This window comes from Gluconacetobacter dulcium (assembly GCF_014174165.1).
Taxonomy (GTDB): domain Bacteria; phylum Pseudomonadota; class Alphaproteobacteria; order Acetobacterales; family Acetobacteraceae; genus Gluconacetobacter; species Gluconacetobacter dulcium.
The window spans coordinates 56583-111977 of the sequence record NZ_JABEQN010000015.1 but is presented as its reverse complement, the minus strand read 5'-3'; the positions used below and the strand labels follow the sequence as shown (position 1 = coordinate 111977).

Annotated in this window: 60 protein-coding genes, 3 tRNA genes and 1 pseudogene (2 of these 64 running past the window's edge); 44 read left to right on the top strand and 20 right to left on the bottom strand. The window is 66.0% G+C overall.

What is annotated here, in order from left to right; translation table 11 throughout:
- The 3 genes in view from HLH25_RS12990 to HLH25_RS12980 are tightly spaced (at most 23 nt apart) and all read right to left on the bottom strand, a layout consistent with a single transcriptional unit that may run on beyond the window.
- Positions 1 to 673 carry the 5' portion of a metal ABC transporter permease gene (locus HLH25_RS12990; protein WP_182974454.1) on the bottom strand. The gene continues 143 nt to the left of window position 1, outside the view, so 673 of the gene's 816 nt are visible here — the first part of the coding sequence; its start codon is at positions 671 to 673; its stop codon lies beyond the left edge, outside the window.
- Positions 674 to 696: 23 nt separating this feature from the next.
- Positions 697 to 1539 (bottom strand): metal ABC transporter ATP-binding protein, encoded by an 843-nt coding sequence (locus HLH25_RS12985; protein ID WP_246402211.1) that lies wholly within the window; start codon positions 1537 to 1539, stop codon positions 697 to 699.
- Positions 1536 to 2477, bottom strand: coding sequence for a metal ABC transporter solute-binding protein, Zn/Mn family (locus HLH25_RS12980; RefSeq protein WP_310889100.1), 942 nt, complete (start codon positions 2475 to 2477; stop codon positions 1536 to 1538). Before HLH25_RS12980 ends, HLH25_RS12985 begins: the two co-directional genes overlap by 4 nt.
- Before the next feature lie 152 nt (positions 2478 to 2629).
- Between HLH25_RS12980 and HLH25_RS12975 the strand changes: the two genes are divergently transcribed.
- The 5 genes from HLH25_RS12975 to HLH25_RS12955 all read left to right on the top strand — a co-directional run bounded on the left by HLH25_RS12975 (position 2630) and on the right by HLH25_RS12955 (position 5950).
- Positions 2630 to 3121, top strand: coding sequence for a transcriptional repressor (locus HLH25_RS12975; RefSeq protein WP_182974453.1), 492 nt, complete (start codon positions 2630 to 2632; stop codon positions 3119 to 3121).
- Between the two features lie 110 nt (positions 3122 to 3231).
- Complete coding sequence (locus HLH25_RS12970; protein ID WP_246402206.1) at positions 3232 to 3945, top strand: hypothetical protein; 714 nt, start codon at positions 3232 to 3234, stop codon at positions 3943 to 3945.
- A 20-nt stretch (positions 3946 to 3965) separates the two neighbouring features.
- Entirely contained in the window at positions 3966 to 4964 is a 999-nt protein-coding gene (locus tag HLH25_RS12965) for an asparaginase (RefSeq protein WP_182974451.1), read from the top strand.
- 18 nt (positions 4965 to 4982) lie between these two features.
- A complete protein-coding gene (locus tag HLH25_RS12960) occupies positions 4983 to 5480 on the top strand; it encodes a peptide deformylase (RefSeq protein WP_182974450.1) in 498 nt (165 codons plus the stop codon).
- 86 nt (positions 5481 to 5566) lie between these two features.
- Positions 5567 to 5950: an AAA family ATPase gene (locus HLH25_RS12955; protein ID WP_182974449.1), complete on the top strand. Its 384-nt coding sequence runs from the start codon at positions 5567 to 5569 to the stop codon at positions 5948 to 5950.
- An 11-nt stretch (positions 5951 to 5961) separates the two neighbouring features.
- Here the strand turns inward: HLH25_RS12955 and HLH25_RS12950 are convergent, their stop codons facing one another.
- From HLH25_RS12950 to trpB, 7 genes and pseudogenes are all read right to left on the bottom strand, one after another.
- On the bottom strand, positions 5962 to 6279 hold the full coding sequence (locus tag HLH25_RS12950; RefSeq protein WP_182974448.1) for a hypothetical protein: 318 nt from the start codon (positions 6277 to 6279) through the stop codon (positions 5962 to 5964).
- Between the two features lie 159 nt (positions 6280 to 6438).
- A complete protein-coding gene (locus HLH25_RS12945) occupies positions 6439 to 7404 on the bottom strand; it encodes a nucleoside hydrolase (RefSeq protein WP_182974447.1) in 966 nt (321 codons plus the stop codon).
- A gap of 146 nt (positions 7405 to 7550) precedes the next feature.
- Positions 7551 to 8864, bottom strand: coding sequence for a bifunctional folylpolyglutamate synthase/dihydrofolate synthase (locus HLH25_RS12940; protein WP_182974446.1), 1314 nt, complete (start codon positions 8862 to 8864; stop codon positions 7551 to 7553).
- Between the two features lie 8 nt (positions 8865 to 8872).
- Positions 8873 to 9748: an acetyl-CoA carboxylase, carboxyltransferase subunit beta gene (accD, locus tag HLH25_RS12935; RefSeq protein ID WP_182974445.1), complete on the bottom strand. Its 876-nt coding sequence runs from the start codon at positions 9746 to 9748 to the stop codon at positions 8873 to 8875.
- A gap of 185 nt (positions 9749 to 9933) precedes the next feature.
- Positions 9934 to 10269 (bottom strand): annotated as a pseudogene (locus tag HLH25_RS12930) (hypothetical protein); the annotation flags it as partial.
- Between the two features lie 6 nt (positions 10270 to 10275).
- Positions 10276 to 11097: a tryptophan synthase subunit alpha gene (gene trpA, locus HLH25_RS12925; protein WP_182974444.1), complete on the bottom strand. Its 822-nt coding sequence runs from the start codon at positions 11095 to 11097 to the stop codon at positions 10276 to 10278.
- Entirely contained in the window at positions 11094 to 12347 is a 1254-nt protein-coding gene (gene trpB, locus HLH25_RS12920) for a tryptophan synthase subunit beta (protein WP_310888881.1), read from the bottom strand. The genes trpA and trpB overlap by 4 nt, the downstream gene beginning before the upstream one ends.
- Positions 12348 to 12519: 172 nt before the next feature.
- Here trpB and corA point away from each other — a divergent pair, with 172 nt between their 5' ends.
- Positions 12520 to 13494, top strand: a complete 975-nt coding sequence (corA, locus tag HLH25_RS12915) for a magnesium/cobalt transporter CorA (RefSeq protein ID WP_182974443.1) — start codon at positions 12520 to 12522, stop codon at positions 13492 to 13494.
- 228 nt (positions 13495 to 13722) lie between these two features.
- Positions 13723 to 15033 carry a transcription termination factor Rho gene (rho, locus tag HLH25_RS12910; RefSeq protein WP_182974442.1) on the top strand — a complete coding sequence of 437 codons (1311 nt, stop codon included), beginning with the start codon at positions 13723 to 13725 and terminating at the stop codon, positions 15031 to 15033.
- Between the two features lie 202 nt (positions 15034 to 15235).
- Here the strand turns inward: rho and HLH25_RS12905 are convergent, their stop codons facing one another.
- Complete coding sequence (locus tag HLH25_RS12905) at positions 15236 to 16207, bottom strand: quinone oxidoreductase family protein (RefSeq protein WP_182974441.1); 972 nt, start codon at positions 16205 to 16207, stop codon at positions 15236 to 15238.
- Positions 16208 to 16242: 35 nt separating this feature from the next.
- On the bottom strand, positions 16243 to 16716 hold the full coding sequence (locus tag HLH25_RS12900) for a methylated-DNA--[protein]-cysteine S-methyltransferase (protein WP_182974440.1): 474 nt from the start codon (positions 16714 to 16716) through the stop codon (positions 16243 to 16245).
- 132 nt (positions 16717 to 16848) lie between these two features.
- Here HLH25_RS12900 and mnmE point away from each other — a divergent pair, with 132 nt between their 5' ends.
- From mnmE to HLH25_RS12870, 6 genes are all read left to right on the top strand, one after another.
- Positions 16849 to 18171, top strand: a complete 1323-nt coding sequence (gene mnmE, locus HLH25_RS12895; RefSeq protein WP_182974439.1) for a tRNA uridine-5-carboxymethylaminomethyl(34) synthesis GTPase MnmE — start codon at positions 16849 to 16851, stop codon at positions 18169 to 18171.
- A 14-nt stretch (positions 18172 to 18185) separates the two neighbouring features.
- Entirely contained in the window at positions 18186 to 20048 is a 1863-nt protein-coding gene (mnmG, locus tag HLH25_RS12890) for a tRNA uridine-5-carboxymethylaminomethyl(34) synthesis enzyme MnmG (RefSeq protein WP_182974438.1), read from the top strand.
- Complete coding sequence (rsmG, locus tag HLH25_RS12885; RefSeq protein WP_182974437.1) at positions 20048 to 20680, top strand: 16S rRNA (guanine(527)-N(7))-methyltransferase RsmG; 633 nt, start codon at positions 20048 to 20050, stop codon at positions 20678 to 20680. The genes mnmG and rsmG overlap by 1 nt, the downstream gene beginning before the upstream one ends.
- Positions 20646 to 21488 carry a ParA family protein gene (locus HLH25_RS12880; protein ID WP_343065498.1) on the top strand — a complete coding sequence of 281 codons (843 nt, stop codon included), beginning with the start codon at positions 20646 to 20648 and terminating at the stop codon, positions 21486 to 21488. Before rsmG ends, HLH25_RS12880 begins: the two co-directional genes overlap by 35 nt.
- Complete coding sequence (locus HLH25_RS12875; protein WP_182974436.1) at positions 21485 to 22378, top strand: ParB/RepB/Spo0J family partition protein; 894 nt, start codon at positions 21485 to 21487, stop codon at positions 22376 to 22378. Before HLH25_RS12880 ends, HLH25_RS12875 begins: the two co-directional genes overlap by 4 nt.
- Before the next feature lie 85 nt (positions 22379 to 22463).
- Positions 22464 to 22539 (top strand) — tRNA-Lys (locus HLH25_RS12870).
- A 168-nt stretch (positions 22540 to 22707) separates the two neighbouring features.
- Here the strand turns inward: HLH25_RS12870 and HLH25_RS12865 are convergent.
- On the bottom strand, positions 22708 to 23394 hold the full coding sequence (locus HLH25_RS12865; protein ID WP_182974435.1) for an arylesterase: 687 nt from the start codon (positions 23392 to 23394) through the stop codon (positions 22708 to 22710).
- Here HLH25_RS12865 and HLH25_RS12860 point away from each other — a divergent pair.
- A complete protein-coding gene (locus tag HLH25_RS12860) occupies positions 23393 to 24154 on the top strand; it encodes an ABC transporter ATP-binding protein (protein ID WP_182974434.1) in 762 nt (253 codons plus the stop codon). The two genes, HLH25_RS12865 and HLH25_RS12860, sit on opposite strands and share 2 nt — an antisense overlap.
- On the top strand, positions 24151 to 26706 hold the full coding sequence (locus HLH25_RS12855) for an ABC transporter permease (RefSeq protein WP_310889102.1): 2556 nt from the start codon (positions 24151 to 24153) through the stop codon (positions 26704 to 26706). Before HLH25_RS12860 ends, HLH25_RS12855 begins: the two co-directional genes overlap by 4 nt.
- Positions 26707 to 26752: 46 nt before the next feature.
- Here HLH25_RS12855 and HLH25_RS12850 read toward each other — a convergent pair.
- Together HLH25_RS12850 and HLH25_RS12845 are read right to left on the bottom strand one after the other, a co-directional pair.
- Positions 26753 to 26828: transfer RNA gene (locus HLH25_RS12850), tRNA-Ala, on the bottom strand.
- A 251-nt stretch (positions 26829 to 27079) separates the two neighbouring features.
- The gene (locus tag HLH25_RS12845; protein WP_182974433.1) at positions 27080 to 27718 is read right to left on the bottom strand and encodes a Maf family protein; all 639 of its coding nucleotides are present in this window, start codon (positions 27716 to 27718) and stop codon (positions 27080 to 27082) included.
- Positions 27719 to 28149: 431 nt separating this feature from the next.
- On the opposite strand from HLH25_RS12845, the gene hemE reads away from it, so the two are divergent.
- The 5 genes from hemE to HLH25_RS12820 are packed head-to-tail and all read left to right on the top strand — an operon-like array spanning position 28150 to position 31987.
- Positions 28150 to 29217: a uroporphyrinogen decarboxylase gene (gene hemE, locus HLH25_RS12840; protein ID WP_182974432.1), complete on the top strand. Its 1068-nt coding sequence runs from the start codon at positions 28150 to 28152 to the stop codon at positions 29215 to 29217.
- Positions 29214 to 29936 (top strand): HAD family hydrolase, encoded by a 723-nt coding sequence (locus tag HLH25_RS12835; RefSeq protein WP_182974431.1) that lies wholly within the window; start codon positions 29214 to 29216, stop codon positions 29934 to 29936. The genes hemE and HLH25_RS12835 overlap by 4 nt, the downstream gene beginning before the upstream one ends.
- Entirely contained in the window at positions 29933 to 30382 is a 450-nt protein-coding gene (hemJ, locus tag HLH25_RS12830) for a protoporphyrinogen oxidase HemJ (protein WP_182974430.1), read from the top strand. The genes HLH25_RS12835 and hemJ overlap by 4 nt, the downstream gene beginning before the upstream one ends.
- A gap of 36 nt (positions 30383 to 30418) precedes the next feature.
- Complete coding sequence (locus HLH25_RS12825; protein ID WP_182974429.1) at positions 30419 to 31303, top strand: aldose 1-epimerase family protein; 885 nt, start codon at positions 30419 to 30421, stop codon at positions 31301 to 31303.
- 3 nt (positions 31304 to 31306) lie between these two features.
- Positions 31307 to 31987: an SOS response-associated peptidase gene (locus HLH25_RS12820; RefSeq protein WP_182974428.1), complete on the top strand. Its 681-nt coding sequence runs from the start codon at positions 31307 to 31309 to the stop codon at positions 31985 to 31987.
- Between the two features lie 41 nt (positions 31988 to 32028).
- Here the strand turns inward: HLH25_RS12820 and HLH25_RS12815 are convergent, their stop codons facing one another.
- Both HLH25_RS12815 and HLH25_RS12810 read right to left on the bottom strand, forming a co-directional pair.
- A complete protein-coding gene (locus tag HLH25_RS12815; protein ID WP_182974427.1) occupies positions 32029 to 32253 on the bottom strand; it encodes a putative hemolysin in 225 nt (74 codons plus the stop codon).
- A gap of 370 nt (positions 32254 to 32623) precedes the next feature.
- A tRNA-Ala gene (locus HLH25_RS12810) sits at positions 32624 to 32699 on the bottom strand.
- Between the two features lie 126 nt (positions 32700 to 32825).
- On the opposite strand from HLH25_RS12810, the gene HLH25_RS12805 reads away from it, so the two are divergent.
- The 4 genes from HLH25_RS12805 (at position 32826) to HLH25_RS12790 (ending at position 35129) form a co-directional block, all read left to right on the top strand.
- Positions 32826 to 33134 (top strand): YggT family protein, encoded by a 309-nt coding sequence (locus HLH25_RS12805; protein ID WP_246402203.1) that lies wholly within the window; start codon positions 32826 to 32828, stop codon positions 33132 to 33134.
- Between the two features lie 102 nt (positions 33135 to 33236).
- Positions 33237 to 33668: a YjjA family protein gene (locus HLH25_RS12800; protein ID WP_183008062.1), complete on the top strand. Its 432-nt coding sequence runs from the start codon at positions 33237 to 33239 to the stop codon at positions 33666 to 33668.
- Positions 33669 to 33723: 55 nt separating this feature from the next.
- Positions 33724 to 34470 (top strand): 2-keto-4-pentenoate hydratase, encoded by a 747-nt coding sequence (locus HLH25_RS12795; protein ID WP_182974424.1) that lies wholly within the window; start codon positions 33724 to 33726, stop codon positions 34468 to 34470.
- A 146-nt stretch (positions 34471 to 34616) separates the two neighbouring features.
- A complete protein-coding gene (locus tag HLH25_RS12790) occupies positions 34617 to 35129 on the top strand; it encodes a UPF0262 family protein (protein WP_310889103.1) in 513 nt (170 codons plus the stop codon).
- 71 nt (positions 35130 to 35200) lie between these two features.
- On the opposite strand, the gene HLH25_RS12785 is transcribed toward HLH25_RS12790, so the two are convergent.
- Complete coding sequence (locus HLH25_RS12785) at positions 35201 to 35524, bottom strand: RidA family protein (RefSeq protein WP_182974423.1); 324 nt, start codon at positions 35522 to 35524, stop codon at positions 35201 to 35203.
- A 94-nt stretch (positions 35525 to 35618) separates the two neighbouring features.
- Between HLH25_RS12785 and HLH25_RS12780 the strand changes: the two genes are divergently transcribed.
- The 17 genes from HLH25_RS12780 (at position 35619) to HLH25_RS12700 (ending at position 51136) form a co-directional block, all read left to right on the top strand.
- Positions 35619 to 36071, top strand: a complete 453-nt coding sequence (locus HLH25_RS12780) for an HPr kinase/phosphorylase (protein WP_182974422.1) — start codon at positions 35619 to 35621, stop codon at positions 36069 to 36071.
- 131 nt (positions 36072 to 36202) lie between these two features.
- A complete protein-coding gene (gene rapZ / locus HLH25_RS12775; RefSeq protein WP_182974421.1) occupies positions 36203 to 37258 on the top strand; it encodes an RNase adapter RapZ in 1056 nt (351 codons plus the stop codon).
- Positions 37255 to 37710: a PTS sugar transporter subunit IIA gene (locus HLH25_RS12770; RefSeq protein ID WP_182974420.1), complete on the top strand. Its 456-nt coding sequence runs from the start codon at positions 37255 to 37257 to the stop codon at positions 37708 to 37710. The genes rapZ and HLH25_RS12770 overlap by 4 nt, the downstream gene beginning before the upstream one ends.
- 6 nt (positions 37711 to 37716) lie before the next feature.
- The gene (locus HLH25_RS12765) at positions 37717 to 38037 is read left to right on the top strand and encodes an HPr family phosphocarrier protein (RefSeq protein WP_182974419.1); all 321 of its coding nucleotides are present in this window, start codon (positions 37717 to 37719) and stop codon (positions 38035 to 38037) included.
- Positions 38024 to 39877 carry a phosphoenolpyruvate--protein phosphotransferase gene (gene ptsP / locus HLH25_RS12760; protein WP_182974418.1) on the top strand — a complete coding sequence of 618 codons (1854 nt, stop codon included), beginning with the start codon at positions 38024 to 38026 and terminating at the stop codon, positions 39875 to 39877. Before HLH25_RS12765 ends, ptsP begins: the two co-directional genes overlap by 14 nt.
- Positions 39878 to 39883: 6 nt before the next feature.
- Positions 39884 to 41263: an anthranilate synthase component I family protein gene (locus HLH25_RS12755; RefSeq protein WP_182974417.1), complete on the top strand. Its 1380-nt coding sequence runs from the start codon at positions 39884 to 39886 to the stop codon at positions 41261 to 41263.
- Entirely contained in the window at positions 41260 to 42057 is a 798-nt protein-coding gene (locus HLH25_RS12750; protein ID WP_182974416.1) for an aminotransferase class IV, read from the top strand. Before HLH25_RS12755 ends, HLH25_RS12750 begins: the two co-directional genes overlap by 4 nt.
- Positions 42058 to 42281: 224 nt before the next feature.
- Positions 42282 to 43859 (top strand): bifunctional phosphoribosylaminoimidazolecarboxamide formyltransferase/IMP cyclohydrolase, encoded by a 1578-nt coding sequence (gene purH / locus HLH25_RS12745; RefSeq protein WP_182974415.1) that lies wholly within the window; start codon positions 42282 to 42284, stop codon positions 43857 to 43859.
- Between the two features lie 112 nt (positions 43860 to 43971).
- The gene (locus HLH25_RS12740; RefSeq protein ID WP_182974414.1) at positions 43972 to 44688 is read left to right on the top strand and encodes a hypothetical protein; all 717 of its coding nucleotides are present in this window, start codon (positions 43972 to 43974) and stop codon (positions 44686 to 44688) included.
- Positions 44689 to 44955: 267 nt separating this feature from the next.
- The gene (locus tag HLH25_RS12735; RefSeq protein WP_182974413.1) at positions 44956 to 45297 is read left to right on the top strand and encodes an AtpZ/AtpI family protein; all 342 of its coding nucleotides are present in this window, start codon (positions 44956 to 44958) and stop codon (positions 45295 to 45297) included.
- 13 nt (positions 45298 to 45310) lie between these two features.
- Positions 45311 to 46060: a F0F1 ATP synthase subunit A gene (locus HLH25_RS12730; RefSeq protein ID WP_114725044.1), complete on the top strand. Its 750-nt coding sequence runs from the start codon at positions 45311 to 45313 to the stop codon at positions 46058 to 46060.
- Positions 46061 to 46118: 58 nt separating this feature from the next.
- Positions 46119 to 46343 carry an ATP synthase subunit C family protein gene (locus tag HLH25_RS12725; protein ID WP_012224283.1) on the top strand — a complete coding sequence of 75 codons (225 nt, stop codon included), beginning with the start codon at positions 46119 to 46121 and terminating at the stop codon, positions 46341 to 46343.
- 14 nt (positions 46344 to 46357) lie between these two features.
- Positions 46358 to 46969, top strand: coding sequence for a F0F1 ATP synthase subunit B family protein (locus HLH25_RS12720; protein WP_310888876.1), 612 nt, complete (start codon positions 46358 to 46360; stop codon positions 46967 to 46969).
- A gap of 31 nt (positions 46970 to 47000) precedes the next feature.
- A complete protein-coding gene (locus tag HLH25_RS12715) occupies positions 47001 to 47495 on the top strand; it encodes a F0F1 ATP synthase subunit B family protein (protein ID WP_182974412.1) in 495 nt (164 codons plus the stop codon).
- Positions 47492 to 48265: a glycosyltransferase family 2 protein gene (locus HLH25_RS12710; RefSeq protein ID WP_375288976.1), complete on the top strand. Its 774-nt coding sequence runs from the start codon at positions 47492 to 47494 to the stop codon at positions 48263 to 48265. The genes HLH25_RS12715 and HLH25_RS12710 overlap by 4 nt, the downstream gene beginning before the upstream one ends.
- 99 nt (positions 48266 to 48364) lie before the next feature.
- Positions 48365 to 50023: an ArnT family glycosyltransferase gene (locus tag HLH25_RS12705; RefSeq protein WP_182974411.1), complete on the top strand. Its 1659-nt coding sequence runs from the start codon at positions 48365 to 48367 to the stop codon at positions 50021 to 50023.
- Positions 50024 to 50167: 144 nt separating this feature from the next.
- Entirely contained in the window at positions 50168 to 51136 is a 969-nt protein-coding gene (locus tag HLH25_RS12700; RefSeq protein ID WP_182974410.1) for an ABC transporter substrate-binding protein, read from the top strand.
- A gap of 244 nt (positions 51137 to 51380) precedes the next feature.
- On the opposite strand, the gene HLH25_RS20560 is transcribed toward HLH25_RS12700, so the two are convergent.
- Entirely contained in the window at positions 51381 to 51512 is a 132-nt protein-coding gene (locus tag HLH25_RS20560) for a hypothetical protein (protein ID WP_259654542.1), read from the bottom strand.
- Between the two features lie 320 nt (positions 51513 to 51832).
- A complete protein-coding gene (locus HLH25_RS12695; protein WP_182974409.1) occupies positions 51833 to 52321 on the bottom strand; it encodes a DUF2721 domain-containing protein in 489 nt (162 codons plus the stop codon).
- A gap of 157 nt (positions 52322 to 52478) precedes the next feature.
- On the opposite strand from HLH25_RS12695, the gene HLH25_RS12690 reads away from it, so the two are divergent.
- The 3 genes from HLH25_RS12690 to HLH25_RS12680 form a co-directional block, all read left to right on the top strand.
- Positions 52479 to 52742: a hypothetical protein gene (locus HLH25_RS12690; RefSeq protein WP_182974408.1), complete on the top strand. Its 264-nt coding sequence runs from the start codon at positions 52479 to 52481 to the stop codon at positions 52740 to 52742.
- A 69-nt stretch (positions 52743 to 52811) separates the two neighbouring features.
- The gene (gene purU, locus HLH25_RS12685) at positions 52812 to 53693 is read left to right on the top strand and encodes a formyltetrahydrofolate deformylase (RefSeq protein WP_182974407.1); all 882 of its coding nucleotides are present in this window, start codon (positions 52812 to 52814) and stop codon (positions 53691 to 53693) included.
- 204 nt (positions 53694 to 53897) lie between these two features.
- Positions 53898 to 55395: the 5' portion of an EAL domain-containing protein gene (locus HLH25_RS12680; protein ID WP_310889104.1), read on the top strand. Its footprint extends 455 nt past the window's final position; 1498 of the gene's 1953 nt are visible here — the first part of the coding sequence; it begins with the start codon at positions 53898 to 53900; its stop codon lies beyond the right edge, outside the window.

Sequence of the window (55395 nt, the reverse complement as noted above, 5' to 3'; positions counted from 1 at the left end):
CGATCGCCAGCAGCACGGACAGCACGATCCCCCATCCCGGCGTCGCCGTCAGGCGCTGCGCCGTCGCCGCCGGCCCGACCATCAGCGCAAAGACCAGCAGCACGCCGGTAATCTGCACGCATTCCGCCGTCACCACCGCGACGATGGCCAGAAAGACGGTGGAGACCAGCCGCAGGTTCACACCCCGCGCCTCGGCCGTCTCGGGCTGAAGGCTGGCGAACAGCAGCGGCCGCGACAGCGCCGCCATGGCCAGCACGCACCCCGCGCCCAGCACCAGCAGCCACCCCAGCATCGCCCGGTCCACCCCCAGCACATTGCCGAACAGCAGCGCCGTGGCACGGGTGGCGGATGTCGTTAGAAAATGCAGGAACAGCAGCCCGCAGCCCAGCATGCAGGACAGGACCAGCCCGATCGTGACATCCCGCCCCTGCGTGGTGCCCCGTCCGCCCAGCCCCATGGCCACCCCGGCCAGAACCGTGGCCCCCATCAGCCCCCAGAAAGGCGGCATCCCCACCAGCAGCGCGCCCGTCGCGCCGGCAAAGCCGACATGCGACAGCGCATGGCCGGCAAAGCTCTCGCCCCGCAGCACCATGAAATAACCGACCAGCCCGGACAGGATCGCCACGATCCCCGTCGCGGCAAAGGCATGGCGCATGAATTCAAAGGCGAACATGCCCGGTTCCTACTCCCGCCCGCTCACGACTGAACCACTCCGTCGGCCACCACAAAGATGCGCCCGTTCGCCCGGATCACCTCGACCGGCACGCCATACAGCGCGCTCAGCACCGGGCTGGTCACCACCTCGTCCACCGTGCCCAGCCGCGCCGCCCCGCGCCCCACATACAGCACCCGGTCCATCACCCCCAGCAGCGGGTTGAGATCATGGGTGGAAAACAGCACCGCAATGCCAAGCTGGCGGCGGATGCGGTCCACCAGCGCCACCACTTCGCGCGCGCGATGCGGGTCCAGGCTGGCCAGCGGCTCGTCCAGCAGCAGCAGCCGGGGCCGCCCCAGCAGGGCCTGCGCCAGCAACAGCCGCTGGCGCTCGCCGCCCGAAAGATGGTCGATCGGCCGGCGGGCCAGATGCATGGCCCCCACCAGATCCAGCACCCGGTCGATCTCCATCGCGTCATGGCGGCGATGCCGGCCGGGCCGCCAGTCGCAGGGCAGGCCCCACCGCTCGCCATGCAGGGCGGCGGCAATGAAACTGCGCCCGTCCAGGCGCGGCGCGGAACGCGCCGGAAATTGCGGCAGATAGCCGATATCGTGGTTGCCGCGCCCCACCGGCCGGCCAAAGACCGCAATCCGCCCGGCCGATACCGGCACCACGCCCAGAATGGCGCGGATCAGGCTGCTCTTGCCCGCCCCGTTCGGCCCCAGCATGCCGACAAAGGCCCCGGCCGGCACGGTCAGGCCAACATCGGAAAGGATCGTGCGCGCGCCGATGCGCAGCGTGACCTGCGCCATATCCACCGGCGGCATGGCGGCCGCTTCCGGCCCAGGCGCCGGGCCGCCGCAGCACGCACCGTGCCCGTTCATGTCGGCCCCCCAGGCGGAGCATGGGCCAGCGCCTGATCCAGACGATCCAGCATCCCGGCGATCCAGTCCTGATAGCGCATGCCGGGCGGCAGGCTCTCGCCGACATGCAGCACCGGAATCCCGGCGCCCTGCGCCAACTGCTCCAGCCGGTCGGTGGCCGGCCCCGTCGTCTGCTCGTTCAGGATCAGCATCCGCACCCGCCGCTCCGTCAGGTCCCGCTCGAACCCGGCGACCTCCGACGGGCCGGGGTCGGTGCCGTTCATCACCGCGCGCTGAAAATCCCCGTCATGCATCGTCAGCCCGATCTGGCGCGTCATCAGGCCGAAAATCGGTTCGGACGCGGCAACCGGCACCCCATGATAACGCGCCCGCAACCGGTCGATCCGCTGTTGAAGCGGCCCCAGCGCGTCCAGAAATTGTTGCAGACGCTCCTGCACCGCCGCCCGGCGATCGGGAAGGATCGCGCCGCAATCGGCGGCAAACGCCGTCGCGACGGCGCGGACCATCGCCAGATCGTACCAGAAATGGGCGTTATCGCCGTCCCGCCAGCCAACCAGCGCCGCCACGTTCAGCACCACCGGCCGGCCGGCATTTCCGCCCCCCTCCATCAGCCGGTCGAGCCATCCGTCATATCCCCCGCCATTGGCGATCACGATCCGCGCGGCACCCAGCCGCCGCCCATCCATCGGGCTGGCCTCGAACGCATGCGGATCAGTCGCAGGGTTGGTCAGAATGCTGCTCACCGCCACATCCGCCCCCCCGACCTGACGCGCGATATCGCCCCACACCGCTTCGGCGGCCACAACGGCAATCGGACTGCCGGCATGGGCCGGCCGCGCCCCCGACACCACCAGCATGACAGCCATCAGCCACGCGCAGATCAGGCGCACCACGCCCGAACGGGAACCACGAAGGGGGAATATAAGGTCAGCAGACACGCGGGAGGCCGTCAGCAGGAGGGTTGGCAGGTCAAGACACGTTATAATGTAACATATTTGGAGCCTTCATATAACGCGCTTTCCGGCGTATGGAAACCAGGGAGCCGCGCGGGCGGCATCTCTGGACAGATCGGGGGCATGGCGCGGCAGGCATGGCGGCAACGATTTTCGCCGAAAAGACCGAGACTCGGCTGGATAATGCCGAGCGCTTGTGCGCCGCGCATGGGTCGCGGCTGACCGATCTGCGGCGCCAGGTGCTGGGCCTGGTGCTGGAGGCCGCGCGCCCGGTCGGCGCCTATGACCTGCTGGACGGCTTGCGCGCCGACAAGAAGGGCGCCGCCCCGCCCACGGTCTATCGCGCCCTGGATTTTCTGCTGGAAGAGGGGCTCATCCACAAGATCGAGCGCCTGTCGGCCTTCGTCGGCTGCACCCACACGCTGGATGGCAGTCATGCCGAAGCCGGCCATCCTCACGCGGCGCAGTTTCTGATCTGTACCGGCTGCGGTCAGGTGACCGAACTGGACGATCACGGCATCCTGCACGCATTGATAGACGCCACGCGGCAGATCGGCTTCACGGTGCATCATTCGACCGTCGAGGCCGAAGGGCTCTGCGCCGCCTGCCGCGACGCCGCAACGGCATAGGCACGACGGACGATTTCAGACATCACGGGCGAACGGCACGACTGAGGATTATGGTGAGAAACGGCTACAGGGTCAGGCCGACCGGCCTGACGACCCGGAATGCGGAACGCATGATCTTCCGGATCGACGATATCCAGGGCCGCCCGCGCGCCCGGATCGCGGCAAAGGACGGCCCCCAGGCCCTGGCGCTGTTCTGGCGGCGGCGCGGCCGGCATATCCTGGCCGAAAGCCTGCCCGACCCCGACCCCGTAGCCACCCTGCGACGGAATTTTGCCATGGCACGCATCCTCCCGGATACCGCCGAACTGCCGCTGCCCGAGCCGGTGCCCGCCCGTGCGGCCACCCACCCCGCACCCCGCCGCCCCCGCGCGCCCCGCCCGCTGCGCGACGAGGCCGAAACCGGCCAGAACGACCTGTTCACATCGCCGCTCCCCGCCCCCCCGCCGAAGGTCGAGCCCCCGCCCCCCCGGCGGCAGGTCACGCATCTGGACGCCGAGACCCTGCAACTGGCCCGCGTCCATTATCGCGGCCTGCAAGCGTCCGACCCCACCGACAGCTATCTGTACCACATCACGACCAACGAAAATGCCGAAGCCATGCTCCGCGACGGCGTGATCATGAGCCGCCGCCACCCCCTGCTGCTGACCGAGCGCGGCGGCGTGCCCTACTGGCTGTCCCTGCTGGCCGACGACGACGATGCCAGCGAAGCCGATATCGCCGTGCTGCGCATGAAGCGTTTCATGATCGACGACCTGGTCGAGGACGATCCGGATTCGACCCGCAGTTCGGGCAGCCCGAGCTACTTCCTGACCGGCAACACCTGACCCCCGAGGACGACGCCCCAATGGACACAGCAATCGCCGAGATCGAGCGCGGCGGCCGCGTCGAATCCCGCCATGCCGGCACGGCCGTGGTGGTGGACGCCGATGGCGATGTCGTGTTCGCGCTGGGCGACATCGCGCTGCCGACCTACCCGCGCTCGGCGGTCAAGGCTTTCCTCGCCCTGCCGCTGGTCGAAAGCGGCGCCGCCGAGCGGCTGGGCCTGGATGACGAGGAACTGGCACTGGCCTGCGCCTCGCACAACGGCGAGCCCGCGCATGTCGCGGTCGCGGCGCGGATGCTGGGCCGGGCAGGGCGTCATGTCTCCTGCCTCGAATGCGGCACCCACTGGCCGACGAACGCCGACGCCGCCCACGCCCTGGCCCGCTCGGGCGGGGCACCCAACGCCCTGCATAACAACTGCTCCGGCAAACATGCCGGCTTCATCTGCCTGGCCTGCGACCGCGACGAAGACCCGGCCGGCTATATCCAGCCCGCCCACCCGATCATGCGCGAGGTCACGGCCGCTCTGGCCGACATCACGGATGCGGCGCACGGCGAAGACAATCGCGGCATCGACGGCTGTTCGATCCCGACCTACGCCATCCCGATGCGCGCCCTGGCCCACGGCTTCGCCCGCTTCGGCACCGGCCACGGCCTGGGCCGCGAACGCGACCGCGCGGCGGCACGGCTGCGCGCCGCCGTGGCCAACGCCCCCTTCATGGTCGGCGGCAGCGGCCGCTTCGACACGGTACTGATGCAGGCGCTCGGGCCGGCCGTCTTCAGCAAGATGGGGGCAGAGGGCATCATGGCCGCCAGCCTGCCCGAACAGGGTCTGGGCATCGCGGTCAAATGCCATGACGGCGCCCCGCGCGCCGCCGAAGTCGCCATGGCCACCCTGCTGATGCGCTTCCTCGGCCCCGAAACCCGCGACCACGCCGTGCTGCGCGACCTGGCAACCCACGATATCCGCAACTGGAACGGACTGACGGTCGGCCGCGTCCGCGCCGCCCCCTTCCTCTGACCCTGGGGAGGCGTCGGAATGCCCGCGCGCCCGATCGTCCTGTATCCCGACCAGCGCCTGCGCCAGGCGGCCGAGCCGGTCACGCAGTTCGACGCCGCGCTTCGCACACTGGCCGCCGACCTGTTCGACACGATGCAGGCCGCGCCCGGCATCGGCATCACGGCGCCGCATATCGGCGTGGCGCTGCGCGTCGTGGTGCTGGACCTGCGCGACACATCGGGCGCGCGCACCTACGTCAACCCGGAAATCATCTGGGCATCCGACGAGACGATCCGGCATGAGGAAGGCAGCGTTTCCATGCCCGGCGTCACCGAACAGATCGAACGCCCGGCCAGGGTCCGCGTACGGTACCAGGACCTCGACGGTAAAGAGCAGATCGAAGACTCCGATGGCCTGCGCGCAATCTGCCACCAGCACGAAATCGACCAGTTGAACGGCCTATTCTGGATACAGCGCCTCTCCGCCCTGCGACGCACCCGGCTGATAGCCCGTTACGAAAAGATCAGGCGCGCCTGAACAGCGGCTCGGGAAAAACCTGACTGGCGAACCGCCTGAAGCGACATTTCGCAATCCCCGCGATCGAACTCGATGCCCTGCATTGGATGCCCGGAGGCTTCAACCTCCGCCGTCCCCCCGATGACGCGAAAGAGGCGGTACAAGCCGCCGCCAGGGAGGACGGATGGATTATCGAAGGTGTCTTTGGCTGGCTGGCCCGGCAAGCCCTGCCGCGCGCGACAATCCTTGTCTGGCTCGTGCTTCCCGAGGAAGAATGCATCCGTAATCTCATCAACCGCCCCATCAAAAGCGGAGAAGATCCGGACGCGCGCTCAGCCCTGCTTCAATGGTGTTCGGAATACCGGACACGCACGAACGCCAACTCCTATGCCGGACACCGGGATATCCATGAGGCATTTACCGGCGAAAAACATCGCCTGTGCACGCGCGATGAAATCGAAACCTTTCCATCCACCGTCAATCGCGGTTGAAATGTCCCTCGTCAGAGGTCGATAGGTTCAAACTGCGCGAACATATCGCGGCTTTCCGGCAATTCGTTCAAAGGCACATAATCGCAGACAACAGCATAATGTTCCCACATCGCCAGAACGTCCGGATGGGCGTGGGCTGTATGAATAGCGCCATCATGCCATTCGAAAATCTCGACAATAACGCCGTCTCGGGAGCGCATGGTCAATGCTGGACGATCCGTAGCCAGCCCAAGGCGGCGAAGGGCCGTCACATGATGACGGGTGAGTTCCAAAAGAGCCTGTTCCTGACCGGGCTTTGGCCGATAGGCTACGATCACCATCTCACCCATTCATATCTCCATGCGCCCCGGAGAGCATATCTCCTTTTTCTGAAGAAAAAGGAGCAAAAAGACTTTTATCCGTTCAGGAACATTGCCTGTCGCCAGCACAAAGCCCCCGAACGAAGACCACGATCGCCACCTCACCTGACCGCCAGCCGACACAAACCGTCACACGATGAACGTATCCGCATACAGCGCCAGCACACCGCCCACATCGACATCCACCGCCACGGCACATGACGGCGCGCCATCCCAGGCCGGGGCGGGCGCGCCGGGCACACCAACGGGCTTCTGAATCGTCTGTCCATCGGCCAGCCCACCGCACACCACCCGGACCGGCCCATGCCGCAGCGTAAACAGATGCGGCGCCATAACCTGGATCACCGCCAGACTGTCATGGGCGAAAATGCCGGCCAACCCGCGCGAGCGTTCGTGAAAGCCCTGATAAAAACGCGACACCGCCCGCAGAAAAGCCCCATCCGGCCCGCCCCGCTCTTCCAGACGGTCCAGATAGGCGGCATCCATCACCACCTGCTGCGTCACATCCAGCCCCAGGATCGTAACCGTCCACGGCGCGGTCATCACCAGGTCCGCCGCCTCGGGGTCCGACAGGATATTGGCTTCCGCCACCGGCGACACATTGCCGCTATGGCCATGCGTGCCGAACGCACCCCCCATCAGGCTTACACCCGCCACCAGTTCCGCAATGCCGGGGTCATGCCGCAGGGCCAGCGCCAGATTGGTCAGCGGCCCGATGGCGATCAACGTCACCTCATGCGGATGGGCGCGCACCATATCCACGATCACCTGCCACGCAGGGCGCGGATCGATCGTACGCGCCAGATGCGCCGGCGGCGTCAGATCGCCCAGCCCACCCGCCCCATGCACATGCGGCACGCCGGCCCCCGCCGGGCGCACCAGCGGCGTAGCCGCGCCCATCGCCACAGGCACATCCAGTGCCAGCCGCTCGGCCAGCCACAGCGCGTTGCGCGTTACGGTGCCGATGTCCAGATTGCCATGCACCGTGGTCACGGCCAGCAGGTCGAATTCCGGCCGCCGGGTCAGGAAACACAACGCCATCGCATCGTCCACGCCGGGGTCAGTGTCGAAAATAACCTTGTGGCGATGTGTCATGGAGCAGCCTTCAAGAATGTTCTTTTTTGAAAAAAAGAACCAAAAAACTTTGATTCGATCAGGGACATCGTATGTCCCCAGCACAAGGCTCCCGAGCGAATGAAAGTCTTTTTGCTTCTTTTTCTTCAGAAAAAGAAGACCCTACCTCACTTCGCGACCCAGCCGTCCTGCGCCAGGACAACCCCCGCCAGATACAGGCTGCCGCAGATCACCACCCGCCCCGGACCATCCGCCTCGTCCGCCAGACGCGCCAGCGCCGCCCGCACGGTAGGGCCGGGAATGGCACGCCCCGAAGACGCCGCCACGATCGCCTCAACCGGCAAGGCCAGATGCTGCCCCGGCTCCGCCACCGCCTGAACGCTGGCGGCACGTTCCAGCAAAGGGGCCAGAAAGCCCGTGGCATCCTTGGTCTGCTTCATGCCGACGACCAGATGAACCGGCCGGTCCGACCAGCCGACCAGCATGTCGGCCAGCGCGTGGCCGGCACCGGGATTATGCCCGCCATCCAGCCACATTTCCCAACCCGGCGGCAGCAGGGCGGCCAGCGCGCCATCCAGCCGTTGCAGGCGGGCCGGCCATTCGGTGCGGGCGATGCCCGCCCACGCGGTTTCCGGCACCGCCAACCCGCTGGCCCGCAGCGCCGCCACCGCCAGCCCGGCATTATCCACCTGATGCGCCCCCGGCAGGCCAGGAGCCGGCAGGTCCAGCACGCCCCGCGCGTCCGTGTAACGCACGCCGCCCGCCACTGGCATGATCTCCCAGTCCTCGTCGCGCACAAGCAGGCGCGCCCCGCATTCCACCGCCCGGGCACGCAGAACCGCCATGGCGTCGGGCGCCTGATAGCCGGTCACCACCGGCACACCAGCCTTCATGATTCCCGCTTTCTCGGCAGCGATCGCGGCCAGACTGTTGCCGAGAAACGCTTCATGATCCATGGAAATCGACGCAATCGCGCAGGCGGCAGGCCGGGCCAGAACATTGGTGGCGTCGAAACGCCCCCCCAGCCCGACCTCGATCACCGCCAGACGGGCAGGATGCCGCGCGAACAGCACGAAGCCGGCAGCCGTCAGCACCTCGAACACCGTGATCGGCGCACCATCGTTGACGCGCTCGACCTCTTCCAGCACCGCCACCAGTTCGTCGGTCGAGACGATGCGGCCGGCAACGCGAAAGCGCTCCGTCACGTCCACCAGATGCGGCGAGGTCATGACATGCACCGGCCAGCCGGCAGCCTCGCCGATGGCTCGCAGATTGGCGCAGGTGCTCCCCTTGCCATTGGTGCCGGCGACATGGATCACCGGCGGCAGATGGTTTTCCGGATGACCCAGCCGCCCCAGCAGAGCCTCCAGCCGGCCCAGCGACAGGTCGATCAGGGCCGGATAAAGCTGGTTCAGCCTCTCCAGAACAGCCCCGGCACGACCGACGAATTCCGGCCCCAGCATCGTCGGCGAACTGCTCATCGGCGCGGTCAGGCTGCCGGGCGGAGCGGCGCCGCGACCTGCTGATGGTTCAACAGGCCGATCAGGCGGCCCAGCATGGCCGGCAGGTCGGCACGCTTGGTCACCATGTCGATCATGCCATGATCCAGCAGATATTCCGCGCGCTGGAAGCCCTCGGGCAGTTTCTCGCGCACCGTATCCTCGATCACACGCGGGCCGGCAAACCCGATCAGGGCGTTCGGCTCGCTGATCTGCACATCGCCCAGCATGGCGAACGAGGCCGTAACGCCGCCGGTGGTGGGGTTGGTCAGCACGACGATATAGGGCAGTCCGGCATCGCGCAGCATCTGCACCGCCACCGTGGTGCGGGGCATCTGCATCAGGCTGATCATGCCTTCCTGCATGCGCGCACCGCCCGAAGCGGTAAAGACGATCAGCGGCGCCTTCTGTAGGATCGCCAGCCGCGCCGCCGCCACGAAGCCTTCGCCCAGCGCAGCCCCCATCGTACCGGCGATGAATTCGAACGCCATCACGGCCACCACCGCGTCGTGCCCGCCGATCTTGCCGTGGGCCACCGCCATGGATTCATCAAGCTGCGATTTCGCGCGCTCGTCCTTCAGCCGGTCGGTATAGCGCTTGCGGTCGCGGAACGAGAGCGGATCGACCGCAACCTTGGGCAGGTCGATCCGCGTGCAGGCCCCCTCATCGAACGTCCAGGCAAAACGCTCGCCCACCGTCGCGCGCATGTGATGACCGCAATGCGGACAGACATTCAGATTTTTATGCAGATCCTTCACCAGAATCATCTGGCTGCACGATTCACAGTTGGTCCACAGATTGTCCGGCACCTCGCGCTTGAGCAGACCGCGGATCTTGGGGCGGACGTAATCGGTCAGCCAGCTCATCACATCACTCCATCACACACGGCGCACAGCGGCGACCAGAAACCCGCCTTCTTACAAGCAGGGTACCAGAAAGGCCAGATGGTTCTCTCAATGCCGCCGGGCAAGCGCAAAGCCCGGAGAATTCAGGCCGGTACCGCCAGAAAGCGCGCGACATCCAGCGTGAAGCTGCCGTCTTCCTCTACCCCGCCCAGCAAGGACATCCATTCCGCCACCGCACAATCGCGCACATGCGATACGTCCCGCAGCAGTTCCAGCGTCTGTAGCCAGCTATCAGCCAGCGCGGACAGAGGTGCCGTCACGTCGATGAACAACGCGCAGCCCAACGGAGCCAGCACACGCCGCGCCTCGCGCAACCCCTTGCCCGCGACCTGTCTTTCGATTGCCTCAAGGTCGGCACCCTCGGCATGCACGGCACTGGTCACGTAATCGGGTGCGCGGGTGCCGTAATGCTGGGCGGCGTAGGGTTGGGTCGAGGCGCTGCCCCGAACCCCGCCAAAGGCCGGCGGCCTTTGGAAACCGATTTCTTATCAGCGCGCCGAACGGACGGCCTTTGCGAGGTCCGAGAGTTGCGCCAGCACACGCGGCAGGGTGTCGGGTGTCGCGCGGCCTTCTTCGTCCAGCGAGTCTTCCAGCGTGGCGATCAGCGCCGAGGCCACCACGGCGGCATCGGCGGCACGAACGGCAGCGGCGGCCTGCTCGGGCGAGCGGATGCCAAAGCCGATGGCCACCGGCAGATCGGTCGCGGCGCGCAGGCGCGGCAGGGCGGCCGCCAGTTCGTCGCTGCTGGCGGTGCGCGTACCCGTCACCCCCGTGATGCTGACATAATAGATGAAGCCCGAGGCACTGCCGCACACCATGGGCAGGCGCGCATCATCGGTGGTCGGCGCCACGAGGCGAATGATATCCAGCCCGGCCGCCCACGCCGGCCCGTCCAGCAGATCGGCTTCCTCGGGCGGCATGTCGACGACGATCAGCCCGTCCACGCCCACGCGGGCCGCATCGGCACAGAAACGAGCATGGCCATAGGCTTCGATCGGGTTCAGATAGCCCATCAGGATGATCGGCGTATCGGCATCGTCCTCGCGAAACCGGGCGACCATCTCCAGCACGCGCACCATGCTGGCACCCGCCTTCAACCCCCGGCGCGCCGCCAACTGGATGGTCGGACCATCGGCACTGGGGTCGCTGAACGGCACACCGACCTCGATCAGGTCGGCACCAGCCCCCGGCATGGCGCGCAGCAATGCGAGCGAGGTATCGTAATCCGGATCGCAGGCCTGCAAATAGGGGATCAGGGCGCCACGTCCCTGCGCCTTCAGGGCCGCGAAGCGGCGGGCGATGCGGCTCACAATGTCACTCCCAGATGCGCGGCGACGGTAAAGATGTCCTTGTCTCCCCGGCCGGAGATATTCACCACCAGCAGCGTCTCGGGGCTGAGCGTGGGGGCGATGACGGCCACATGCGCCAGGGCATGGGCGGCTTCCAGCGCCGGGATAATGCCTTCGGTCCGCGTGCAGAGCTGGAAGGCCGCAAGCGCCTGGTCGTCGGTCGCGCCGACATATTCCACGCGCCCGATCTCGGCCAGCCAGGAATGTTCCGGCCCGATCCCAGGGTAATCCAGACCGGCACTGATCGAATGCGCCTCGTCGATCTGCCCGTCTTCGTCCTGGAGCAGATAGGTGCGATTGCCATGCAGCACGCCCGGCCGCCCCCGCAGGATCGAGGCCGCGGTCTCGCCGCTATCCAGCCCCCGGCCGGCGGCCTCGACGCCGACCAGACGCACCGACGGGTCATCGAGGAAGGGGTGGAAGATGCCCATCGCGTTCGACCCGCCGCCGATGGCCGCCACGATCACATCCGGCAGGCGCCCCTCGGCTTCCTGCATCTGCACGCGGGTCTCATCCCCGATCACCGACTGAAAATCGCGGACCATCTGAGGGTAGGGGTGGGGTCCCGCCACGGTGCCGACGAGGAAATAGGTGTCGCGCACATTGGTCACCCAGTCGCGCATCGCCTCGTTCATCGCATCCTTCAGCGTGCCGGCACCGGAGGTCACGGCCACGACCTCCGCCCCCAGCAGGCGCATGCGAAACACGTTGGGCTTCTGCCGCTCGACGTCGGTGGCGCCCATATAGATGGTGCATTTCAGCCCGAACAGCGCGCAGACGGTGGCCGTGGCAACGCCGTGCTGGCCGGCCCCCGTTTCGGCCACGATACGGCTGCGGCCCATGCGCCGGGCCAGCAGGATCTGGCCCATGACGTTGTTGAGCTTGTGCGAGCCGGTATGGTTCAGTTCCTCGCGCTTCATATAGATGCGCGCGCCGCCCAGTTCCTCGGTCAGGCGCCGGGCGAACCAGAGCGGGCTGGGGCGACCCACATAATCCTTCAGATAATAGTCCAGTTCCGTGCGGAAGGCGGGGTCGGCCTTCGCCGCCGCATAGGCCGCGTCCAGTTCCAGGACCAGGGGCATCAATGTCTCGGCCACGAACCGGCCGCCAAAGATGCCGAAACGGCCGCGCGGGTCCGGCCCGGCGCGCAGGCTGTTGGGCAGCGTCTCCGCTGCGCCGCGTTCCGTTCCGCTGCTGTCTGCTGCGCTCACGTCGTTCTCCGGACCCGATTAGATGCAGGATATCGGGTGTTCTGGACCGCATGACGGAAAATTACCAGCCTCGTCTCGTCACGCCCAGATAGAGAGGCCGGGGTGATTTGACACACGCCGTGGGTCCACCGATACGGGGAATAAGGCGGGGAAGCGGAGAAAGACAGCATCCATGTTTGTTGCCCATTGTCCCGGTCAGCCGCCTCGGCCGATCGTTACCGATGCCGATGCCACCGGCATCGCCTGGCTGGATCTGCTGGACCCCACGCCGGATGAACAGGCCCAGGCAGCCAGGATTACCGGCCAGCGCATCCCGACCCGCGCCGACCTGGAGGAAATCGAGAGTTCCTCCCGCCTATTCATGGAAGATGACGCCGTTTACCTCTCAACGCCTCTGGTCCGGCGCGTGCAGGACGATTTCTTCGTCTCGCCGGTCGGCTTCGTGCTGATGCGCGACAGGCTGCTGACGATCCGCTTCACCGAATTTTCCTCGTTCGACCTGATCGCGAAGCAGATCGCCGGCAGCAAGGAAAGCTACAGCGGCGACGAGGTCTCGGTCCTGCTGCTGGAAGCGGTGGTCGATCGCATGGCCGATATCCTCGAACATCTGGGCCAGTCGCTGGATACGCTGTCGCGCGACGTGTTCCAGGCCGACCAGCCGCGCCAGGCCGGCCGGGCCGACCAGATGCTGCGCACGCTGCTGCGCCGGGTGGGCCGATCGGGCGACCTGGCCTCCTCGGTTCGTGACAGCCTGCTGGGCATGGAACGGATCGCAATCTTCGTGAGCGAGAACAAGAAGCACGACCTGTCCGAAAAGCTGCGCGACCGGATGAGCACGGTCGCGCGCGATATCGTGTCGCTGAACGATTTCGTGTCGCAGATCTCCAACAAGGTCCAGTTCCTGCTCGATGCCACACTCGGCTTCATCAGCATCGAGCAGAATAACGGCATGAAGATCCTGACCGTGGTCAGCTTCATCGGGGTCGCGCCCACGCTGGTCGCCGGCATCTACGGCATGAATTTCCACGATATTCCGGAACTGAGCTGGAAATACGGCTACTGGTATTCGCTGGCGCTGATGGCTGCGTCGATCGTCGTTCCGCTGTTGTGGTTCTGGCACCGGGGCTGGCTGGCGCGGGGGCGCTGAAAGCGCCATTTGCACAGCAGCACCGTCAGTGTCTTGACCGTTGCCTGAAATTCTCTTACCATGTCGGCGTCTCCGGTAAACTTTCGTTCGCCGGTTGCTCCCTCCGCATGGAACGTTGTTGGCCGTTTTCCGGTTTGTCCGGGTTTTTCTGGCAGGCGCACCGATGCGCTGATATCCAGGCCGATCGTTTCCCCCCCTTCTATGACCTGCCCATTCAAGGCAACCTGAATGCATCTCGCCGAACTCAAGGCCAAAACTCCTGCGGACCTTCTGGCGTACGCCGAAAGCCTGCAGATCGAGAACGCATCATCCCTGCGCAAGCAGGACATGATGTTCGCTATCCTCAAGACCCTCGCCGACAACGACCAGGCCATCCATGGCGAGGGAACGCTGGAAATCCTGCCCGACGGGTTCGGTTTCCTGCGCTCGCCCGAGGCGAACTATCTGCCCGGTCCGGACGACATCTATATCTCTCCCAGCCAGGTGCGGCGCTTCGGCCTGCGGACGGGCGACACGGTCGAAGGGCAGATCCGCGCCCCACGCGATGGTGAACGCTATTTCGCGCTGCTGAAGGTCAACACCATCAATTTCGAGCCGCCCGAGGCGGTCCGTCACCGTATCAATTTCGACAATCTGACGCCGCTCTACCCCGAGCGCCGGCTGAAGATGGAAGTCGAGAGCGACGCGGTGGGCGGCGAGATCGAGAAGCCCGGCAAGGGCGGCAAAGGCAGCAAGGGGCAGACCAAGGATTTCACCCCGCGTGTGATCGACCTGGTCTCGCCGATCGGCATGGGCCAGCGCGCCCTGATCGTCGCCCCGCCGCGCACCGGCAAGACCGTGATGCTGCAAAGCATCGCCTCGTCCATTTCCGCCAACCATCCGGAAGTCTTCCTGATCGTGCTGCTGATCGACGAGCGGCCCGAGGAAGTGACCGACATGGCGCGGTCGGTGCGCGGCGAGGTCGTGTCCTCGACCTTCGACGAACCCGCGACCCGGCACGTCCAGGTGACGGAAATGGTGCTGGAGAAGGCGAAGCGGCTGGTCGAGCACAAACGCGACGTGGTCATCCTGCTGGATTCCATCACCCGTCTGGCGCGCGCCTACAACACCGTCGTCCCGTCATCGGGCAAGGTGCTGACCGGCGGTGTGGACGCCAACGCCCTGCAACGCCCCAAGCGCTTCTTCGGCGCGGCGCGCAATATCGAGGAAGGCGGCTCGCTGACCATCATCGCCACCGCGCTGATCGATACCGGCAGCCGCATGGACGAGGTGATCTTCGAGGAATTCAAGGGCACCGGCAACTCGGAACTCATCCTCGACCGCAAGCTCGCCGACAAGCGCACCTTCCCCGCCATCGACATCACCAAGAGCGGCACCCGCAAGGAAGAATTGCTGGTCGAACGCTCGGAACTGTCGAAAATGTGGGTCCTGCGCCGCATCCTGGCGCCGATGGGCACCATGGACGCGATGGACTTCCTGCTGGACAAGCTGAAATACAGCAAGACCAACAGGGATTTCTTCGACGCGATGAATACCTGAAGACAGGAAAGCAGGGGCCGGAGCAATCCGGTCCCTCTTTTTTCATGCGTGAACGCTCTTCCGTTCTTTTTTGAAAAAAAGAACCAAAAAACTTTTGAACATTCAGATTGCGTCCTGAAACAAAGGCCAATCCACCATACCGACCCAAAACGAATAAAAGTCTTTTTGCTTCTTTTTCTTCAGAAAAAGAAGGCCCTCCTCCTCAAGGCAACAGGATCGTACTCCCGATCGTCGTCCGGGACTCCAGCGCCGCCTGCGCCGCCCCCGCATCGGCCAGGGCAAAACGCTGACCGATCCGCACCGACAGCACCCCCTGCATGATCAGATCGAACAAATCCCTGGCCCCGGCCAACAATGCCGGGCGCTGCGCGAAATAGGTCGTCAGCCCCGGCCGCGTCAGATACAGGCTGCCGCGCGTCGCCAGCATGCCGACCGAAACCCCCGTAACCTCGCCCGATGCGTTCCCGTAGCTGACCATCAACCCGCGCGGCGCCAGGCAATCGAGACTGGCAACGAACGTATCCTTGCCCACGCTGTCATAAACCACCGGCACCATGGCACCGTCGGTCAGCTTGCGCACCCGCGCCGCCAGATTATCGTGCCCGACCAGAATATCCGCGGCACCGTTCTGCCGCGCCAACTCCCCTTTTTCCTCGGTCGACACCACGCCGATCACCCGCACCCCGAGATGCCGCGCCCACTGGCACAACAGCAGACCCACGCCCCCGGCCGCCGCGTGAACCAGAATCGTCTCGCCGGCACTGACGGCCCGAACCCCGCGCAACAGCATATGCACGGTCAGGCCCCGCAACATGCAGCCGGCCGCGACTTCGAAAGGAATATCCGGCGGCAGCGGCACGACACGATCGGCCGCAATGGTCCGGCATTCACCATAACCGCCCAGTGCCGTGGGATAGGCCACCCGATCGCCGGGTTGAAAATCGGTCACGCCCGCGCCGGCGGCCATGACGACACCAGCCCCCTCCATCCCCAGGATGGCCGGAAAAACGGGCACCTTGTACAGACCGGTGCGGAAATAGATATCGATGTAATTGACGCCAATCGCCTCCTGCCGGATCAGGATCTCCCCCCGGCCGGGAACCGGCGTAGGCAGCGTTTCCAGTTGCAGAACCTCGGGGCCGCCATAGCCGTGAATGCGAATTGCCTTATACATCGCCTGCTTCCTTGCTTCTGTTCTGTCCGGCCGTCTCAGGCGTCCTGGCGAGCCACGCCAGGGATCTGGGCTCCCTCCAGTTCCAGCAGGTAAATCTTGTCCGTCACCCCGCCATCGCCCGAATACCCACCCAGCCCCTGGGTCGCGACGACACGATGGCACGGGATCAGGATCGGAATCGGATTGGCTCCATTGGCCTGGCCGACGGACCGGGGCGACCCGCCGACCTGCTCCGCGAGGTCGCGATAGGTGCGGGTTTCACCCGGCGGGATCGCGCGCAGCGCCTGCCACACGGCCTGACGGTACGGCGTGCCATACGGCGCCAAAGGCAGGTCGGCGAAATTATCCGCCGCACCGTCGAAATAGGCGTCGAGCCGATCGCAGGCCAGCCGCAGTAACGGCGTCTCGTCCTGATCGCGCCCCCAGCCCCAATCCAGGGCGACGATCGCGCCGTCTTCCTCGGTCAGGGTCAGATCCCCGATGGGAGAGTGCATCGAAAGCTGCGGCATACCGGTCGTCGTCCCTTTTGATCCTGTATCCCGCACCATATCGGGACTGTCTGGTATTCTGTACCCTTCCGCCACAGGTTGCGACATGCAAGAGCACCGACCGGACGCCCGATGACGACAGGAACAGACACGATGCCCTCCGAACGGACCCAACCCGATGCGCCGATCTTTGCCCTGGCCAGCGGGGCAGGGCGCGCGGCCATCGCGGTCATGCGCCTGACCGGAGCGGGATGCGGCGAAATCCTGCGCCATCTGTGCGGCACGCTGCCGACACCCCGCCGCGCCACGCTAAGCGGATTGCGGCATGCCTCCGGCGACGCCGCGCCCATCCTGCTGGACCGCGCGCTGGTGCTGTGGTTTCCCGGCCCGAACAGCTATACCGGCGAGGACAGTGCGGAACTCCACCTGCATGCCGGCCCCGCCGTCATCACCGCCGTGGCCGACGCACTGGTCGCACTGGGCGCCCGACCGGCCGAACCGGGCGAATTCACCCGTCGCGCCTTCATGAACGACCGCCTGGACCTGATTGAGGCCGAAGGCATCGCAGACCTGATCGACGCCGAAACCGAAGCCCAGCGCCGGCAGGCTCTGGAACAGGCCGACGGTACGCTAAGCCGCCTGTATGACGAATGGGCAACCCGGCTGCGCACCACCCTCGCGCATCAGGAAGCCCTGATCGACTTCCCGGACGAAGACCTGCCCCCCGAAATCGAGCAGGCATTGCTGAACGAACTGCGCGCGCTGACCCACGAGATGCGCGCCCACCTGGACGATGGCGGACGAGGCGAGCGGCTGCGGCGCGGCCTGCTATTTGCCATCGTCGGCGTGCCCAATGTCGGCAAATCCAGCCTGCTGAACACACTGGCCGACCGCGACGTGGCCATCGTCTCGCCCCGCGCCGGCACCACCCGCGATGCCATCGAGGTCCGGGTCGTGCTGGGCGATGTCCCCGTCACCCTGATCGACACCGCCGGCCTGCGCGAGACCGAAGACGAGATCGAAGCCGAAGGTGTGCGCCGCGCCCTGTTTCACGTGAAACAGGCCGACTGCGTGATCGGCATGTTCGACGGCGACACGCCCCCCGCCGATCTACCCGCCAACGCGATCCTGGTCCGCAACAAGATCGACCTGACCCCCACGACGAAAAGCCCCCATGGCGCCATCGCCATCAGCGTCCATGACGGCACGGGCTTGGCGCAACTGACCGAAATCCTGGCCGACCGCGCCCGTGCATTGACGGCGGCGCAAGCCGGCCCGCCGCTGACACGCGCGCGCCATCGCGCCGCGATCGAAGAAAGCGCTAGCCATCTGGCCGCCGCACTCGATATGCACTGGCCAGAGATGCGGGGCGAGGACATGCGGCTGGCCATGCGTGCCCTGGGGCGCCTGACCGGAGCCGTCGGAGTCGAGGATCTGCTGGATACCGTCTTCGGCCAGTTCTGCATCGGCAAGTAAGGGAGCGAACAAAGGTGACTGGCGAATACGATGTCATCGTCATTGGCGGGGGACATGCGGGGTGCGAGGCCGCGGCGGCATCGGCCCGATGCGGCGCGCGCACGCTGCTGCTGACGCACCGGCGGGACACGATCGGCGCCATGTCCTGCAACCCCGCGATCGGCGGCATCGGCAAGGGCCATCTGGTGCGCGAGATCGACGCACTGGACGGACTGATGGGCCGCGCCGCCGACCGGGCCGGGATTCATTTCAAACTGCTGAACCGCTCCAAGGGCCCGGCTGTCCACGGCCCGCGCGCACAGGCCGACCGCTCGCTCTATCGCCGCGCCATCCAGGACCTGCTGGCCGAAACCGAAAACCTGGATATCGCCGAAGGCGGGGCAGGGGACCTGATCGTCGATGCCGATGGACAGGTGGCCGGCGTGGTGTGCGAAGACGGGCGCCAGATCACGGCCGGCGCTGTGGTGCTGACCGCCGGCACCTTCCTGCGCGGCGTGATCCATATCGGCCATGAAAGCCACCCGGCCGGCCGGGTCGGCGAGGCCCCGGCCCAGGCATTGGGCGAACGCTTGCAGGCGCTGGGCCTGCCCATGGGCCGACTGAAGACCGGAACACCCGCCCGGCTGGACCGCACCACCATCGACTGGGACAACCTGGCGGAAGACAAGGGCGACACCAACCCCGAGCCCTTCAGCCGCCTGACGCGCACGCTCGACAACCCGCAACTCTCCTGCCGGATCACCGCCACCACGGCGCAGACCCATGCGCTGATCCGCGCGCACCTGCACCTCTCGGCCGTCTATGGCGGTGCGATCGCGGGGCGCGGCCCACGCTATTGCCCGTCGATCGAAGACAAGGTGGTGCGCTTCGCCGAACGCGACAGCCACCAGATCTTCCTCGAACCCGAAGCCCTGCCGGGCAATGAAGGCGGCGATCTGGTCTATCCCAACGGCATCTCCACCAGCCTGCCGGCCGATATTCAGGAGCAGATGATCCATTCCATCCCCGGCCTGGAACGCTGCCGCATCGTGCGGCCCGGCTACGCGGTGGAATATGATTACGTCGATCCACGCGCCCTGAGCCCCACGCTGGAACTGACAGCACTCCCACGCCTGTTCCTGGCCGGCCAGATCAACGGCACCACCGGCTATGAGGAAGCCGGCGCACAGGGGCTCCTGGCCGGGCTGAACGCGGCCCGCCGCGCCGGGGGCGGGCAGGGCGTAACCCTCGATCGCGGCACCGCCTATCTGGGCGTGATGATCGACGACCTGACCACCCAGGGCGTGTCGGAGCCCTATCGGATGTTCACCTCCCGCTCCGAATACCGGCTCAGCCTGCGGGCGGACAATGCCGATCTGCGCCTCACCGGGCTGGGCATCGGCTGGGGCTGCGTGGGGGCCGAGCGCACGCGCCTGTTCGAAGCCGATCGCACCGCCATCGACACCGCGATGCAGCGCGCGGAGCAGGACAGCTTCCTGCCCGACGGATTGCAGCAGGCCGGCATCACAGTCTCGGCCGACGGACGCCGGCGCACGCTGCTGGACGTTCTGGCAACCGCCGCCACGCCGGAGCAGATAGCGCGGGTCGCCCCATGGTTTGCCGACCTCGCACCCCGTATCCGCCGCCATGTCGAAACCGAAGCCCGCTATAGCGGCTATCTGGTCCGACAGGCGCGCGAGATCCGGCAATTGGAGGCCGAAACCCGCATCACCCTGCCGCCCGACCTCGACTACCGCCATATCGGCGGCCTGAGCAGCGAGATGCAGGAGCGCCTGGCCACCGCCCGGCCCGCCAGCTTCAGCGCCGCCCAGCGCATCCCCGGCGTCACCCCCTCGGCGCTGATGGCGCTACTCGCCCATATCAAACAGGTCGCCTGATGTTTCACGTGAAACCCGAACCCCGCGCCGACCTGCCGGGCGACCTCGGCCCGCGCCTGGACCGCTTCGCCGAGATCCTGACCCGCTGGAACAGCCGCATCAATCTGGTCTCGCCGCGTGACCTGCCACATCTATGGGACCGCCATATCGCGGACTCGCTGCAACTGGCATCGCTGATCCCCCCCGGCGGCGTGCGCCTCGCCGACCTGGGGTCGGGCGGCGGCTTCCCCGGCCTGATCATCGCCATCGCCACCGATGCCCACGTCACGCTGATCGAATCCGACCAACGCAAGGCGGCTTTCCTGCGCGAAGCCGCACGGGCCGCCGGCGCGCGCGTCACCGTACTGGCCCGGCGGATCGAAGAGGTCGATATCTCGCCGGTGCAGGTCGTCACCGCCCGCGCGCTGGCCGCCCTGCCGCAATTGCTGGACTGGAGCAGCCGCCTGCTGGCGCCGGATGGTTTTTGCCTGTTCCTGAAAGGCAGAAATGTCGACGATGAGTTGACCTCGGCCGCCGCCGACTGGCACATGGCAATATCCCGATTGCCTAGCCGCACCAACGCGGACGGTACCATTCTCAAACTGGGTGAAATCACGCGTGCCAGACACTCAGAACGCGCAACGGGCTCCTGACGCCACGCGCGCTTCCTGCATTCTCGCCCTCGCCAACCAGAAAGGCGGCGTGGGCAAAACAACAACGGCCATCAATCTGGCCGCCGGACTGGCCGATCGCGGCCTGTCCGTCCTGCTGATCGACCTCGACCCGCAAGGCAATGCCTCGACGGGCCTGGGCATCGGTTACGACGCCAGGCGACAGGGCACCTACGCCCTGCTGATGGACGATGTCCCGATGGCCGACCTGGCCCAGGACACCGAAATTGCCGGCCTGAAGATCATCGCCGCCGATACCGAACTCGCGGGCGCCGAGCTGGAACTGGTCATGACCGACCGTCGCGAATTCCGCCTGCGCGATGCCATCACCCGCGCCGGCAACGATTTCGACGTGGTCCTGATCGACTGCCCCCCCAGCCTGGGCCTGCTGACGCTGAACGCGCTGGTGGCGTCGGACGGCGTGATCGTGCCGCTGCAATGCGAATTTTTCGCGCTGGAGGGCATCAGCCAGTTGGTCCGCACCGTCGATCGCGTGCGCCGCGCCTTCAATTCCGACCTGCATGTCGCGGGCATCGTGCTGACGATGTACGACCGGCGCAACAACCTGTCCGAACTGGTCGCCGCCGACGCCCGCAGCTTCTTCGGCGAGCAGGTGATGGAAACACTGATTCCGCGCAACATCCGCATCTCCGAGGCCCAGAGCCACGGGCGTTCGGTCATGGCCTATGACGGCCGGTCCAGCGGTGCCGTCGCCTATCAGGCCCTGGCCGATGAGGTGATCGCCCGGAGCGGTCTGAAGACACCCAAAAAGAAGAAGGCGCGGGCATGAGCACCAAGAAAGAGCAATCACGTCCGCGCCTCGGCCGGGGCCTCGCAGCCCTGCTGGGCGATCAAGCCCCCGCCGCCATCGCCCGCGTCTCAGGCCGCACGGAGCAGGACCGCACCGGCACGCTGGGGGTCGACCAGTTGGAGCCCGGCCCGTTCCAGCCGCGCCAGGCGATGGAGCCCGAAGCCCTGGCCGAACTGGCGGATTCAATCCGCACGCGCGGCATCCTGCAACCGATCCTGGTCCGCCCGCATCCCGAGCGCGAAGGCCATTACCAGATCATCGCCGGCGAACGCCGCTGGCGCGCGGCCCAGATCGCGGCATTGCATGAAGTCCCGGTCCATATCCGGGCGCTCGATGACGGCGACGCGATGGCCGCCGCCCTGGTCGAAAACCTGCAACGCGCCGACCTAAACGCCGTGGAAGAGGCCGAGGGCCTGCAACGGCTCCTCCAGGATTACGGCCTGACGCAGGAGGAACTTGCCGGGGCGCTGGGCAAATCGCGCTCACACGTCGCCAACATGGTGCGGCTTCTCAACCTGCCGCAGCCCGTGCGCGCCGCCCTGCGCGACGGCCAGTTGACGGCCGGCCACGCCCGCGCGCTGCTGGGCCACCCCGATCCGGTCGCGGCGCTGAAGACGGTGCTGGAGCAGGGGCTGAATGTCCGCCAGACCGAAGCCCTGGTGCAGAAAGCCGTCCGCCAGCCCACGAAGCCAACCCCGGCCGAGACCGCCGAACCCAAGAACCCCGAAATCCAGGTTCTGGAACGCGACCTCACGGCACGGCTGGGCCTGAAGGTCCAGATCTCGTTCGACGGGCGGGGCGGGGCAATCCGCATCCTCTATCAATCGCTTGATCAGTTCGATACCGTGCTCGCACGCCTGAACGGCTGAGAATGCAGGACATTTTTTCAATAAAACCGCTTGCCCTCCATCCGCCACGCTGTTAGAAGCGCGTCACCCGAGAGGGACACTCCATGGGCGCATAGCTCAGTTGGTAGAGCAGCTGACTCTTAATCAGCGGGTCCAAGGTTCGAGTCCTTGTGCGCCCACCATGGAGCCTCCGGAAATCCCCTACAAGACAAAGCGTCTTCCCTTCTTTTTCTGAAGAAAAAGAAGCAAAAAGACTTTCAATCGTTCAGGGCCATCGTTTCCCCCAGCACAAAGCTCCTGAACGAATCAGAGTTTTTTGGTTCTTTTTTGCAAAAAAGAACAGAACTCCCTCACTCCCGGCGCGCCAGCCGCTCCACCAAAGGCACCATCCGCGCCACGATCACGGCAACCCCGGCAGGATCAGGATGAATATGATCCGCCTGTTCCAGGTCCGGATGCGCCGCCACCCCGTCGAGGAAGAACGGGTCCCATAAAATACCCGGCCGGTGCGACAGACGCTCAAACACCGCACGGAAGGACTGGCCGTAACCCGCCCCCATATTGGGCGGCGCATACATGCCCGACAGCAGCACCGGCAGATGGTCCCGCTGCAACCGGTCCAAAATCGCCGTCAGGTTCTGCTCCATCCGGGCCGGGTCCAGCCCGCGCAGCCCGTCATTCCCACCCAGTTCCACGATCACCGCGTCGGGCTTGTCGCCCAGCGCCCAATCCAGCCGCGCCAGGGCATCGGCGCTGGTATCGCCCGACACACCGCCATCCAGGATGGTGATCGCATCGCCACGCGCATCCAGCGCCGCCTGAAGGCGCGGCACGAAGCTGTCCGCATGCGCCAGCCCATATCCGGCCGTCAGGGAATCCCCCAGCGCCAGAATCCGCACGGGACGATCGGCCGCGTGGCCCGATGGGGCGGCAACAGCCCACAGACAGGCAACAAGAAACAGAAAAACCGTTCGGGCTCCGTGCAGGCGCCGTGTAGCGTGCAGGCAGGACCATACCCTGTGGGAAGGAAAACGCATGGACGGCGACGGGCTCCCGAATGGACGGACGACGCTGGTCGAAGCACAGGATCTGTGGCTGACAGTGCCGACCCGCGCCGGTGCGGTCAATCCGCGCCGGGCCAACGACGCCGGGCAGGGGGCACTGACCATCCTGCATGACGTGAGCCTGCGCGTGACCGAAGGCGAGGCCCTGGGCATCATCGGCCCTTCGGGGTCAGGCAAGACATCGCTGCTGATGCTGCTGGCGGGGCTGGAACGCCCGACACGCGGCACGATCCGCATCGCCGCCACCACGCTGGGCAATCTGGACGAAGACGCACTGGCCCGTTTCCGGCGCGAGACGATGGGCATCGTCTTCCAGTCTTTCCAGTTGATCCCCACCATGACGGCGCTGGAAAACGTACTGGTGCCGCTGGAACTGGCCGGCCGGGCCGACGGCGCCACCGCTGCCCGCGCCGCGCTGGATGCGGTGGGGCTAGGCCACCGGCTGGACCACCTGCCGGGCGAATTGTCGGGCGGCGAACAGCAGCGCGTGGCGCTGGCCCGCGCCTTCGTCACGCGGCCAAGGCTGCTGCTGGCCGACGAACCGACCGGCAATCTCGACAGCCGCACCGGCGCGGCGGTGATGGACCTGCTGTTCAGCCTGCAACGCCAATACGGCACGACGCTCATCCTGATCACCCACGATCCGGCCCTCGCGGCACGCTGCGACCGCCGCCTGCGGGTGGAGGACGGGCATGTGCTGGCCGACCACCCGGTGCGGGAGCCCGCATCGTGAGCCAATGGCGCCTGGCCGCCCGTCTGGCCTGGCGCGACCTGCGCGGCGGCATCGGCGGCATGCGCGTCGTTCTGGCCTGCCTGGCGCTGGGGGTGGCCACCATCGGCGGGGTGGGCAGCCTGCGCGACATGATCCGCGACGGCATCGCCGCCGAGCAGCGCACCCTGCTGGGCGGCGACCTGTCGATCGAAAGCAGCGACCCGCTCCCCACCGAACTGGCCGATTTCGCAATGGCGCACGGTGCCCACGTCTCGCGGATGCTGCGCATACGTTCGATGCTCTACGCCCCGCGCGGCCCCGGCCGGCCGGATGACCGGATGCTGGTCGAACTCTCCGCGGTCGATGACGCCTATCCTCTGGTCGGCACGCTCGCCCTTACACCGCAGGTCCCGCTCGGCCGCGCCCTGGCGCCGGATCACGGCCAGCCCGGCCTGCTGGCCGACCCCCTGGTCATCGACCGGCTAAAGCTGAAAATCGGCACGATCGTGCGGATCGGCACCGCTCAATTCCATGTGGCCGGCAGCCTAGACCGCACCCCGGACGGCGCCGGCACGGTAACGCTGGCCCCCACGGTCATGATCACCCGATCCGCGCTGGATGCCGCCGGACTGATGCAGCCCGGTGCCCTGGTCAATCATGTGCTGCGCCTGGCGCTGGACGGGCCGGCAACAGACCGGCCGGCGCGGGCCGGTGCGCTGGCGCGCGCGATTGCCGCCCGTTTTCCCGATCAGGGCTGGCGAATTCGCGGCGAAGCTGACGCCGCCCCCGCGCTGACCCGCACCGTCGACCAGATGGCCCGCTTCCTGGCCCTGATCGGGTTATGCGCCCTGCTGCTGGGCGGGCTGGGGGTTTCGACCGGCGTCACCTCATGGCTGGAAGGTCGCGGGCGCACCATCGCCATCCTGCGCTGCCTCGGCGCCTCGGGGCCATTGATCCGGCGCACATTCGGCCTCCAGATCGCCGCCCTGTGCGGCATCGGCATCGGGGCCGGCATGGTGCCGGCCCTGCTGCTGCCGCCACTGGCGGCGCGCATGCTGAGCGGCCTGCTCCCCATCGAGACGACCACGATCCCGCCGCTTCTCCCGGTCCTGACGGCCGGCCTGTTCGGCGTGCTGGTCGCCCTGCTGTCCGTCATCCCGCCGCTGGCGCGAGCCTGTGCGATCAGCCCGGCCTCGCTGTTCCGCGACCAGGGCCAGCAGGCGGCAACCCGCGCGCGTTCCTGGCGCGTCGGCGCGGCCCTGACCCTGTGCGTGCTCCTGGCCGGTCTGCTCACGATCCGGCTGGCGGACAGCCCGCTCTTCGCGGCCGGCTTCCTCGGCGTCGTCCTGTTCGCCGCCGGCACCCTGCTGCTGGCGGGCCTCATACTACGCCGGGGCGTGTCCATCCTGCTGGCACGGCTGGATACGGCGCGGGGCGTGCCGAGGCTGGCGCTGGCACTGTTCGCCCATCGCAATGCGACCACCACCCGCATGGTCACCGCGCTGGGTGCCGGACTGGCCGCCATGGCGGCGATCCTGCTGACCGAGGGCGCGATGATGGCGCAACTGCGCGACCAGATGCCGCACAACGCCCCCGCCTTCTATTTCATCGACATCCAGCCCGCCGACCTGGACCGGTTCGACAGTCTGGCCAAGGCCCAGCCCTCGGTTCGCACGATTCAGCAACTGCCCTCGATGCGCACACGCGTCGTCGCGGTCGACGGCATACCGGCCGAACAGGTCAACGCAACACCACAGACCCGCTGGGCCCTGCGCGGCGATCACGGGCTGACGGTGGCCGCCACACCGCCGCCCGGCACGAAACTGGCCGAAGGCACATGGTGGGCCGCCGATTATGCCGGGCCGCCCCTGCTGTCGCTGGATGCCGGACTGGCCCAGGGATGGGGCGTGCATGTCGGCTCGACCATCCGGCTGAACGTGCTGGGCCGCGCGATCGACGTCCGGGTGGCCAACCTGCGCACCGTCGCCTGGCGGTCGCTCCAGCTCAATTTCGCGTTCGTCGTCTCGCCCGGCCTGCTGTCGCACGCGCCCCACACCTTCGTCGCGACACTGGCCACCGATGGCCGCGCCGATCAGGATGCCGCCACGCTGGCCGCCATCACCGACGCGCTGCCGGGCGTCACCGGCATCAGGGTTGCCGACGTACTGGCCCGCCTGACCGCGCTGGCCAGCCAGATCGCCACGGCACTCAGCGTTGCCGCTTCGATCATCATGGCATCGGGCGCGCTGGTCCTGGCCGCGACATTGGCCGCCGGCTGGCGCCAGCGGGTCGCCAACGCCGCCATCCTTCAGGCGGTGGGCGCCGGCCCACGCCAGATCCGCGTCATCTGGCTGATCGAATTTACGCTGCTGGGTCTGACGGCCGGCCTCTCGGCCATCCTGCTCGGCGCATCAGCCGCCTGGCTGATCATGCGCGCGGTCCTGCACCTGCCATGGACGGCGGACTGGACAGCGGTAGGGGGCATGATGATCGGCACACTGACAGCCACGACGCTGTGCGCAATGCTGGTCTGGCACCGCGCGCTACGGCCCTTGCGAGGCAGAGCGCGATAGCAGAATGCGCAATTCGGATTGTCTGGAAAAAAGGGACCGGAAGGATTGGTGGAGCCAATCGGAATCGAACCGACGACCTCCTGAATGCCATTCAGGCGCTCTCCCAACTGAGCTATGGCCCCGTCCAACCGGTCCGCGCCGTCAGTGATGACGTGCGGGTGGGCGGGGTATAACCGTGCCCCGTTTCCTTGGCAAGCCCCCGTCCATGGATTTTTTGCACCTCGTCGGTCGGAAGAAAGAAGCCTTCTTTTTCTGAAGAAAAAGAAGCAAAAAGACTTTCCTAGGTTCAGGACCATCACGCGTCCCCAGCACAAGGCTCCTGAACGAATCAAAAAGTTTTTTGGTTCTTTTTTTTCAAAAAAGAACAGAACCCCTACGCAAGAACCACGCCATGCTGGCGCAGGAACCCCAGCAACGGCAGCAGAGGCAGCCCCAGAATGGCCGCATGCTCGCCCGTCACGCGCTCGAACAGATGGATGCCCGGCCCTTCCAGCCGATAAGCCCCGACCGAGGACAGCACGGCATCCCCTTCCAGATCGAGATAGGCATCGAGGAAGGGTTCGGAAAACCGGCGCATGGTCAGTTCCGGCCGGGCGACATGCCGCCAGATCACCTGTCCGTCGCGCATCACCACCACCGCGCTGTGCAGCACATGCGCCCGCCCGCGCAATGCCAGCAACTGGGTCCGGGCGGCCGCGCGGTCGGCTGGTTTCTCGAACCATACGCCATCGCATTCCAGGATCTGGTCGGCACCGATCACCACGCAGTCGGGCTCACGAATGCGCTGCGCCTTGAGTTCGGCAAGCAACAGCGCGCAATCGCCGGGCGACAAACCCTCGGCGCGCGCCGACTCCCGCACCGCACCTTCGTCGATACGCGCGGGGCGGGTTTCGGCGCGGATTCCCGCCTGTTCCAGCAGGGTGCGCCGGGTCGCGGACTGGCTGGCCAGTACTATCCGGGGCGACTCGGCCTGTAGAAGAGTCGCGAATAGTACTAATGACGAGTCGCTCATGCGCCTGCTCTCCGTACTGAAAAAAAGAAACCCTGTGATCGGGTCGAACGAGTACTGGGGTACATGGGGATAGTACTCCATACGCTTCTTGATCGTACCGAGTACCGTGGACAACCCTCACAGCCGCCGACACGGTGGGTTGTACACAGCCTCATGTCGGCACATTCGGGATAACTCATCTAACCTTATGAATCCCTGTGTGAATGAAACTGTACACCCTGTGGGAAAGACGGGGTACGTTTTTGGAAATGCGGGTACCCCGTCATCCACAGGCCCTAATAACCTCCTCAGCGTTTCTTTCTTCTTATTTCATGTTTAGAGGTTGGTCCCGAAATCCGGTGATGGCGTACCGGACCTCGCCATGCGGTCCTGTCATCCCCGAGAAAAGTACGGGATAGTCCCGCAATGAACGATCTGACGGCGGACAGGCGATGACGGAAACAGGCAAACCCCTCCTGCGGGTCTTACAGGGCGAGGCCGTATGGCCGCCGCCGCTCTGGCTGATGCGCCAGGCGGGGCGCTACCTGCCGGAATTCCGTGCCCTGCGCGACAAGGCGGATTTCATCACCCGCTGCATGACACCCGATCTGGCAACCGAGATCACCCTGCAACCGATCCGGCGCTACGCCATGGACGGGGCGATCCTGTTCTCCGACATCCTGATCCTGCCCTGGGCAATGGGGCAGTCACTGGAATTCGTCCACGGCACCGGGCCGGTTCTCGGGCCGATCCGCAGCCAGGCCGATCTCGACCGCCTGGACCCGAAACGGGTGCCCGAGGCCACGGCACCGGTCATGGAAACCCTGACGCGCCTGCGCGGCATCCTCGACGGCCCGGATACGATCGGCGCCGCCCAGGGTGGCCGCACGACGCTGCTGGGCTTTGCCGGCGCGCCGTTCACGGTCGCGTGCTACATGGTCGAAGGCCATGGATCGCGGGAATTCGATGCGACACGCGGCATGGCCTATGCCGATCCGCTGCTGTTCGACCGCCTGATGGCACGCCTGACGGAAGCGACCGCCGACATGCTGGTGGCGCAGATCGACGCGGGAGCCGAGGCGGTGATGCTGTTCGACAGTTGGTCCGGCCTGCTGCCGCCCAACCAGTTCCGCCGCCACGTCATCGCACCCACCCGCGCCATCGTGCAGGAAATCCATGCCCGTCGGCCTGGCATACCGGTGATCGGCTTCCCGCGCCTGGCCGGGGTGATGGCGACCGAATATGCGCGCGAAACCGGCGTGCGGGTGCTCGCATTGGATACCGGTGCCGACATGATGGCGATGAGCCGCCTGCTGCCCGACAACATCACGCTCCAGGGCAATCTCGACCCGCTGCTGCTGCTGGCGGGCGGCGAGGCGATGACGCAGGAAGCCCGTGCGATCCGCGATGCGATGAAAGGCCGGCCGCATGTCTTTAATCTCGGCCACGGCGTGGTGCCGGCCACGCCGCCCGAGCATGTGGGCGAACTGGTCAGGGCGGTCCGGGAGATCGGGCAATGACGCCCGCCGCGCTGCCGAAGGCCGTCCGGCCCGATGGGCGGCTTCGTCTGGTGATCTTCGATTGCGACGGCGTGCTGATCGACAGCGAAGGGCCGTCCTGCCGGCTGGTGGCGCAGGAATTGCGCCAGATCGGCCTGGATTATGACGACGAGGAAGCCGTGCAGCGCCTTGCCGGCCGGGCCCTGACCCGCATCAAGGTCGAGGCAGAGGCGGAAACCGGCCGCAAACTGCCCGACGACTGGGCGACGATCGTGCAATACAAGCTGGTCGACCTGATGCGGGAAGAAGCGCGGGTTATCGACGGCGCGCACGACATGCTGACGGCGGTGATCGGGCTCGACCTGCCGGTTCGGGTCGGCTCCAATTCCTCGATCGCCGAGATGGACGTCAAATTCGCCCGCACCGGGCTGGACCGGTTCGTGGCCGACCGGGTGCACTCGGCGCGGGACATGGGCAAGCCGAAGCCCGATCCGGCGGTCTATCTGCACGCGGCGGAAACCGAAGGCGTACCGGCGGACGAATGCGTCGTGCTGGAAGATACCGATACCGGCGCCAATGCCGCGCGGGCCGCCGGCATGGCCTGCGTGCTGCTGCGCCCGCTCGACCTGCCGGCTCCGGACTGGCCGGGCCTGTTCCGGATCGGGCACCTGTCGGAATTCGCCCCGTTCCTGGAGCGGATTCAGGCTGCCCAGGCAGCACATCACGGAGGCCGGTCTTGATCTTTGGTCTCCTGCCCTGGCTGGCATGGTTCAAGGCCCTGCATGTGATGTCGCTGATCGCGTGGATGTCGGGCATGTTCTACCTGCCGCGCCTGTTCGTCTATCACTGCCAGGCCCAGCCCGGTTCCGCCGAAAGCGAACGTTTCAAGGTGATGGAACGTAAATTGCTGCGCCAGATCATGAACCCAGCCATGATCAGCACTTTTCTGTTCGGCACCCTGCTGGCGCTCACACCCGGCACGGTCGATTGGCACGCCGGCTGGTGGTATCTCAAGATTGTCTCGGTGCTGGGTCTGGCCGGCTTTCACGGCGCATGCGCGGGCTGGCGGCGGACCTTCGCCGAGGACAGAAACACGCGGCCGGAAAATTTCTATCGCGCGGCAAATGAAATTCCGACCATTCTGATGGCTGTCGTGGTGATCATGGTGATTGTCCGCCCGTTCTGATCGGAAACATGCGGGCCTGCACACGGAGAAAATGCGATGACGGATCATGTCTTCAGTTCGGGTCGGATCACAACCCGCGTTGCCGGACAGGGCGCCGAATTGCAGTCGCTGGCCGACGGGGCAGGGCAGGAGCGTCTGTGGTCGGGCCTGCCGGCCTGGCCGCGGCGCTCGCCGGTGCTGTTTCCCATCGTCGGCCGCCTGCCGGACGACACGGCCTGGATCGACGGCCGGCCTTATCACATCACCCAGCACGGTTTCGCGCGCGACCGGGCCTTCACCTGGCAGGAGCGCCGCGTCGACGGATGCACATTGGTCCTGACCGATGATGCTGACACCCGCATGATTTTTCCGTTCCGCTTCGTGCTGACGCTCGATTATCAGGCCGAGGGCGATACGCTGCATGTGCGCTATCGCCTGTATAATCCCGACCCGATGCGGACCCTGCCGGCCTCACTGGGCGCGCACCCGGCCTTTGTCTGGCCGCAGCGGCCGGGCACGGCGAAGCAGGATCATGTGCTGACATTCGAACGGCCCGAACCCGCGCCGATCCGGCGGATCGCCGGCGGGCTGCTTCAGCCCACGTCCTTTCCCACACCGATCGTCGGGCGGACGCTGGCTTTATCCGATGATCTGTTCATCGACGATGCCATCATCATGGATGCTCCGGCCAGCTGCAGCGTCAGTTTCCAGGCTCCGGACGGAACCGGCGTAACACTCGCCTGGGAAGGCTTCCGCGAACTGGGATTATGGACAAAGCCGGGGGCCGATTTCCTGTGCATCGAACCCTGGCATGGTTTTTCAACACCTCAAGGATTTTCAGGCGACTTTACCAACAAGCCGGGCCTTCTGCATATCGGGCCGGGCGAGGAATGGCATGGATCGTGGTCGGTCACCGTCGACCCGAAATCCGCACCCGCCTGAACGATGTGCGGGCGTTTCGCCAACGCGCTATCGCTGGAGCGGATGCGGCAGGCTTTCCATCTCGCCGGCCCCGCGCCCGACTGGCTGCCTTCGTGGAATATCGCGCCGCGCCAACCCGTGGCGGTGGTGCGCCGTCACCCGGTCAGTCATGATCTCCGGCTGGATCTGCTGTTATGGGGGCTGGTCCCCAACTGGGCGCACGATATGGGCCGCCAGCCGATCAACGCCAGGGCGGAAACCGTCGCCACCTCGGGCATGTTCCGCGCCGCTTTTCGCTCGCGCCGCTGCCTGGTGCCGGCAACGGCTTATTACGAATGGCAGTCCGGCCTGCCGCCCCGGCAACCCTGGGCATTCGCCCGGCGCGACGGCAAGCCGCTGGCACTGGCGGCAATCTGGGAATCCTGGGAATATGAGGGCGATATCCTGCGCAGTTTCGCCATCGTGACCACGCAGGCCAGCGCGGCGACCCGTTCCATCCATGACCGAATGCCGGTCATCATCGCGGATCAGGATCGCGATGCGTGGTTCGATGCCCCACCCGCGATCGCGGAACGATTACTGGTCCCGGCGCCGGTCGACATGTTGCAGGCATGGCGCGTCGGAACACGGATCAACAAGGTGGGACACGACGGGCCAGATCTTCTGGCTCCCGTTGAAGGTGGAATCTTCCCTGAAGAAAAATGAAATCTTGTGATTTTAAAAAACGTTTCCACAAGAGTCTTTTCTCAGCGCCGTGCGCTGCGGAACAACGTCCATTCCTCGACGACGCGGCCGTCGGGAAGATGGCAGTAGCCGACCTGCCCGCCGGGTTCCGTTCTGATCTCCAGCGTGCCCCCCTGCTTCACGCAGTAGGTCGAAGCAGGGTTGGCCATGCCGAGTTGCCGAGGTTTCTCGGTCGCCGCACATCCCGACAAGACCAGTATCGCCGCCACGGTCATGATTTTTTTCATGTCATCCAAATTCTGTTTTACCAAAGGTGTGACGGGGCTCTCAATACTCCCGCAGACCATGGTATCCTGCAACGAATAAGCAGCCTTCCGGTTCTTTTCCGGTGGAAAGATACTGCATTAAGGTCATGATGCGGGCGCTATCATTGCCGCGATAAAAAAGGCGCGAGTGCGCCTGGCAGCGTCGGTCCATGGCGTGGATCTCAACCAGGACGCCCGCGATCATGAATGCATGGATTGTGCTGAAAGACCCGCTTTGCATTCTACCGGAGCCGAACGACGGCGCTGAACGCAACACGACGGACAACCGACCAATGAGTCGGTTTACATCTACATATTTTCGTATGGAAAAACAGGATCTTATCAAGGCAAGTGGTGGAGCTGAGGGGAATCGAACCCCTGACCTCCTCATTGCGAACGAGGCGCTCTCCCAACTGAGCTACAGCCCCACTGCCTGACGGGGTGGATAAATAGCGGGTGCAGGATGTTTGTCAAGCGCGATTGGTGCCGCCCGGTGTTGTATGCTCCGGTTGGCTTCGATAGAGTTATCGCCCGTCAACGCAGGGATCATCACGTTGCTCACGCTTATTTTCAGTCTGCTGCTCAATATCATCAGGCTCTATACATGGGTGGTCATCATTTCCTGCGTGTTCAGCTTTTTGTACGCGTTTGGCGTCCTGGATACGCGCAGTCAGATGGTCTGGTCGATCGGCCGCTTCCTCAATCGGTTGACCGAGCCGGCATTGCGGCCGATCCGCAGTATCCTGCCTGCCACGGGCAATATGGATTTCAGCCCGCTGGTGCTGCTGCTGCTGATTCAGTACCTGCTCACGCCGTTGGTCCGGCAGCTCTACTATTCGGTGGCGTTCAATTCGGGATTCTGACCGAACCCTCGGATTTTGTTCGCCTGCCAGGGCAACGTCATTCATATTCTGGCCACATCGTCAGGTTATGCTCGGCAAGAGCCAAAAAAAAGGATGTGGTGCATGAGCCGTCATTTCGTTGCCTTGTCATTCGCGGCCGTCGTGGCGGCTGCGTCGCTTTCCGGCGCACGCGTGGCGCACGCCCAGATGCCCTCGATGCCCGGCATGTCGGACATGGGGCAGGGCATGATGGGGTCGATGGGCCTCCCGTCCGTCTCCTCCGCCGGGTCCAGCAATCTGGTCGGGCTTCTGGGCTATTGCGTGCAGAACAATTTCCTCGGCGCCAGCACCGCGTCGCCGGTCATGAATGCCCTCGGTCAGAAGGCAGGGATCAGCGGTCAGGGCGACAGCGCCTATCAGGCAGGCCAGCGCGGTCTGCTGGATACCGGCAACGGCAAGACCTTCTCGCTCGCATCGGTCGGGCAGGGCCTCAAGCAGCAGATGACGCAGAAAGTCTGCAACATGGTGCTCAGCCGGTCGCAGTCCTTGCTGTGACCGGCCACGATCGCCATCCGGAGGCCGGTCGCAGACTCCGGGCAGGGCGCGCGTGATGGTGTCGGTCGATGAAGCCTTCCTTCGGGTCCGGGCCGGGGCATCTCCTCTGGAATGCCTTCCCGGCGGCTATCATGTCGCGTCGGCGGATGAAGCCTATCGCATCCAGCACGCGACGCTGCGGGCGCTGGGGGGCAGGATCGCCGGCTGGAAGGTCGGGGCCGACACGCCGGAGTCCGAACCGGCCGCCGCGCCGATCGCCGTTTCGACCTTGTTCGATACGGCGAATACCCTGCCGCGCGGCCTGTGCCGCCTGATCGGGGTGGAAGCCGAAATCGCCTATCGTTTCGGCCGCGCCCTGCCGCCGCGCGACGTGCCCTATACGACCCAGGAAGTCTGTGACGCGATCGAATCCGCGCATCCCGCCATCGAAATCATCGACACCCGTTTCGTCACGCCGGGCAGCCAGCCGGTATTCGATCATCTGGCCGATCAGCAGAGCCATGGGGCCCTGTTCGTGGGGCCGGGCATATCGGACTGGCGCGCCCTGGTGCCGATGGAAGAGCGGGTAACTCTCTCGATCGACGGTCGCGTGGCTGTCGATCACGTCGGAGGCAGTGCGGCGGGCGATCCGATCCGCCTGCTGGTATGGCTGGCGTCGCACGCCGCCCGCTACGCTGGAGGCTTGGCCGCCGGCACCATCGTCACGACGGGATCGCGATCCGGCACCCTTTTCGTCGAACCAGGGACACGGGTCGCTGTCACGTTCGCCCATCTGGGCTCGCTTTCACTGACCTGTGATTGAAATCTGAACCGATATGCACCGGAGGCGATCGCTCGGCAGGAGCATTGTCTTCCGGTCCCTCATGTGCGCGTCGCGCATGACGTGTAATATGGTCGCCGACCTTGGCTCCCGCTGCGGGAGCCAGCCGGGGCAGGAAAGGGGGGTCAGTGCATCCATTACCCGACAACCCATCGCATGGTGGTGGGCCGACCAGCCCCACGGTACTGGCGCGTGTCGTCCTTGAAGATGTCGAGAACGCGCTCACAACCAGCCGGGCGCGGCAGAACGATGTCAACCAGGCGATCGCCGACCTGCAACAGACAGCCCGCTTCCTGCCCGAGGGGCTGATCGGGCCGTTCATCCTGCATCTGTCGGTTCAGACCAACGGACTGGTTTTCGACGTGCGCGACGCGCAGGACAAGCCGCTGCGCATCTATCGGATCTCGCTGACCCCGTTCCGCCGCCTGATCAAGGATTACGTCCTGCTGGTCGACAGTTTCGACGAAGCGGTAAGCGAGGGAAACACGATGCGCGTCCGGGCGATCGATATGGGCCGGCGAGGTCTGCATAATGACGGCGCGGCACTGATGGTCGAACGTCTGCGTGGCAAGATCGACATGGATGACGAAACCGCCCGCCGCCTGTTCACGCTGGCCAGCATCCTCCAGCAGCGACGCTGACACGATTCACCGCCTGAAACGCGCGCCACGATCGGGAGCCTCTTCACCGGCGCGTTTTTCCCGGCAGGCCCTCAAAAATGCGAGGGACCAACCACAAGTTCGATCTCGATCAGGGTCGCGGGATCGTCGAATCCCGGCACCAGACGCAAGGTGGTGCCAGGCCGTCCGGCGCCGAAGGCATCGCGCAGAAGCGGAAAGCAGGACGGGAAATCGTCCGTGTCACGCATCAGGAAGATAATGCGTGTCACGTCCTGCAACCGGTAGCCATCGCGTGCCAGGGCCTGGGCGCCACGGTCCAGCGCCACGCGGCACTGGTCCTTCAGGCCGGGCGGGTTTCCCGTGCTGCGTGGATCGATTCCGGTCAGGTGCCGCACATGGATCTCCTGGTCCGTCATACCGTGCGTAATCTCCCAACCCGGACATAAAATAACGAAATCGTCATATTCAGTTCACAATGAATTTCAACCCTCAGGGGTCATTTTAACGGACATGGAACAATTACGCTCACCAAAGGTTCAGGTCCATGCGAGTTGCGCGGCGCGCGGCGGGCAGGGGGTGCTGCTGCTGGGGCCATCGGGCATCGGCAAGTCGGACCTGCTGCTGCGGCTGGTCGATGTCGGCTACGATCTGGTCGCCGACGATCGCGTGGTTCTCGACGGCCACCGGGTCTCGGCACCGCCGGCCCTGGCCGGGCTGATCGAGGTCCGGGGCATGGGGATCGCCCGCCTGCCGTTCGTGGCCGAGGCCCAGGCGGTCCTGGTCGTCAGGCTGGTCAGGCCGGAGGAACGGCCCGACCGGTTGCCCGCATCGCTGCACGATCCTGTGACCGGCCTGCCGGAAATCCGGCTGGACCCGGCATTGTCGTCGGCCGTGGCGCGGATCAACCTGGCCCTTGACGGGCTCGCCGGTCGTTGCAAGATTTTAACCTTCGAGCAATTGTAATCCCTATGCCGCTTCCCAAGTCGGCCCTTTCAGTATCCCATGCGTGGGGGACGGTGTCGTGAGCCCCGCCTGATCTCCAGGCGGCTCCCGTGCCCGAAGGTGTCCGGCCTCTTGTTCAGCCAGGATTTCCCGTGACGGATTCTTTACTCGACGGAGCCCCGGCGCCGCGCCGCATCCTGCTGGTAACCGGCCTGTCCGGTGCGGGAAAATCGTCGATCCTGCGCATCCTGGAAGATCTGGGATACGAGGTGATCGACAACCCACCGCTGGGCATGCTGGACGAAATCGTGACCCGTGCCGAACAGCCGGTGGCGATCGGCGTGGACTCGCGCACCAGGGGGTTCGACGCGGCGGCGGTCATGGCCGCGCTGGGGCGCCTGCGCGTCAATCCGGGCCTGCAGGCCGAACTGATCTACGCGACCGCCGAGGAAAGCGTGCTGCTGCGCCGCTACACCGCCACCCGCCGCCGCCATCCGCTGGCGATGCGCGGCGCGGTAAAGGACGGGATCGAGGCGGAAATCGAACTCACCGCCCGGCTGCGGGCGGCCGCCGACATGGTGATCGACACCTCGGACCTTCCGCCTCCCGAATTACGGCAGGTGATCGAAACGCGGTTCGCTCCCGGCACCGACCGGCAGGGCGGCGGGCTGACGGTGGCGCTGATGTCCTTCGCCTTTCCCGCCGGGTTGCCGCGCGAGGCCGATATGGTGTTCGACGCCCGGTTCCTGCGCAATCCCTATTATGTCGCCGAACTGGCGGCCCAAACCGGCCTGGACCCCGAGGTCGCGGCATATGTCGCCGCCGATCCCGACTATCCGCGCTTCCTGGACCAGATCGACGGCATGCTGGGGCTGGTGCTGCCCCGCTTCGTGCGCGAGGGCAAGAAATACGCCACCATCGCCATCGGCTGTTCGGGCGGCCGGCATCGTTCGGTCACGATCGTCGAGGCCCTGGCCGAGCGTCTTGCGGAATGCGCGGGAACATGCGAGAGGCCAGGAAAGACGCATCGTATTGACATTGGCGCGGCGCCATCCGATGTCCCGTCATCAGGGGCGGACGGACAGGGCGCATGGTCGGTCATCGTCATGCATCGTGAACTGGCGCGGCAGGGCCGATATCGTTGGCGGTGGGCCAGCCGGCCGAAAGAGCCTGTGACGGACGTCGTGGAAGGGCGATATTCTTCATGATCGGTATGGTCCTCGTTACCCATGGCGCGTTGGGCGAGACACTCAGGCGCGCGATGGAACATGTGGTCGGGCCGCAGGAACAACTCGCAACGCTGAACGTCGAGGCCGGGGACGACCCGGTGCTGCGTCGTGTGGATCTGCAAAAGGTGATTGCCGGCGTCGATACGGGCGACGGCGTCCTGCTGCTGACCGACATGTTCGGCAGCACGCCTTCGAACCTGTCGATCTCCATGATGGAAAGCGCGCGGGTCGAGGTTCTGGCCGGCGTCAACGTGCCGATGCTGGTCAAGCTGGCGCAGATCCGCAACGGCCATACGCTGGAGGAATGCGCCGACCTCGCCGAGGGGGCCGGGCGCAAATATATCTCCACCGCCTCCCACCTGCCGCCGCAATGCCTGGGCGGTGCCCGGAGCTGCCTGATGGGCGAGCAGCGGGCCGCGTCGGTCGGCTGAGGACACATGTCCGGCGCCGAAATGTCCCCCGGAGGGCTCGATCCCGAGGACCCCGATGTCCTGTCCGTGACGGCGACGATGGTCAATCGCCGGGGTCTGCATGCCCGCGCCGCCGCGCGGCTGGTCACGGTGGCCGAACAGTTCGATGCGAATGTCGAGGTCCGGCGTGGCGACCAGACGGTCTCGGCGCGCTCGATCATGGGGCTGATGATGCTGGGGGCCGGTCGCGGAGAATCCGTGACGCTGATGGCCACCGGATGGGATGCCCATGCGGCGATCGAGGCCCTGACGGCCCTGATCGAGGCTGGCTTCCATGAAGACGACTGACACCCCCGACCAGGTTCCTCCCCGCCGCCGGCGCCGCCCCCGGAGCGCGGCCCCGGCAACGGCCGAAATCCGCCTGAGCGGTGACGCGACGGTCGGTGGCGTGGCGATCGGCCCGGCGATGCTGGTGCTGGAAAGCCCCGCGCCGGATATCGACGCCTCCGCCCGTACCGACGACCCGGACCATGAACTGGCGCGGCTGGCCGAGGCGATCGAACGCTCGGTGCGGCAGATCGAGCGACTGCGCGACCGGCTGGCGATCCTGCCCGAGGATGGTCAGATCGAGATCGGCTCGCTGCTGGAAGTCTATCGCCGGATGCTCGGCCCCTCGCGCCTGCAACGCGGCATTCACGACCGGATCGTCCGCGACGGGCGCACGGCGGAACTGGCGGTTCGCGAGGAAACCGAGAGCCTGGCGCAGGCCCTGCTGCACGACGGAGCCCAATTCGGCGGCGAGGATGCCGCGGCCGCCCAACGCCGCGCCGGCGAGTTTCGTGAAATCGGCCAGCGCCTGATGCGCAATCTGGGCCGCGCGCCGTTCCGTTCCTTCAGCGCGGTGCCCGCCGGCACGGTGCTGGTCGCCGAGCAGTTGCGCCCCGCCGACGCGGCGCTGATCGATCCCTCGCGCATCGTCGCGGTCGCGACCGAGGAGGGCGGATCGACCGATCACACCGCCATCATGCTCCGTGCGCTGGGCATTCCCACCGTGCTGGCCGCCCACGGGCTCACGGCGCGCGCGCGCGACGGCGCGACCATGGTGGTGGACGGCACGACGGGCCAGGTGGTGATCGACCCGGACGAGGAGACACTGGCGGTCGCCCGCCGCGGCGTGGCCGACCATGCGCGCGAACGGCAGGCGCTGGGCCGTTTGCGCCGTCTGCCCGCCCGCCTGTCCAGCGGCGAGAAACTGCAATTGCAGGCCAATCTGGAACTGCCGGCCGAACTGCCGCTGATCGCCCAGTCCGGCGCCTCGGGCATCGGCCTGCTGCGCACCGAATTCCTGTTCATGAATGCCGAAGCCATGCCGGACGAAGACCGGCAGGCGGCGATCTATGCCGAGATCATCGGCACGATGGCGGGCGATACCACCACGATCCGCGTCGTGGACTGGGGCGGCGAGAAGCACAGCGAAGCCCTGGAGCGCGCCGGGCTGAATCAGGAAGGCGACACCATCAACCCCGCGCTGGGCATGCGCGGGCTGCGCCTGCTGCTGCGCCATCCCGCCGTGTTGGAAACCCAGTTCGCCGCCATCCTCAAGGCATCCGTCGCCGGCCCGGTCCGAGTGATGCTGCCGATGGTCACGATCGTGCCCGAACTGCGCGAGGCGCGGGAGATCTATCATCGCGTGGCCCGCCGGCTGCGTCGCAAGGGCATACCGCTGGGCGACAGCCTGCCACCGCTGGGCATCATGGTCGAAACCCCGGCCGCCGCCATCATGGGGGACGCGCTGGCGCAGGAGGCCGAATTCCTGGCCATCGGCACCAACGACCTGACGATGTACACGCTGGCGGTGGATCGGGCCTCCGCCGAGGTCGCGTCGCTCTACCACCCGCTCCACCCGGCCGTACTGCGCCTGATCCAGGCCGCGACCGAGGCCGCGCTACGCCAGTATCGCCCCATTTCGCTCTGCGGCGAGATCGCGGGCGACCCGCGCGTGGTGCCGCTGCTGATCGGCCTGGGCCTGCGCTCGTTCTCCATGACCGCCTCGGCGGTGCCTCGGGTCAAGAAGACGGTGCGCGCCCTGTCTTTCGAGGATTGCCGCCGCCTGGCCCACCGGGTGATGGAAGCCTCGGATGTCGCCGAGGTCATGGACCTGATCGACGATTTCGCTACCGGGACGTAAGGTCCGATGGACCGGCCAGCCGGCATCGTAACGACCACATTCCTGCCGTGGCGAGACCCGGACGATGTGCTGTGGGCATGGCGGGACGAGCCATGGCTGGCCTGCCTGGACAGCGGCGGCGCGCCCGGTCCGCGCGCCCGCTGGATCATCCTGTGCCGCCGTCCCGTTCATGTGCTGGAGTGGCGCGGCGGCCTCTGCCGGCGTGACGGCGTGCCCGTAGCCGGCACCGACCCTCTCCAGGCGCTCAGGACTCTTCTGGCCCTGGCACCGGTCGCGGACACCGGGCCGTGGCCGTTCGCCGGCGGTGTCATCGGGTTTGCTGGGTACGGTGTGGGGCAATGGGCCGAGGGAATCCCGACCCGCCACCAGCCCGATCCCACCCGACCGGACCTGTCGGCAGCCCTGTACGACCATGCGCTGCTGTTCGATCGCGAGCATCGTCAGGTGCATCTGGCGACCATCCGTCCGGACGCGGATCAATTGTTCGCCGCATTCCATGCCGAATGGGCCGCGCTGCCCCCGGCCCCGCCGCCCGTGACGCTCCCGCCCGCCCCATTCGTGCCCGACCGCACCCCGGATCACTATGTCGCCGCCGTGGCGGCGGCGGTCGAGCGGATCTCCGCCGGCGAGATCTTTCAGGTCAACATCACCGGCCGTCATGTCGCCCGGCGACCGCATGGCCTGGCCGATATCGACATCTACCGGGCGCTGCGTCGGGCCGTGCCGGCGCCGTTCGGTGCATGGCTGGCCTGCGGGGGGGCATTCAGCCTGCTGTCGGCCTCCCCCGAGCGGTTCGTGCATCTGGGGCGCGACCGGGTGGCGCGGACGAGGCCGATCAAGGGCACCCGCCCGCGTGGCACCACGCCCGAGCAGGACGACCGTCTCCGCGCCGACCTGGCCGCGGACGACAAGGAGCGGGCGGAGAACCTGATGATCGTGGACCTGATGCGCAACGATCTGGGCCGCGTGGCGCGGATCGGCAGCGTCAGCGTGCCCGAACTGCTGTCGGTCGAAACCTTCGCCCATGTCCATCATCTGGTCTCCGAAGTCGCGGCGACGCTCGCACCGGGGCAGGACGCGATCGACCTGCTCCGCGCCTCCCTGCCGCCCGGATCGGTGACGGGCGCGCCGAAGCATCAGGCAATGCGCATCATCGACGAACTGGAGGAAACGGATCGCGGACCCTATTGCGGGATCGTTTTCCGCATCGGAACCGATGGTGCCATGGACAGTTCAGTCATCATCCGCGCCCTGGCCGCGACCCCCGATACGATCGTGGCGGCGGCGGGCGGCGGGATCACGATCCTGTCGGACCCCCAGCGGGAATACGCGGAAATGTGCCTGAAAATCGCCCCGCTCCTGGCCCTGTTCGAGGCGATACCATGAATTTCCTCTGGCTCGACGACCGCCTGATCGCGCGGGACGCGGCGCGGATCGACCCCGCCGATCGCGGCCTGACCCTGGGCGACGGATTGTTCGAGACCATGCGGGTCTCGGCCGGCCATATCGCCCATCTCCCGCGCCACCTCGACCGGCTGCGCGACGGCGCGGCGACACTCCTGTTCCCCGAACCCGACCTGGACGCGATCGAAGCTGCCCTGCATCAGGTCGTACGCCGGAATACCCTGGACGAGGGCACCTTGCGCCTCACGCTGACGCGCGGCTGTGGCCCGCGCGGCCTGCTCCCGCCCCCCCGGCCGCATCCCACGCTTCTGATCGCACCCTTTCCGGCCGCACCCGCGCCGGGGCCAGCAAGCCTGATCGTCAGCACCCGGATCCGGCGCGACGCGCACTCTCCCCTCTCACGGATCAAAAGCCTGAATTACCTGCCCAATATCCTGGCCCGACTGGAAGCCGAGCAGCGCGGCGCCGACGACGCGCTGCTGTTGAACGGCGCGGGCCAGGTGGCCGAAAGCACCGTCAGCACCGTGCTCGCCCTGCGTGACGGGCGCTTGCTGACGCCCCCGGTCGCGGACGGCGCGCTGCCCGGCATCGCGCGGGCCGTGCTGCTGGAAGCCGGTCTGGTCGCGGAAGCCTCGCTGATGCCGGATGATCTCGCCGGGGGGGCTATTCTGGTTAACAGCCTGTCGGTTCGGCCGGTCGTCAGTCTGGATGGCGCGCCTTTGCCGATCGCGCGAGACATGATCGAAACGGTGCGGAAAGGTTTCTTCTTTTTCTGAAGAAAAAGAAGCAAAAAGACTTTCAATCGTTCAGGGACAGCGCATGTCCCGACCACAAGGCTCCCGACCGGATCAGAGTTTTTTGGTTCTTTTTTGCAAAAAAGAACAGAAGACCTCCCCTGCGGATACGACAGCCCCGCCCACACGTCTGTTGCTCCGTCCGCCCAGGTTGGACTAAGGACGCGGGCTTTCCTGCCGCCCAATCGTGAAAGGTCGCCCCCGCGATGACCCAGACGCCCGTGCCGGTCCGCCGTGCCCTGATTTCCGTTTCCGACAAGACGGGGTTGCTCGACCTCGCCCGCGCCCTGATCGCGCATGGGGCCGAGATCCTCTCGACCGGCGGATCGGCCCGTGCCCTGCGCGAGGCCGGGTTGAAGGTGACCGAGGTATCGGACCATACCGGCTTTCCTGAAATCCTCGATGGCCGGGTCAAGACGCTGGTGCCGCAGATCCATGGCGGTATCCTGGGCCGCCGCGACCTGCCGGCCCATGTCGCGCAGATGGAACAGCACGGCATCGCGCCGATCGACCTGATCGCGGTGAATCTCTACCCGTTCGAGGCCACGGTCGCCTCCGGTGCCGGCGCCGAGGACTGTATCGAGAATATCGATATCGGCGGTCCGGCATTGATCCGCGCCGCGTCCAAGAACCACGATCACGTCGTGGTCCTGACCGACCCGGCGCAATATGGCGCCATCATCGCGGCGCTGTCGGAAGGCGGCACCACGCTGGAAGCACGGCGCGCGCTGGCCGGCGCGGCCTATGCCCGCACCGCCGCCTATGACGCCGCCATCGCCGCCTGGTTCGCCGCCCAGCGCGGCGACGTGCTGCCCGAGCGCCTGACGGTGGCGGGCCAGCGTCGGGAAAGCCTGCGCTACGGCGAAAACCCGCACCAGCAGGCGGCTTTCTACGCCGATGGCAGCAACCGCCCCGGCGTCGCCACCGCGCGGCAGATCCAGGGCAAGGCGCTGTCCTACAACAATCTGAATGATACCGACGCCGCGTTCGAGGCGGTGGCGGAATTCGATGCGCCGGCGGTGGTCATCGTCAAACATGCCAACCCGTGCGGCATCGCGACCGCCGACAGCCTGTCGGCGGCATGGGACCTGGCGCTGCGCTGCGACCCGGTCTCGGCCTTCGGCGGCATCGTCGCCCTGAACCGCACGCTGGACGCCGAGGCCGCGGCACGCATCGCCGCCATCTTCACCGAGGTGATCGTGGCCCCCGACGCGACGGACGAGGCACGCGAGATCCTGTCGCGCAAGAAGAACCTGCGCCTGCTGCTGACCGGCGCGCTGCCCGATCCGGCCGAAGGAGGCGTGATCATCCGCTCGGTCGCGGGCGGCTTCCTGGCCCAGACGCGCGATAACGGCCGCATCGTCCCGGCCGAACTGAAGGTGGTGACGCAGCGCGCCCCGACCGAGGCCGAAATGGCGGATCTGATCTTCGCCTTCCGCGTGTGCAAGCACGTAAAGTCGAATGCCATCATCTACGCCAAGGATCAGGCCACGGTCGGGATCGGCGCGGGCCAGATGAGCCGCGTGGATTCCGCGCGCATCGCCGCGATCAAGGGGGCGGACGCCTCGCGCGCCGCAGGGCTCGACCAGCCGTTGACGGCAGGCAGCGTGGTGGCGTCCGACGCCTTCTTCCCGTTCGCCGACGGGCTGGAGGCCGCGATCGCGGCGGGAGCCACGGCCGTGATCCAGCCCGGCGGGTCGATCCGCGATGACGAGGTGATCGCCGCCGCCGACCGTGCCGGCATCGCCATGGTGTTCACAGGTATGCGCCACTTCCGGCACTGATCCTCTTCCTCGGGGGATTGTCGCGCCGGGCGGGATCGACTTCACTATCCCGCCCGGCGGATCCGTTCCGGGACGATGGAAAAAGACGATCAGGCAGATGACGAGAGCAGGCATGGCGAGTGTGCGGCGTTCCCACCTTCTTCCGGCGATGGCCGGTCTGTCAGTCCTGATCGCCGGCCCGGCGATGGCTGCCAGCCAGCCGGTCTCGGCCTATGATTTATCGCCGCTGCCGGTCACGACCGGCACGGTGGCGCATTATCTGCCGACGCCGGGCGGCGATATCGACGGCCTGATCCTCACCGACGGCACCGAAATCCTGTGCTCGCACGAACTCGGGCTGGCCGTGGCCAGCCTGGTCAAGCCGGGCGAGAAGATTTCCGCACGCGGCCTGCACGGACGCGACCTGCCTATCGTCCGCGCTTACGAGATCGAAGACCAGCGCGGCCGCGCGGTCGAGGATGCCGAAACAATATCCGCCCGGCTGCCGGTCACCACGTCCGGGCCGGATATCGTGATAGACGGCACGGTCCGCGCGCCGCTCTACAGCCTGCATGGCCGGCTGGTGGGCGCGGTGATGCAGGATTACAGCGTGATTCACCTCGCACCGGCGGAAGCGACGCGCCTGGCCGCATGGCTGAAACCGGGCCAGACCCTGCATGCCGTGGGCAATGGCAGCACCAGTGCGCTCGGGACCGCCATCGACGCCAGGGAAATCGGTCCGGCGATGGGCCAGACCGTCCATGTCGCTCCGGCTGCCGCTCCGGTGGCGGGTCCCTTCCCGGGCAGTGCGGCTTATGACGAAATCCCCGGTGGCAGCGTTCATCCGTAAAAGCCGGGTCGGACTGGCGTTTCGGGGAACGGGAAGCCCAGGAAAGCGCTGTCGTTGCTCATGCAATAAAATCATGTCTGATATTCCTGTATTGCATTAACGCGATGTCATCTGTGCCTCCGGGGCAGCCATGCCGGGAACTGTCACCCATTCCATGCGTGACAGAGCAGGGGCGCCGCTTTTCCGCGTCCCGAAACAAAAGCGTTTGCTTGACAGGTTTCTGCCGCATCGTTAGCTAGCGCCTGCACCTGCCTGGAGGTGTAAAAATTGGGTAAGGAAACGGACAGCTCCCGTCACGCCTTCGACAAGCGCCTGAAGCAGGCCATGGATCGGAACAATCCGAACCGGGCAGCCGAGGCAGGGTCGCAAGGTAACGACATCACCACCGTAGGCACCGTTCTGCGGGCCGGCATCGAAATGGTGGCGGGCCTGGTCGTCGGGGTCGCGATGGGATGGGGGCTCGATCGTTGGCTGGGCTGTCGCCCGGTGTTCCTGATCCTGTTTTCATTACTGGGCGGGGCCGCGGGCGTACTGAATGTCTGGCGTCTCGTCAGGCCGCAGGACGCCCTGGAGGACAAGCCGGGCCCGGATGCGGGGCCGGAACGGTAGAGGGAAGACGAAGTTGGCGGCCGGATCCACCATCGACGCATTGGGTCAGTTCGAGCTCCATCCCGTTCTGGGTGGCCTGGGCGAGGCGCTGCGTTTCAGTCAGTCGCCCCTCATGATGATCGTGGCCTCGGTCGCGGTGCTGGCATTTCTGTATGTGGGCATGCGTCCCAAGGCCGTGGTGCCGGGTCGCCTGCAGGCAGCGGCTGAAATCTGCTACGATTTCATTCATAACATGGCCGTGGATACGATCGGTCCGGAGGGGCGTGCGTTCTTCCCGTTCGTCTTCACGCTGTTCTTCTTCATCCTGGCCGGCAATTATCTAGGCCTGCTGCCCTTCTCCTTCGCCTTCACCAGCCATGTCGCCGTCACCGTTGCGCTGGCGCTGATGGTGTTCGTGCTGTCGGTGATCGTCTCGCTGAAGGTGCAGGGCGCGAAATTCTTCGCGCATTTCATGCCCGCAGGCGCGCCGATGGCCCTGGCGCCGCTGCTGGTGCCGATCGAAATCCTCTCATTCCTGTCGCGTCCCGTGAGCCTGTCGATCCGTTTGTTCGCCAACATGGTGGCCGGTCACGTGATGCTGGAAATGTTCGCCGCCTTCACGATCATGCTGGCCGGGCTCGGACTGATCGGCGATGCGCTCGCCGTCGGTCCCGTGGTCATCAATGTCGCGCTGATGGCGCTCGAATTGCTGGTGGGTGCGTTGCAAGCCTACGTCTTCGCGATCCTCACCTGCATCTATCTGCGGGAGGCGGTCGCGCACTGACCGCGACGTCGCCCCAGCCCTTTTGAACGCCTGAACCAAATACAAGGAAAGCCTCGCTATGGACATCGCTGCAGCCCGGGAAATTGGTGCCGGTATCGCCGTTATCGCCCTCGCCGGCGTCGGCATCGGCCTGGGTAACATCTTCTCCACGCTGGTCAGCAGCATTGCCCGCAACCCCGCCGCGCGTCCGCACGTGTTCGGCCTGGGCATGCTCGGCTTCGCCCTGACGGAAGCCGTGGCCCTGTATGCCCTGCTGATCGCCTTCCTGATCCTGTTCGTCTGAGACCGGAGACCAACGTGGCACGTTCCGCGGCCTCAAGCATCCGCCGGGTGGCGTCTCTCGCGACGCCGCTCGCGCTGGCCTTGCCCGTGATGGTAATGGCCGCGCCGGGCGCGCGGGCCGCGGGCATGCCACAGCTGGATTTCGCCAACCCCTACGTCATCGGCCAGGTGATCTGGGGCGCGGTGATCTTCCTGGTGCTGTATGTCCTGCTCAGCCGGTCGGCGCTGCCGAAGGTCGAAGCGGTACTGACCAGCCGCCGCCAGACGATCGACAACGATCTGGACATCGCCCGTCGTGCCAAGGCCGAAGCCGATGGCGCGGTGGACGAACTGCATCAGGCCCGTCGCACCGCGATGGCCGAGGCGCAGGCGAATGTCGACAAGGTGATCGAGGACGCGCGCCTCAGCGCCCTGCGGCAGACGCAGGAGATGAACGCCCGCCTGGCCGTCGAGATTCACGAGGCGGAAGCCCGCGTCGCCGCTGCGCGCAAGGCTGCCCTCGGGTCACTGCGCCAGATCGCCGATGAAACAGCACAGGCGCTGGTGCGTCAGGTGACCGGTGCATCGGTGCCCGCCGATGTGGTGGCCCGGACGGTAGACCACGCCGCCACGGCGCGCGGCCTCTGATCGCGCCACAGTAAGGAACAGGTTCAAGACCATGCTGCACGAACCCCGTTTCTGGACGGCCGTCGCCTTCTTCCTTTTCTTCATCCTGTTCGGCAGGAAGATCTGGGCACCGCTGGCCACGGCTCTCGACGCGCGGGCCGAGCGCATCCGCGCCGACCTCGACGAAGCCGCACGCCTGCGCCGCGAGGCCGAGCAGATGCTTGAGGATGCCACGCGCGAGCGTGAAACGGCGCTGGCCGAGGCCCGCGCCCTGGTCGAGCATTCGCTGGCCGAAGCCAGCCGGATTGCCGAGGACGCGAAGCGCGAGGCCGAGGCCGTGGCCGCCCGTCGCGAGCAGATGGCCCGCGACCGTATCGCCGCCTCCGAGCGCAGCGCGGTGCGTGAAGTCCGTCAGGTGGCGATCGACGTGGCGGTTCAGGCCACGCGCGACGCGCTGACGATTGCCCTTCCGGCCGAAACCGGACAGCAGATCGTCGACCGTTCGATCGCCGACCTGCCGTCGGCCCTGTCCTCACGCGCTGCCTGAGCGGAACCGGGTTACTGGCCCCGCTCGCCACTTCCGATCGTTCCGAACCGGTCCTGTCCATTGTGGCGGCGGTTCTGAACGAGGCGGAGAATATCCGCCCGGTCTGCGCCGAACTGGCCGAGGCCGCCCGCGCGCTGCCGCCGTGCGAAATCATCTTCGTCGATGACGGCAGTACCGACGGCACCGTCGAGGCCCTGGTCGCGGCCAGGACCGACGGCATCCTTCCCGATCTGCGCATCCTCAGTCACGACCGCCGGCTCGGCAAATCCGCCGCCGTACGCACCGGGGTCGAGGCTGCGCGCGGCCAGTGGATCGCCACCCTCGATGGTGACGGGCAGGATGATCCCATGGAAATCGTCCGGATGTTCGAGCTGGCGCAGAAGGCCCAGGGGCCGGCACCGCTGGTCGTCGGCGTCCGGCTGCGTCGGCAGGACACCCTGTCGCGGCGTCTGGCAACCCGGTTCGCCAATGGTCTCCGTCGGCGCCTGTTGCGGGACGGATGCCCGGATACCGGCGCGCCGCTGAAACTGTTCAGACGGGCGGATTTCCTGCGCCTGCCGCAATTCGAAGGCGTGCATCGCTTTCTGCCGGCGCTGTTCGGCCATTATGGCACGCCGTTGCTCTGCCAGCCGGTCCGACACCGCAACCGGCTGCACGGATCGTCCAAATACACCAATTTCAATCGTGCGCTGGTCGGGTTCCGGGATCTGCTCGGCGTGATATGGCTGATCAACCGCACGCGGTTGCCGCGTCGGGTCACGGAACGCTAAGAGCCTGTTGCAAATGCCGCCGCTGGCGGCCTGATGGGCCGGTTCGGCGCGCTCGAACCGACAGCCCCCATCCCGATCCTTCCCGAGGAGACGTGCCGGATGACACGGCTGACCGTGCGTCATTATCTTCTGCTCGCGCTGGGCACCTTCATGCTTCTGCTTCCGGGGCGGGCCAGCCTGCCGCCGCTGGATCGCGATGAACCCCGCTATATGGAAGCCAGCGCACAGATGCTGCGCAGCGGCGATTTCATCGATGTCCGTTTCCAGGACAAGCCGCGCTATCTGCAACCGGCCGGAATCTACTGGCTGGAGGCCGCATCGGTGGCCGCCACCGGTACGCTGGACCGCCGGGCGGTCTGGCCCTACCGGATTCCCTCGCTGCTGGCGGCCACGGCTTCGGTGGTGCTGACGGCCTGGATCGGCGCCACATTGTTCGGCCCCGCCAGCGGGCTGCTGGCGGCGGCCCTGCTGGCGGTATCGGTGCTGATGACGGCCGAAGGCCGCATGGCCACCATCGACAGCACCCTGCTGCTCACGGTCCTGCTGGCCGAAACCGGTCTGCTGCGCGCCTATCTGGACCGTGTAAAGGGGCAACCCACGCCCGTTTCGGCGGCCCTGCTCTATTGGGTGGCGCTGGGGGCGGGCCTGATGCTGAAGGGCCCGGTGGTCCTGATCCCCGGCTTCGGCACCCCGCTGGCCCTGGCACTGGTGGAACGGCGCATCGACTGGTGGCGCCGATTGCGGCCGGCATGGGGATGGCTGGTGATGCTGGCAATCGTCCTGCCCTGGTGCATCGCGATCGGCGTGGTCAGCCACGGCGATTTCTTCTCGCGCGCCGTCGGCACCAATTTCCTCGGCAAGGTCGCCAGCGGGCAGCAGGCGCACGGCCTGCCGCCGGGTTATCACCTGGCGGCCTTCGCGCTGGCCTTCTGGCCCGGGTCGCTGTTCGCGGCGCTGGCGCTGCCCTTCGTCTGGGCCCAGCGCCACACGCCGCCCGTGCGCTTCCTGCTGTGCTGGATCGTGCCGCACTGGCTGGTGTTCGAGGCGATCGCAACCAAGCTGCCGCATTACGTCCTGCCGACCTACCCGGCCATCGCCCTGCTGGCGGCGGCGGCGATCATGACCACGCCCGACCGCTGGCGCTGGCCCGCCTCGCGCGCGGCTCGCGCGGGGCTGGCGCTATATGGCGCATTATGGCTGGTGGTCGGCCTCGTCCTGTCCGTCGCCGGCCCGGTGCTGCTGTGGTGGCTGGAACATGAAATCGTGCCGGCGTCCCTGCTGATACCCCTCGGCGCGCTACCGCTGCTGGTCATCGCCACCCGGCTTCTGGTCCGCCGCCAGATACTGCACGCGGCGATGTCCGCCATCGCCGCCGCGATCATCATTCATGTCGGCCTGTTCCTGACGGTGGTGCCGGCCCTGAAGACGATCTGGCTCAGCCCCCGCCTGGCGGCGCTGGTCGATGATTACCGGCCATGCCCCGATACCGTGGTCGTCTCGCCCTCCTTCTCCGAGCCCAGCCTGGTCTTCCTCGTAGGGCAGAATACGGTTCTGGTCGGCCCGAAGGATGCGGCAGACGTGCTGCGCGACAACCGGGCCTGCGGCCTGGCGCTGGTGGACCGAAAGGACGAGCCGGCGTTCCGCGACCGTCTTCATGCCGATGGGCTGGATGTGATCGAGTTCGGCCGGGTCTCGGGGTTGAATTATTCGACCGGCAAGCATCTTGATATCGGCCTGTTCGGTCCGACACCGCCGTAACGGAAGGTCGTTCTTTTTTGAAAAAAAAGAACCAAAAAACTTTGATTCGTTCAGGAGCCTTGTGCCTGGGGCATACGATGTCCCTGAACGGATAAAAGTCTTTTTGCTTCTTTTTCTTCAGAAAAAGAAGAAGAGAGAGCCCCCATGATCACCCTGCGTCGCCTGCTGCTAATATTGCTGCTAATATTGTCGTGTGTGTTCCTCGGCCTCCCGACGGCACGAGCCGACGCGCCCGAAACGGTCACGGTGATCCTCGACTGGTTCCTGAACGCCGATCACGCGGCCCTGCTGGCGGCGGATTACAGCGGCGCCTTTCGCCGTCACGGGTTGCAGGTGCGCCTGATCGCACCGTCCGACCCCGGATCGCCGGCGCGGCTGGTGGCGGCGGGGCAGGCCGATCTGGCGGTGTCCTACGAGACCCAGCTCGGCATGCTCGCCGACCAGGGCATTCCGCTGGTCCGGGTCGGCACGATGATCGACACGCCATTGGATACGCTGATCGCGGCACCGGGCCTCAAATCCCTGAAGGACCTGAAAGGCAAGACAATCGGCATCTCGATGGCCGGCGTCGATGACGCGGTGCTGGCGGCGATGCTGGGGTCGGTCGGCCTGTCGCTGTCCGACGTGCGGCAGGTAAACGTCAATTTCCAGCTCGAACAGGCCCTAATGTCGCATTCGGTCGATGCGGTGATCGGCGCGACCCGGACCTACGAACTGATCGACCTCCGACAGAAGGGGTTCGACCCGGTGGCGTTCTACCCCGAGGAACATGGCGTTCCGCTGAATGACGAACTGATCTTTCTCGCCCCGCGCGACCATGCCCGCGATGCGAAGATCGTCCGCTTCATGCAGGCGCTGGAAGAAGGCACCAACGCCCTGCTGAACCACCCGGACGCGATTCTGGACCAGGCGGTGCACGACCACCCGGAACTCGACACGCCGCTGAACCGCGCCGCCTGGACCGCGACCTTGCCGCGCGTCTGCAAGCAGCCGGCGCTGCTCAACGGCCGGCGTTATCGCGTTTTCATGGATTTCCTGCGCGCCCAGGGCGTGATGCACCGCACGCTGGACCTCTCCGCCTACGCGATCGACCCGACCGACAGCGCGCCGTAACAACGACGGCCCGAGCAGGCCGGGGCATAGGGAAAGTCTCGGTCAAAGATAGGCCCGCCCCCAGGACAGAGCCAGCCGGATCAGTCCGGGCCGGTCATCCAGGGCAGGGCGAGGCTCGGCGCGGAAACAGCACGCCGGGCGGATGGAAAACCATCCGGATCCGACTCAGGCCGGACCTTATGCCCGCCGTCAGGCAGGCAGGCCATGGTGCAGGTCACACAGACCGGCCGCCATGGCCGCCGCATCAGGCGATGCGGTCGGCGACGGCAGTGGCCAGCATCAGCGCGGCAACGATCGGCAGAAATGCGACGAGCGGGAGGAACGACGCGACGTTCATCGAACTGGCGACGAGATTGCCAATTTCCTGAATAAACATTATCCGAAATCCTATGGGTTGGTGTTGGGTGCGGAACCAACACCGAAATCGGGTCTCTCGCAATACAAAAGAACATGAGACCTGATGGTTAAAAAACGCATAGTAACCATCGGATGAATAGTCTGTTCACTTCGTAAACAGCGTCCTGTTTATTGTCCGGAGTCAGAAAAACGAATCGGACCATTTCTGGCGAATTTTTGTGCGGAACACGGGCGACCGACGACTGGACTCAACAGGAAAGCGCATAAAATAGGCATATTGCCCATTTTATGGCCTGTCACATTTTTAATGAAGAAATCCGGCCCCTGCCGGCCGATCGCTCAGTCTTTCGGGTGGGTGGACCGTGCCCAGGATGTGGTCATGCGCAGACCATGCCATGCGGCCAGGCTGTCACACAGAAACGCGGCCAGCGCGGCCACTGTGCAGATCAGGGCCATGCCGAACATCACCACCAGCCATGACGCCACCGAGGAATCGCGCAGGCTACCCAGAAACAGCACGAAGGCCGCGCCGCAGGTGGCCGCTCCGCCGACGGCGGCCAGCAGGATCGATGCATCGAGCAACAGGGTGCGCCGGTGCAGGTGCCGGATATGCTGGCGCAGATGGCGGCGCTCCGTCGGGGCCTTGGTCGTTGCCAGCGCGTCGTTGGATTTCTCGATATGGTCCGATACCCGTGCCAGCCGGGTGTTGAACAGGTTCAGCAGCGTGCCGATCCCCGACAGCATGAAGATTGGCGTCAGCGCGGTCTGGATCAGGTGAGCGACACTGTCGATCGGTTCGTCGGGCAGAAAGCCGGGGAAAGGGGACACGGGGGCTCCTTATATATGGTGCTGCTACGGGGGACGGCGGGCGGACGAAGGGTCCGGGGGCGTTCCACTGTTGAAACCGCTCGGGGCTTCCGATGCAACCGAAACCACTTGCCCGATGCCGCCAGACGGCCCAGCTTCACTGTCGGGAGAACGGCCGATGTCTCATAATTACGCAACGCCCATGACGCCGGAGCGCCGCCTGGCCCGCCTGCTGTCGCGCATCCCCGAGGACCGCGTCGTGCGGATCGAACGCGCGCCGGATGTTGCGCAGGCCCCGCGCTGGCGGGCCGCGATCGGCGAGGCGGGGAGCGGCGATTGCCCGGCAGATCGATGGAGCGCGCCGTTCGATACGATCGCCGATGCGCTGGAAGCCGCATGGCGGGCCGTGCGGCCGCCGGCGGAACGCAACCGGGGGGCTTGAGTTCCCGGAGGCGACCCCTATGGTATCGGGCGTGCGTTTTCAGGAGCTTCTGTTGGTGGATTGTCCGGCATGACTGATCACGGGGCGCAGGGGCCGACAACCTGGACACTCACTCTGTCCTGCCCCAACCGGCCGGGCATCGTGGCGGCGATCGCCACGACCCTGTACGAAGCCGATGGCAATATCATCGAGGCCCAGCAGTTCGACGATACGGAAAGCGGCGTGTTCTTCATGCGCGTCGTCTTCACCGGCTCGGCCGATGCCGAGCGGACCCAATGGCTGCGGGCGCGGCTCGATGCCGTGGCGTCGCGCTTCCGCATGAACTGGACGCTGCATGACCGCGCGGTGCGCCGCCGGGTCCTGCTGATGGTCTCGAAATTCGACCACTGCCTGGTCGACCTGCTCTATCGCTGGCGAATCGGTGAACTGCCGATGATCCCGACCGCGATCGTCGCGAATCACCCGCGCGAGACCTACGCCCATATCGACATGGGGGGCATTCCCTTCCACTACCTGCCGGTCACGCGCGACAACAAGGCGGAACAGGAAGAAGAATTGTGGGGCCTGGTGCAGCGGACCAATGCCGAACTGGTCGTGCTGGCCCGCTACATGCAGGTGCTGTCGGATTCCCTGTCCGCGCGGCTGTCGGGCCAGTGCATCAATATCCATCATTCCTTCCTGCCGGGCTTCAAGGGCGCGCGTCCTTACCATCAGGCCCACGCACGCGGGGTGAAGCTGATCGGCGCCACGGCGCATTATGTAACGGCGGATCTCGATGAAGGACCGATCATCGAGCAGGATGTCGAACGTGTCAGCCACAGCGACACGCCTGACGATCTGGTGCGTAAGGGGCGTGATATCGAACGGCGCGTTCTCTCGCGCGCCGTGCGCTGCCATCTGGACGACCGGGTGATCCTGAATGGCAGCAAGACGGTCGTATTTGGAGATTGATCGCGTTCCCCGCGGATCGAGCGGTCGAGGGTATATTTTCTTAATTCTTTTTTGGTGTCATTTCCTGGGCTCTATTGCCGCGACATGGTGCGGAAGGCATTGAGGCATGCATAGACGATTTGGGTTTTTCCTTGTTTTTTGACAGAGATCTGAATTGGATGGCCGGCCGTCATGGTGCGGTTCCGGGTTACGGAATGCGCGCGCGTGTCTGAACATTTCGTCTGCCTTCTCGATCCGGCGGAGCGCGTCACGTCCTGGAGCCGGGAAGCCGAGCGGCTGACCGGGCATACTGCCGATGATGTGGTCGGCAGCCCCTTTTCCGGCCTGTTCCTTGTTTCTCCTCCCGCTTCGGCAGCCGCTACCCACGCGCCGGACGGGCATGTGGGGGTATTCGTCCGTCAGGACGGGGTGCATCTGTGTGTTCGCGTCCGCCGCCACGCCCTGTCCGGCAAGCGGGCGGATATCGATGTGCCGGTGACCGTCGCGATCGCGCAGGATGATCCGGACGCGGCAAGGCAGGGGAGTACAGAACTGCACGGGGCGTTGGACGCGCTGCCCGACGGCATCGCCCTGTTCGGCGCCGATGAGGGCCTGTTGCATTATAATATGCGCTTCGATGCCCTGATCGGTCGGGTAGAGGATGGGTTGAATCCTGGCGCCGCCGCCCGAACGATTCTCGCCGCGTTGACCCGAACGGAATGGACCACGGAAGAGACTGCCCGGCCCGCCTTGTCCAAAGGCTGGTCGACCGAAATCCTGCGGTTCGGGCGTACGCTGGCCCTCTCCTGGATCAGCTTGCAGGATGGGCGCTTCCTGCTGCTGTGCCGCGATGTCACCGACCTGCGGCGGCTGGAAAATCGCACACGTTTTCTCGAACAGCATGACGACCTTACCGGCTTGGCCAACCTCCAGGGGTTGCGACTGCAACTGGGCACGTTGTGCGAACGGGCATCGGGATCGTTCGCGGTCCTCTATTTCGATCTGTTCGGGTTCAAGCGCATCAATGATTCGATGGGCCACGCGGCAGGTGACGAATTGCTGCGGATCGCAGCCTTGCGGGTGCGGCGCACGGTGGGGGTCGGAGATACCGTCGCCCATATCCGGGGCAACAAGTTCGCGCTGATTCTGCACTCCGAACAGGGTGACCAGGCGATTCGCCGGTTTGCCCGGATGCTGCGCAGCGTCCTTTCCCGCCCCCTGTCGGTCCTCAAACATGAAGTGACGGTGGGCGTCGCGATCGGGGTGGTGCGTTTTCCGACCGATGGCGACGATCGCGACACACTGATGTCCAAAGCCGATGTCGCGCTTCATTGTGCCAAGGGTGGCATTGATGACGGGATCTGTTTCTACGATCCCGAACGCGACAGCCTGCGCCAGCGGCGTATGGATCTGGAGCGCGATCTGCATCACGCGCTGGCCAGGGACGAATTCATATTATTGTACCAGCCGTTCCTGAATGTCCGCAGTGGCCGCATCGTCGGGGTGGAAGCCCTGATCCGCTGGAGACATCCGAAACAGGGCCTGATTCCTCCAGGCGATTTCATCCCGGTTGCCGAGCGGATGGGCCTGATGCACGAGATCGGCGCCTGGACGCTGGAGACGGCATGCCGGCAGGCGAAGGACTGGCCGGATGATATCATGGTCTCGGTCAACGTCTCGGCGGCGCAGTTCCGACACGATGGCCTGATCGACAATGTGGAAA

Bases quoted from the DNA above. Each gene is read 5' to 3' on its own strand.
- HLH25_RS12985 (WP_246402211.1), bottom strand. From the start codon at position 1,539: ATGAACGGGCACGGTGCGTGCTGCGGCGGCCCGGCGCCTGGGCCGGAA.
- HLH25_RS12975 (WP_182974453.1), top strand. From the start codon at position 2,630: ATGGCGGCAACGATTTTCGCCGAAAAGACCGAGACTCGGCTGGATAAT.
- HLH25_RS12970 (WP_246402206.1), top strand. From the start codon at position 3,232: ATGATCTTCCGGATCGACGATATCCAGGGCCGCCCGCGCGCCCGGATC.
- HLH25_RS12965 (WP_182974451.1), top strand. From the start codon at position 3,966: ATGGACACAGCAATCGCCGAGATCGAGCGCGGCGGCCGCGTCGAATCC.
- HLH25_RS12960 (WP_182974450.1), top strand. From the start codon at position 4,983: ATGCCCGCGCGCCCGATCGTCCTGTATCCCGACCAGCGCCTGCGCCAG.
- HLH25_RS12955 (WP_182974449.1), top strand. From the start codon at position 5,567: ATGCCCGGAGGCTTCAACCTCCGCCGTCCCCCCGATGACGCGAAAGAG.
- HLH25_RS12950 (WP_182974448.1), bottom strand. From the start codon at position 6,279: ATGGGTGAGATGGTGATCGTAGCCTATCGGCCAAAGCCCGGTCAGGAA.
- HLH25_RS12945 (WP_182974447.1), bottom strand. From the start codon at position 7,404: ATGACACATCGCCACAAGGTTATTTTCGACACTGACCCCGGCGTGGAC.
- HLH25_RS12940 (WP_182974446.1), bottom strand. From the start codon at position 8,864: ATGAGCAGTTCGCCGACGATGCTGGGGCCGGAATTCGTCGGTCGTGCC.
- accD (WP_182974445.1), bottom strand. From the start codon at position 9,748: ATGAGCTGGCTGACCGATTACGTCCGCCCCAAGATCCGCGGTCTGCTC.
- corA (WP_182974443.1), top strand. From the start codon at position 12,520: ATGTTTGTTGCCCATTGTCCCGGTCAGCCGCCTCGGCCGATCGTTACC.
- rho (WP_182974442.1), top strand. From the start codon at position 13,723: ATGCATCTCGCCGAACTCAAGGCCAAAACTCCTGCGGACCTTCTGGCG.
- HLH25_RS12905 (WP_182974441.1), bottom strand. From the start codon at position 16,207: ATGTATAAGGCAATTCGCATTCACGGCTATGGCGGCCCCGAGGTTCTG.
- HLH25_RS12900 (WP_182974440.1), bottom strand. From the start codon at position 16,716: ATGCCGCAGCTTTCGATGCACTCTCCCATCGGGGATCTGACCCTGACC.
- mnmE (WP_182974439.1), top strand. From the start codon at position 16,849: ATGCCCTCCGAACGGACCCAACCCGATGCGCCGATCTTTGCCCTGGCC.
- rsmG (WP_182974437.1), top strand. From the start codon at position 20,048: ATGTTTCACGTGAAACCCGAACCCCGCGCCGACCTGCCGGGCGACCTC.
- HLH25_RS12875 (WP_182974436.1), top strand. From the start codon at position 21,485: ATGAGCACCAAGAAAGAGCAATCACGTCCGCGCCTCGGCCGGGGCCTC.
- HLH25_RS12860 (WP_182974434.1), top strand. From the start codon at position 23,393: ATGGACGGCGACGGGCTCCCGAATGGACGGACGACGCTGGTCGAAGCA.
- HLH25_RS12865 (WP_182974435.1), bottom strand. From the start codon at position 23,394: ATGCGTTTTCCTTCCCACAGGGTATGGTCCTGCCTGCACGCTACACGG.
- HLH25_RS12845 (WP_182974433.1), bottom strand. From the start codon at position 27,718: ATGAGCGACTCGTCATTAGTACTATTCGCGACTCTTCTACAGGCCGAG.
- hemE (WP_182974432.1), top strand. From the start codon at position 28,150: ATGACGGAAACAGGCAAACCCCTCCTGCGGGTCTTACAGGGCGAGGCC.
- HLH25_RS12835 (WP_182974431.1), top strand. From the start codon at position 29,214: ATGACGCCCGCCGCGCTGCCGAAGGCCGTCCGGCCCGATGGGCGGCTT.
- HLH25_RS12825 (WP_182974429.1), top strand. From the start codon at position 30,419: ATGACGGATCATGTCTTCAGTTCGGGTCGGATCACAACCCGCGTTGCC.
- HLH25_RS12820 (WP_182974428.1), top strand. From the start codon at position 31,307: ATGTGCGGGCGTTTCGCCAACGCGCTATCGCTGGAGCGGATGCGGCAG.
- HLH25_RS12815 (WP_182974427.1), bottom strand. From the start codon at position 32,253: ATGAAAAAAATCATGACCGTGGCGGCGATACTGGTCTTGTCGGGATGT.
- HLH25_RS12800 (WP_183008062.1), top strand. From the start codon at position 33,237: ATGAGCCGTCATTTCGTTGCCTTGTCATTCGCGGCCGTCGTGGCGGCT.
- HLH25_RS12795 (WP_182974424.1), top strand. From the start codon at position 33,724: ATGGTGTCGGTCGATGAAGCCTTCCTTCGGGTCCGGGCCGGGGCATCT.
- HLH25_RS12785 (WP_182974423.1), bottom strand. From the start codon at position 35,524: ATGACGGACCAGGAGATCCATGTGCGGCACCTGACCGGAATCGATCCA.
- HLH25_RS12780 (WP_182974422.1), top strand. From the start codon at position 35,619: ATGGAACAATTACGCTCACCAAAGGTTCAGGTCCATGCGAGTTGCGCG.
- HLH25_RS12770 (WP_182974420.1), top strand. From the start codon at position 37,255: ATGATCGGTATGGTCCTCGTTACCCATGGCGCGTTGGGCGAGACACTC.
- HLH25_RS12765 (WP_182974419.1), top strand. From the start codon at position 37,717: ATGTCCGGCGCCGAAATGTCCCCCGGAGGGCTCGATCCCGAGGACCCC.
- ptsP (WP_182974418.1), top strand. From the start codon at position 38,024: ATGAAGACGACTGACACCCCCGACCAGGTTCCTCCCCGCCGCCGGCGC.
- HLH25_RS12755 (WP_182974417.1), top strand. From the start codon at position 39,884: ATGGACCGGCCAGCCGGCATCGTAACGACCACATTCCTGCCGTGGCGA.
- HLH25_RS12750 (WP_182974416.1), top strand. From the start codon at position 41,260: ATGAATTTCCTCTGGCTCGACGACCGCCTGATCGCGCGGGACGCGGCG.
- purH (WP_182974415.1), top strand. From the start codon at position 42,282: ATGACCCAGACGCCCGTGCCGGTCCGCCGTGCCCTGATTTCCGTTTCC.
- HLH25_RS12740 (WP_182974414.1), top strand. From the start codon at position 43,972: ATGGCGAGTGTGCGGCGTTCCCACCTTCTTCCGGCGATGGCCGGTCTG.
- HLH25_RS12725 (WP_012224283.1), top strand. From the start codon at position 46,119: ATGGACATCGCTGCAGCCCGGGAAATTGGTGCCGGTATCGCCGTTATC.
- HLH25_RS12715 (WP_182974412.1), top strand. From the start codon at position 47,001: ATGCTGCACGAACCCCGTTTCTGGACGGCCGTCGCCTTCTTCCTTTTC.
- HLH25_RS12705 (WP_182974411.1), top strand. From the start codon at position 48,365: ATGACACGGCTGACCGTGCGTCATTATCTTCTGCTCGCGCTGGGCACC.
- HLH25_RS12700 (WP_182974410.1), top strand. From the start codon at position 50,168: ATGATCACCCTGCGTCGCCTGCTGCTAATATTGCTGCTAATATTGTCG.
- HLH25_RS20560 (WP_259654542.1), bottom strand. From the start codon at position 51,512: ATGTTTATTCAGGAAATTGGCAATCTCGTCGCCAGTTCGATGAACGTC.
- HLH25_RS12690 (WP_182974408.1), top strand. From the start codon at position 52,479: ATGTCTCATAATTACGCAACGCCCATGACGCCGGAGCGCCGCCTGGCC.
- purU (WP_182974407.1), top strand. From the start codon at position 52,812: ATGACTGATCACGGGGCGCAGGGGCCGACAACCTGGACACTCACTCTG.